We start from the raw sequence: 57671 nt of genomic DNA, 5'->3' as shown, positions 1-57671 counted from the left end.
TAAAATCAAGCAGAAGATTAACCTATGATTATGCTCAAGATGTTTTAGACGGTATAGAACAAGATGAAGATTGGCTTGTAGAATTACTAAAAAATGCTGATGATGTAAAAAAAATACTTCTTCAAAAAAGAATAGACAATGGAAGTATAGAGTTTAATCTTAATGAAACTCAGATAATATTAGATAAAGGCGGAAATCCTAAAGACTTTTTCATCGGCGAGAGAAAAGAAACTCATAAAATAATAGAAGAATTAATGCTTATTGCTAACTGTGAAGTAGCTAAGAGATTAAAAAATATAAAAGGAGCTATATACAGAGTGCATGACAGTCCGGATCAGGAAAAGCTAGCCACATTCACAAGAATAGCATTTAACAGAGGATACAGAGTTACAAGAGATGCAGACGGTAATTTAGATTTTCATTCATTTATAGAATCTATAATGGGAAAGCCGGATGAAAAATTACTTCTTACCCTACTCTTACGTTCTATGAAGCAGGCTATATACGATGTTAATAATATAGGACATTTCGGATTAGGTTTTGAATATTATACTCATTTTACTTCGCCAATAAGAAGATATACTGATTTACTAACTCATAGACTTTTAAAGCAGGCATTAGAAGGAGTAAATAATTTAAAACCTACTATGCAGCAGTTTTATACTAATTCAGCTCAATGGTGCTCAAAGACTGAAAGAATAGCAGTTGAATGTGAAAGATCTTTAGACAAAGTAAAAGCTGCAAGATTTATGAAAGATAAGATAGGAAATGAATATAACGGAATAGTAAGCGGCGTTACAAATTTCGGAATATTCGTTGAAATAGAAGACAGAGGAATTGAGGGCTTAATAAGATATGCTGTTTTAAAATCACATTACAGATATGATGAACATGAACAGGCAGCCTACAGCGAAGAAGATGCTAAATGGTACACATTGGGTGACAGAATAAGAATAGTAGTTTATAAAGTTGACGTAAAAGAATTGTTCATTGACTTTATACCAGCAAGCGAATTTGATAATAGTTTCGATGATAGAGATATAATAGACAGCAGAGATTTTTTGAAGAAAAAGAAAAACAAAAAAGAAATATATTCAAGAAAATCTCATAAATCAAGCAAAGCAAGCAAGGATAAAAAAAGAAGTTCAAAAGACAGAATAAATAGAAAAGAAAGAAAAAAATCTAAAAAGAGAAGATAATATTTATTAACATATTTAATCAATAACAAAAGGCTTTCTTAAACTAATAAGGAAGCTTTTTTATTTATATTAAAAAATGACAACTTTACATTTATAATTAATTTAGTATAATAGAGCTATGAGGAATATTAATGTTTTGAATGACTATTTTGTGAGATATTTATTCTCATCATCAGATAGTAATGCTATACTTCTTGACTTCATTAATTCAATAATGCTTGATTCTAATATGAAAACTTTCAGAGCAGTAGAAATACTTACACCTTTTAACTATAAAGAAAATTATGAAGATAAAGAAACTATTGTTGATGTTAAATGCATAACTCAAAATGGAACAGTTGTTATAATAGAAATACAATTGCAAGGTAATTCAAGATTCCCAGAACGTATATTATATTATTGGGCATCAAATTACAGTAAACTTTTAAAACAAGGAGAAAAATATGATGCTTTAACTCCTGTAATTAGCATAAATTTACTTAATTTCAATTTAGATGACAATGACTCTATACATTCCTGCTATATGATTTATGATAGTATTAATAAAAGATTATTAACAGACCATTTACAAATACATATATTAGAATTAAAAAAGTTTAAATATAATTCATTAGAGCCTGATTTAAATTGCTGGCTTAAATTTTTCACAATGAAAGAAAAAGATGATAAGGAGGTTATTATGTCAGATTTAGTAAAAGAAAAACCTATAATGGAAGAAGTACAGAAAAGATATAATAATTTTATTAAAGATAGATTAATGATGAATGAGTATGATAGAAGAGAAGCATATTTATACGGCAATCAAATAATGCTTGAAGAAGAAAGAAGATTAGGAATAGAAGAAGGAATCAAACAAGGCATAGAACAAGGTATAGAACAAGGCATAGAACAAGGCGAAAAAAATAAAGCCATATCTATGGCAAAAAACATGAAAGCCAGAGATATGGACATAAATCTCATAAGTGAATTAACAGGCTTGAGTATAGAAGAAATAAAAAAATTATGAGCATATAGCAAATTTATTTGCTATATATTTTCAGCGAATAATTTTTTATGAATATGTATAAAGAAATAAAAAACTTGTGAGCATCTGGCAAGTTCACTTGACAGATGTTTTTAGTGAACAAGTTTTTTAGTATAAATAAAAAGGCTTCTCATAACACTATGAAAAGCCTTTTTGTTTATTATAAATTTTATTATGGCACTACATAACCAACTTCTTCTTCACCGTACATATCTCTAAACTGCACTTTAACATTCAAAGCCCTAAACTGTCCTGACTGAGCTAAATTTTTAAAGCTGTTATAGTATATGAAATATCTTCCAAAATCTATATTCTTAATTTTATTAAGCTCATCAGGATAATTTATAGAATAATCAGCATTTATAATATAACCATAAGTATTTTTAGTCATTAAATCCAAGAAATAATTAGACTTATTTGTACCTATATAAACTTGGTTTAGTGATACGGCATTGTTCTTGGCAAAACTTGCCACATCATTAAAGTTCATCATATCAAATACCCTATCATCAGGACTAGTTACAGAAAAATGTATTATAGCAGTTTTCTTAAAGCTATTTCCTGAAAGTCTTATAGCTTCATAATAAGCATCATCCAAAGCAGATATTCCGCCTGTAAAATGGAAGTTATTAGCATTTTCAAGTATTCTTAAATTTCTCGCATCATAATTATCAGCCTTATAAACCTGATCATTATAATGTATAACTAAAACTTCATCATTATTAGTTAAGCTCATAGTAAAGTTACTAATTTCTTCCCTTATATTACTTTCATAAGCTTTAGCTGCAAGACTATCTTCTATTAAATATACAAATCTATATTCATGTAATTCAGGAGCATCATAAAAAGCAACTTTATGAGAAACACTTGAATTCTCTGTAACAAAGAAATTCTCAGGAGTTAATCCAATTACTGGATTCATAGCTCTATCCCTTACTGTAACAGAAGCTACAACAACAGGGAATCTATTTAAATATTCTCTGTCTACAAATACATCCAAATTAGCGTAATACTCTTCTTTTCTAGTATATACATCTATTCTTCCTGACATAAAATCTGTCAAATATATATTACCATTAGGGCTTTCAGCAACAGATGTAGGAGTCACGGTATATCTCTCAGAATTATTAAATATAGTGAAATCAGATTCAACTATATCATAATAAAATACTTTACTTCCATCAGCTATATAAAGGTTTCCATCTCTGGCAAAAGATAAACCTCTAGGTTCATTAAATAAATTGTGTTTAATAGTTTGTATATAGTTTCCACTCAAATCAAATTGCTGTATTCTTTTATTACCCATATCAGCAACATAAATATATTGATCATTAACAGCTATACCAGCAGGAGAAAAGAACTCTCCATTATTTTCTCCAAGCTTTCCAAAACTATATAAGAAATTTCCTTCTACATCAAATACAACTATTCTATTATTTCCTGTATCAGAAACATATATATTACCTTCTTTATCAACAGCAACAGAAGAAGGTCCAAGAAGCTGACCGTTACTTACTCCAGTTACACCAATATTTGTAATATAGTTATGATTAGAATCATATTTTAATATTTTATCTTTTTTTGTATTTGCTATATATATGTACCCATTTGAATCTATATCAAAACCTCTAGGATTTTCTAATTTTTCATAAGGATAAACTTTAGCTACAAACTGAAGCAGATTTCTCCACCAACTAGTCTGCTGTTTTTCTAATCTTTTTCCATGAGCTATTTTTCCTATTAATCTTCCATTAATATCAAATTTTTTCAAAGAAGAATCACTATAATCTAAAACATACAAACTTCCATCAGTCATTACTTTTATCTGTATAGGCTGATTTATATTTTTTCTAAAATTAAGATTAGTAGAGAATGCTTTTAAATAAATGAAATTACTCAAAGTATCCTCTTTTTCTTCATTAACATTTGCAGAATCATATTTGTTAATTTTAGAAAGTATTATAGGATCTTCATAACCCATTCTTGTAATATTAAGCCATTCATTAATAGCCAAAGACATATATCCGGCTTTGTATAAAGACTTACTATACCAATATCTTATGAACTTATCAGTAGGATTTGTATTAAGAGAGTTCCTAAAACTAGCTATGGATGCATCATATCTTTCCTGATTATAATAATGCACCCCTCTCAATAACTCTCTGTATGAGTCATAAGTTTCTGTGTTTACATAATATGGAGTTTTGTCGAAAGTGTATGAAAGCGATATAGACATTAAAAATAATACTATACCAGCTAGAAGTTTTATTCTCATAAATCCTCTTTTATAGTTTGTGATATTTTTGCTTTATAATAGTGAACAAAAGCCCGCTATCGGGATTGAACCGACGACCCTCACCTTACCATGGTGATGCTCTACCTGCTGAGCTAAGCGGGCAAATTTGTAAAATATTATAAAATTACAGAATAAAAAAGTCAAGTAATATGTTAACTTACTTTATATATCCTATAATGTTTTTAACATAGTTTTGAGTTTCCTCTATATTAGGGATTCTCTGTAATCTATCTACCAAAGCAGGACCGGCATTATAAGCAGATAAAGATAAATCAAGTCTTCCATCATATCTGTTTAACATCTGTGATAAATATCTGCTTCCAGCCATTATATTAGTATATGGGTCTTTAAGCATTTCTGTATCAGTAACACCTAATCCAACACCTGTTTGCGGCATTATCTGCATCAAACCAACAGCACCTTTATGACTAACAGCAGTAGGTACATAGTTTGATTCCTGCTTTATAACTGCTTTTATCAAATTTTCAGGCAAAGAATATTTTTCAGCAGCCTCTTTAATTATATCATCATATTTAGTAGGGAAACTTTCTACTGAAGCTTTTTTATAAGCATTTATAGCCTTAGCAAAATTATTTGTATTACCATCATAAACGCCGAAAGATATATTTCCTTTAAAAGCATCAGAAGAAGTATCTCCGCTAATTACTTTTCCATTATCTAATTTTTTATTTGTATCATTAACAATAGAACCATCAATATTATTTATTTTGTTTTCAGTATTATTTTCAGCCATAGCCTCATTTAAATGCTCTGCAAAAGGTTTAGTAGGAAGCTGAGTATTAATAGGAGCAAAACCTAATTTATTAAAAGTGTCCTGAATCTCACCTATTCTGGCATGTATTCTTTGTACAGACTCTATCATAATAATACCTCTTAATTTTATCAATATTCATAAGCATCGCTAGAAACATATTCCTTCTTCCATTCATCTAGCTTAGCTTGTTCTTCTTTATTCATTAATTTTTTATATTCTAATAATTTCTTTTCTTTTAAAAGTTCAACAGCTCTTCTCTGCCTTGAAGCCTCCTGCAAAACTTCCTGCCTTTTTCTAAGTTCCACACTTATTTCAGCCATATTATCTTCATGAATAGCTATCTGGGAATTCAAAGCACTTATATATTCTCCAAGATAAATACTCATAGTAAGCATTTCATTATTATCTTCCATACTATCAACGATTCTTATACCATCATTGATTTTTGAAATGCAGTCATCTTTTCCATCTCTTTCTTTATTATATAGGGCAGAAACCTCAGCTACTTCAGCTTGTTTTTGCTTTTCTATATTCTTTCTAAGTTTATATAAAGGCTCAAGTTTAAAATCAAATTTCTTCATAATATTACCAACAATTTATATTATCTTTTTTCTACAGTATTACAACATCATTAGCATATTCTACATTGTCGGAAATATCTGTTCTATCAGCTGCTTTTTTTACGTCACCGCTGTTTACTAAATCTTCTTCTATCTCTTCCTGAGAATAGAACATAGATAAAAGAGCCTCTTTACTATCAGCAAAACTTGAAACTTCATATACATCTTGCTGTAAATATCTATCCATCATAGGCTTATAATCAATAGCTCTGTCAACCTCAGGCATACTTCCTTTAGCATAACCGCCTATCATTATAAGTTCTTTAGCTTCATTGTAGTCAGCACTCATTTTTAAAAATTCTCTTGCTGCTCTCTTATGCATATTAGAAACTACTTCATTCATAATCCTAGATATGCTTTTATTAACATCAATAGCAGGGAAATGTCCTCTGTTAGCTAAATCTCTAGATAAAACTATGTGTCCGTCTAATATACCTCTAACAGCATCTGTAATAGGTTCATCTAAATCATCACCTTCTACCAATACATTGTAAAATGCTGTTATAGAACCTTTATTTGAAGTACCAGTTCTTTCCAAAAGTTTAGCAAGTTCAGAGAATACACTAGGAGTATAACCTCTAGTTGTAGGAGGCTCACCTCTTGAAAGTCCTATCTCTCTTTGTGCCAAAGCAAAACGTGTTACAGAGTCAACCATAAACATAACATTTTTGCCTTTATCTCTGAAGTATTCAGCTATAGTAGTAGCAGTGTATGCAGCACGCACTCTCAAAAGAGGAGCATCGTCACTTGTAGCAACTACCAATACGCTTCTTTTTAATCCTTCCTCTCCTAAATCTCTTTCTATAAAATCTCTTACTTCTCTTCTTCTTTCACCAATCAATGCAATAACATTGACATCAGCATTAGTATTTCTAGCTATCATAGATAAAAGTGTAGACTTACCAACACCCGTACCGCTCATTATAGCCATACGCTGTCCCTGTCCAACAGTGAGAAGTCCGTCTATAGCTCTTACACCTGTTTGTATATGTTTTTTTATTCTAGGCCTGTTCATTGGGTTTACAGCATTATGAGAAACTGGAATAGGAGTTTCATAAAAATTATGTCCTCCTCCTGCAAGCGGCTTTCCTCTTGCATCGAGTACTGTTCCTAATATTTCATCACAGCACATAACGGATAATGGTCTTTCAAAAGAATAAACCATATTACCGAAAGTTATTCCATTAACTGGTCCAAAAGTAGCTAGAAGAACATCTTGATTTCTAAAACCTATAGCCTCTGCATCAAGATAGGTGTCATCATTCATATATATACGGCACATATCTCCAAGTTTACAGAAAGGCCCTTCACTAATAACCAATGAACCTATAACTTCTTTAACTTTACCATAAGATTTTAATAAAGCTACATCATCAACTACTTTTCTATACTTTTCAAATGTCTTTTTTACTTCTTTATCAAAATCTATATTTTCATCTTTTATCATAATATCATCAAGCCCTAAAATAAATTATAGTATAATTAGAAACCTTTAATAGGTTCTACTTCTTTAATAGCAGTTTCTATTTCATTTAATTGAGTATTTATTCTAGCATCTATATCGCCGAAGTCTGTTTCTATCATACAACCGCCAACATCAACATTAGGGTCTTCCAATACTGTTACGCCCTCAATCTTATCAAGCATTTGATAAAATTCATCTTTATGTCTAGCAGAAACTTCCAAATCATCAATATTAACTCTAATAGTGATTTTAGTTCTGCCTTTAATTCTTCTTAAAGCCTCCTGAATATTTCTAATAACAATACCTTTATCTCTTTCAGTTAGCATTTTTACAACACGCTTAGCTATGAGTACGGCAACCTCAATAACTTGAGCCTCTGCTGCATCTATTATTTCATTTCTTTTATTAATAGTTTCAGCTAAGATTTTTTTCATCTTTTCTGTTAATTTTATTAAATCATTATTACTGTCAGAGAAAGATTTTTCAAAACCTTCATCATAACCTTTTGCATATCCTTCTTTATATGCAGCATCTTTTATAGATTCTGATTCGCTTTGTATTCTTTCTTTTTCAGCATTAGCATCTTGTATTATTCTTGAAGCATCAACTTTAGCCTGTTCAGAAATAACATGTGCTTCATTTTGTTTAGATTTAAATATCTCAAAAGCCTGTGTTTTAGCATCTTCTATAATTCTGTCTGCCTCATCAACAGCCTTTCTTCTCATATCTCTTAAATCTTCTTCCCATTGAGCTCTAAGTCCTGCAATTTCAGCTTCAATTTCTTCAATGGAAGGACCTCTGTATTCCTCTTGAGATTCCTCATAATCAAGTTCTTCCTGAGATTTATGATGAGGTACTGCAATATTAACTTTTTGAGTAAGTTCAACAATACTTCTGGATTTAAAAACCTTTTCTGGCATAATTTACTCCCAATTATTTTTATAATTATTATCCTAAAAAATCACACAACCATTTCATCTTCACCGGCACGAGCAACAACGATATCACCTTGCTCTTCAAGCTTACGGATGATATTAACGATTTTCTGCTGAGCCTCTTCAACGTCTTTAAGACGAACAGGTCCCATAAAGTCCATATCCTCTTTAAGCAATGCAGCAGCACGTTTGGACATGTTTCTGTAAACTTTATCCTGAGCATCTGTATCAACACTCTTAAGTGCTTTAGCCAAGTCGCTTGAATCAACCTCACGAAGTACCTTCTGTATAGCTCTGTCATCAAGCAATACGATATCTTCGAATACAAACATACGTTTCTTGATCTCTTCTGCAAGTTCCGGATCGTCTTCCTCCAAACTCTCGATAATACTTTTCTCAGTAGATCTGTCAACACTGTTAATGATTTCTACTATAGAATCGATACCGCCGGCAGAAGTAAAGTCTTCACTAGCAAGAGTAGAAAGTTTTCTTTCAAGTACCCTTTCAACCTCTCTTAAAACTTCTGGAGATGTTCTGTCCATTATAGCAATACGTTTAGCTACATCAGGCTGAATCTCTGTAGGCAAAGCTCCCAATATACTAGCAGCTTTTTGTGCTTCCAAATAAGCTAAAATAAGTGCTATAGTTTGAGGGTGCTCACCTTGTATGAAGTTAAGCAAGTGTGCAGGGTCTGTACGACGTATAAAATCAAAAGGTCTAACCTGTAATGAAGAAGTTAATCTATTGATTATATCACTAGCCTTCTGACTGCCCACAGATCTTTCAAGCAAGTCTCTTGCATAATCTATACCACCTTGAGTTATGAAGTCCTGAGCTATCATCATCTCTTGGAACTCTCTAAATACAGCATCCTTGTCAGCGGATTCTATATTTTCAAGTCTGGCAATATCAAATGTTATCTGCTCTATTTCTTCCTCTCTCAAATGTTTAAATATTTCACTTGAAGTTTCCATTCCAAGAGATACTAAAAATATAGCAACTTTTTGACGGCCGCTTAACACTCGTTGTTTTTTATCTTTTTCTTTCTCTGCAGGCATAATTTATACTCCTAGTTTTTATTATACTCAATTTTATTATTTACATTAATTAACTTTAATTAGCTTTTATCATCAGCCATCCAAGTACGCAACAACTGAGCAACATCATCAGGTCTTTCATGACTTACTCTTATAACTTCATCCATAAGTTTCTTACGTGCTGCATCCTCTAAACTCATTTCGCTTATAGGTTCTTCATTAGCATTCATCATAGCCTGTCTGCGCATTTCCATCTGTTTGCGTTCAAGCTCTTCTTCTCTAAGTCTGCGTCTTCTAGCAAGCTCTTTCTGTATAGCTCTTATTCCTAATGCTAATACGAATAATATTAATAAAGAAATCATTGTTATTATCAATGTTTTTCTTATAAATCTATCTCTCATAAGTTTAGCATCTTCAGCATTGAATCTATCCCAATGGTCAAACTGAATATGTGTTACACTTACTTGGTCGCCTCTTTTCAAATCATAACCTATAGCAGCTTGTACTAAAGAAGTAACATTTCTTATTTCTTCTGCTGTTACAGGGTGATACTCTCTTACATAAGAACTTCCATTAGTTATTATAGGGTCTCCGTTTTGGTCATAAGATTTAGTCCATCTTCCATCCAAAGCAACTGCAGCAGATATCTTTCCTATTTGATAACTTCCCTTTTTAATAGCTTCATATCTTTTGCTTAATTCATAGTTATCCTGTGAATCAGTTTTTGTATATGTCTGCCATCTGTCGCTTTTATCTTTATATCCTGGAGGTACATTTTCTTCAGCACCTGCAGCACCTTGAGGTATAAACTGCTGTCCTTTCCAATCTTCTGTAACTGTACGAGTAGATACCTGAACCTTATTAGTAAATTGGCTGTCATCATAAGGTGTTGCTGGATCATCTTCTTTTAATATTATAGGAAGAACTAAATTATTTGTTATACTAACATCATCCCAAATAAGTTCTAATGCTATTGTTGTTTCTACTCTGTTAGTGTATATTCTTCCCAATGTTTGTCTTATTTTATTTTCAATTTTCTTTCTTTCTCTATCAACTATTTTCAACTCTTCCTGAGCTACTTTTAATTTTAAATTAGCAGCTTCATCTGTAAAATCAGTTAATACATATCCTGTACTATCTGTAATTGTTACAAATTCAGGTTTTAATTTATCAACGCCCATAGCTATTAACTGCTGCAAGCCTCTTACTGTTTTTGGATCTCTTAATACTTCTTCTTTGAAAGGCTGTGCTTTAATAACTACTGATGCTGTAACAGGTGAATCTATATCTGTTAAATATTCTTTCTTAGGAAATGCTAAATCTACTGTAGCTTCCTGAACGAAATCTAATTTTGTTAAAAGCTGAGTTATAGCTTTAGTTAAAGATCTTCTTTTATTAATATCAAGTTCAACATCTGTTATACCAATACGAGGAGCATCAAATAATTCCCAACCATCAACTCCTGTAGGCATTCTGCCCTCTTTTACCAATTCTAATTCTGCTTTAGCTTTATCAGCCTCGCTATTAAGTGTGATAAATCCGTTTCTGTATTGATATCTTATGTTATTAGCATCCAATACTGCTATAACATTTCTAGCATCTTCCTGAGTCAATGCCTGCTGAAACAATAATGTTCCTGTTCTTCTTGATGTAAGCATTATTGTTGCTATTATTGCCCCAAGACCGATTACTAAAATACCTATTAATACGGCTTTTTGCAATGTTGTTGTCTTAGCAAAAATATTTTTTATTTGACTTGTTAATTTATTTATAAAGTCCTGCATTAGAAACCACCTAATAAAAGTTATCTTTAGAATTTATCGGATATAGTTATGTTTACTTTATAAAAAAATTATGTTTATTCAAGGTTTACATAACTATTTTTCTTTTTTATGAATATTAGTTTACATAATTATTTTTGTCAACAAGTAAACATAATATTTTTTGAATTTATAATGGACTTTTTATCTTTTTTTGTTAAATTGCCTTATTTGATATCAATGTTATTATAGACTAACATTTTTTTATGAAATTTTCAATTAAATTCAAAGAAAACATTACACTTTGCTCTCTTACCTCTTGTCTATCTCCTGAAAATATATTCTTATAAGCCTTAATATAACCTTCTGCCGCCAAACATATCCATACCAAGCCCACAGGTTTATCATCAGTTCCTCCGGAAGGGCCTGCTATTCCGCTTATTGCTATTGCTATATCACTTTTCATAATTTTTCGGCTATTTTCCGCCATCTCTAAAACACATTCTTCACTAACAGCACCATATTTTTCTAATGTTTCCTCTCTTACATTTATCATTCTATGTTTAATTTCGTTGGAATATGTTACAAAAGAGCCTTCAAAACATTCTGATGAACCTGAAACCGATGTTATATGTGCTGCAAATAATCCGCCTGTGCATGATTCTGCTGATGTTACTTTTAATCCTCTTTGTATTAATAATTCAACAACTTCTTTAGCTTTATCATAATTCATATTAAAAACCTTGATTTTCAGTATATATTAATAAACATAATAAATTATAAAAAATAAAATTCATTTAATTAAAAAATATTATTACTAAATATTAAAATAAATGTTTTTAAATAAAAAATAATAATATTAATATAAAAAATTATGGATAATCTAAATAAAAACATAGAAAAATTAATAAAAGAAATAGAAAATTCAAATAATAATAATGCCATTTGCAATAAAGCTTTAAAAGAAATTAAAAATATATTTAAAAATTTTAATAATAATGATTCTAATAATTTCCTAAAATTATGTGCGGTTACAGTTGATAAACTTTTTTATTTACAGCGTTATAATGATATCATTTACATCAAAGAAAATATTTTTAATATAAAAGACAAATTTCAAAATATCAATGACATTTTATTTTTATATCCATCAGCAATAAGTAATTTAATGCTCGGTTTTAATGATAAAGCTATAAAAGAATTAGAAGAATTGATAAATAATTATGATATAGAAAGTTCTCAAATTCCTCCATTACAAAATTTTTTAGCTGAAGCGTATTTAAGAGAAAAGAAATATGAAGAAGCTGTCAATTATTATGAAAAATTTATACATTTGAGTGTTACTAATGCTATGATGTGGAATGATTATGGCTATGCTTTAGAACAAATTGGAAGAAAAGAAGAAGCTAAAAAGGCTTATTCTAAATCATTAGAATTGGATCCGTCATTTATATTTGCAAAAAGAAATTTAAAAAGACTAAACCCAAAAGAAAATTTATTCAAAAAAATATTTTCATATTTCAGATTATAAATTTTAGATTTTATTAAATATTTAATCAATATTATAAAAGGCTTTTATTTCTTCAGCAACTTTTTCCAAATCATTTTCATTTATTCTTCTATGCTCTTCACGTCTAAACCAAGTTAATTGTCTTTTGGCAAAATTCCTAGTTCTTTTTTTTATTAATTCAATAGTATCTTCTAAACTCATGGATTCATTTATTAAATAATCATAAATCTCTTTATAACCTATAGCCTGCATTGATGTGTAGCTATTATCTATTCCCATATCAATAATTTTTTTCACCTCGTCAAGCAAGCCTCTTTCAAACATTATGTCAACTCTTTTATTAATATTGTCATAAAGAGTTTCTCTATCTATATCAATAACATAGCTTAAATAATCCAAATCAACTACAGGTTTTCTTAACTTTTTTAATTCTGAGATTTTTTTTCCTGTATTATAATAAACTTCCAAAGCTCTTACAACTCTTCTTGCATTGAATCTATCTATATTTTCCGCTGCTTCTTTATCAATATTTAAAAGCTCTGAATATAAACTTTCAAGTCCATATTTATCTATTCTTTCATAAAGTTCTTTTCTGATTTTTTGAGAAGATTCCTGATCGTCATTTTCCTCATCAAAAATACCATATTTTATAGCATCAATATAAAAACCTGTACCTCCTACACCGAATATAGGCACATTATCTATACTATTTATTACATTTTTAAATATATCAAGATATTCTTTTATATTAAAATTGACAGAAGGTTCTAATATATCAACCATTTTGTAATTATATTTTTTTATTTCTTCTAGGGAAGGTTTGGCAGAGCCTATATCCATATATCTATAAACCTGTATAGAGTCTATAGATATTATGGCGGCATTATTGAAATAGTTATCTATTAATTTATGAGCAAAACTGCTTTTACCTGAAGCTGTTGCTCCTGATATAAATACAATATTTTTCACTATTTATTATTCATCTTTTTTCTTTGAAGATTTTTTCTTCTTTTTTGATTTCTCTTCATCTTCTGAATAGTCATCATCAAAATCATCATCAGCATCGTCTGTATCAGCAACTGCATATTCAGTATCATTTTCTTCTTCTGAAGAATCATCTTCTGAAGCGTATTCACCTTCGTCATAAGCAACTTCAGAATGCTTAAAAGGTGCTTCTTCATCTACAGTCATATCTACACCTTCTTCATATTCATACTTAATTTTTCCGTCAAGTATGTTTTTCATAACAGTAGGTATATATTTTCCGCCTCTGTATTTAGTTTCACCTTTAAGAAGTGTACCGCCGTTTTTAGCTAATTCTATCATAGCTTTGCTAAGTTCATAGCGGTTTCCTTTATATTCTATAAGTTTCTCTAACGGTATTATACCCATATATTAAACTCCATATATAATTTTAAATTTATTTATAATTTTGAATTGATTGCTTCTTCTAATTTTTTATAAGCTTCTTCAACATCATCATTTTCTATAATGATATCGAATTTATCTTTATATTCTAATTCTCTTTTAGCATCCCAAATTCTGAGTTTTATGCTTTCTTCAGTTTCAGTTCCTCTATCTTCAAGCCTTTTTTTAAGAATTTCCATAGAAGGAGGAGTTATGAATATATAATTAGCATCTATTCCTTTGCTTTTTATATATAATGCACCTTGAATATCTATATCAAGTATCAATATTTTATCTTCATCATCAGCTTTTTCTAATTCTTTGAATGAAGTTCCATAATAATTATCATGAACTGACGCCCATTCTATGAAATCTCCATCATTTATCATTTGTTCAAATTTTTCTTTGTCTATAAAATAATAATCCTGACCGTCTACTTCATTTGCTCTTTTAGGTCTAGTGGTATAAGAAACACTAAAAACTGCATTAGAATGATTAGCCATATACTTTTTTATTAAAGTAGTTTTGCCGGCTGCCGAAGGGGCTGTAATAACAACAATATTGCTCATAATACACCAAATATAGAATTGCAACTTATTATATTATATTAATAAAAATATTTCAAGTTTTATATTAAAAATATTAATATATTAGTAATTAAAATACAAAATTATTCACATACAACACATATACTACAAAAAATCATTAAATTTGCTTAAAAATTTATTTTTGCATAAAACTGTTATATTAATTGATATTTATTTATTTTAATGTATAATAGGTCAAGTTTAAAAATCAAGGAGTAAATTATGTCGGAAATCAGAGTTCGTTTCGCTCCATCTCCAACAGGTTTTTTACATATAGGAAACGCTAGAACTGCATTATTCAATTGGTTATATGCCAAAGCTATAAAAGGAAAATTAATTCTAAGAATAGAAGATACAGATCAGGAAAGAAGTACTAAAGAAGCTGTTGATATGGCTATAAAATCATTAAAATGGCTTGGTATAGATTGGGATGAAGGTCCTGAAGTTGGCGGAGATTATGGTCCGTATTTTCAGTCTGAAAGACTAGATATATATAAAAAATATACTGAAAAACTTATGGAAGAAGGAAAAGCATATTATTGTTTTTGTACTTCCGAAGAATTGGAAAAAAAATCTAATATGCAGAGAACTCTTAATCAGCCTATTATTTATGACGGCAAATGTAAAGATATACCTTTAGAAGAGGCTAAAAGAAGAGTAGCAAACGGAGAGCCTGCTAAAATAAGATTCAGAGTTCCAAAAAATCAAATAGTAACTTTCGATGATTTTGTTAGAGGAATAGTAAAAACTAATAGCAATGAAATAGGAGATATCATAATAGTAAGAGAAAATGGATTCCCTACTTACAATTATGCCGTTGTTATAGATGATATGCTTATGAAAATTTCACATGTCATAAGAGGTGAAGATCATATATCAAATACTCCTAAACAAATACTTATTTATGAGGCATTAGGAGAAAAACCTCCTAGATTTGCACATACTTCTTCAATACTTGGTAATGACAGAAAGAAATTATCAAAAAGACATGGTGCTGCTACATTAATGGAATACAAGGACGAAGGATTTCTTCCTCAAGCTATGAGAAACTTTTTAGCTTTACTAGGCTGGACTCACCCAGAAGCTATGGAGACTATGGTTGATGATGATATGATTAAAGCCTTCAAATTAGACCGTTTCTCTAAAAGCCCTGCTATTTTTGATACTGCTAAATTAAGACACTTGAATGCTTGGCATATAAAAAATACAAATTTAGATGAAATTACAGAGTTATTTATACCATATTTAGTTAATGGCGGCTTCTTAAAAGAAAATTATACAGAAGAAGAACATGCTTGGGCTAAAAAACTTGTTTCTGTTATAAGACATAACTGTGTTGTTTTATCCGACATTGTAAAATATGTTCCTGTATTCTTTGAAAATGATTTTGAGCTTACTGATGAGATGAAAGAAATGGTAAACAAAGAAGAAAGCAAAAAAGTTCTTCAATTCATCAAAAATGATATAGAAAATACTGATGAAATTACTGATGAATATATGAAAGCATTAATCAAAAAAGCACAGAAAGAAACAGGGTTAAAAGGTCCTAATCTGTATCACCCAATAAGATATGTATTGACAGGAAGTGCTGCCGGAAGCGAATTATCACATATTTGCGAACTTCTAGGCAAAAAGAATGTTCTTTACAGATTATCTAAATATATTTAATAATAATTGGGGTAGAATATGATTAATGGTAAACCTTTAATACTTGCTGTAGATGATGAAGAACCTATTAGGGATCTTATAAAATATACTTTTGAACCTCATGATTTTGAAATTGTTACAGCAGAAAATGGTAAATCAGCAATAACTATATTAGAACATAATCCTGTTGATGTTATAATCACAGATTTGCTTATGCCTTCTATGACTGGACTTGCTCTTATAAGAGAAATGAAAAAGAGAAAAAGCTCTATACCTATTATAATAATTACAGCTTATGGTAATACTGAAATGGTAAAAGAAATTATTGCAGAGGGAGTATTCAGACTCATAGAAAAACCATTGGATTTTGATACTTTAATTCCTATAGTACATGAGGCTATAGAATATAAGAAAAATCAAGAAAATAAATAATAAAATTTCTTATTATAAAAATAATAAAAGGCTTGAGTTTAATTAAAAACTTAAGCCTTTTTGTTTATATATTGACATTAAATAATATAAATATATAATTACTATATGAATAATTTAATTTTTATAAAGTATAATAAGCTCCAAGCTCCAAGCTCCAAGCTCCAAGCTCCAAGCTCCAAGCTCCAAATAAATTTATAATTTCTAATAATAATTTATCAATCAAAAATACACAATTAATAAAATACAGCATTTCTTTTATCGTTGCAAAAATTTTAATTAATAAAAATTTAATAAATATATTTTTTAAGGAGAAAAATATGAAAAAACTTTTAATTACATCAATGATGTTATTATCTTTATTTATTATAGGATGCGGAAATAAAACTACAGCTCCTACAACAACAAATAATAATAATCATTCACGATCTTTTACAGGTAATTTTAAATTTGGAACATTTGGAAATGCTTCTGCATTATTTATTAATGAAGACGGAAGTATTTATATGAATATGGACAATGTTTTATTAACAATAAAAAAAGAAATGGTTACTAAAATATCCGACTCACAATATACAATAAAAGGTCAAATGCCTACTATAAAATATGATACTTCATCATCAGCAACTGCAAAATCAATAATGTTTGCTCAAAGTACTTCTGATATGAATACTGTAGATGTTTCACTTAATTTAAACGGCGGAAGTTTATCATTATCCGGGCAAGTTAATAGTGTTAATGTAAATGCTACCTTAAAAGAAGTAAGCGGATATATACCAAATGATTATGCTGGTATATATTATATGGATGGTAATCAAAATAATACTGGAATTGAAATAAAATCTGACGGATATGTAATTATAAAAAGAATGCAAAATGGTAATACTAACCTAGAACAAAAATATAATGATAAATTAATAAAATTATCTGAAAATGAATATCTATTAAATGAAGGCTCTTTAGAAAATAATTCATTATCTTCAGGTCAAATGACTACTAGTGATGCAGAAAGTATTTTGGTGGCAGAAACTTTGAGACATTATAATATATCTACAAGATCTACATTAAAATTTGAAAATAGTACAATTACAATGGAAACCAAAAGATTAAATATAAATTACAAAGATTACAATACTATTTCTGATTATATTCAACAAATAATTAAAGATATATCATATACAAATCAAATTGACTATTCATTAATTACAGTAAAATTTGAAAATACAGAATATTTAACATTTATTAAAAAATAGAATAAAAGGCTTGAGTTTAATTAAAAACCCAAGCCTTTATTATTTTTTAAGAAATTAAATAAAAATTATTCAATAATCTCTTCTATTTTATCTCCCGCTTCATCTAAAGCTTTTTCAGCCTTTTCTCCAGCTTTTTCTATTTTGTCTCCTGCTTTATCTATTGAATTTTCTATCTTATCAGTAACTTTGTCTATACTTTTTTCAACTTTATCATCTTCACAAGATATAAAAATCATTGATAATATAATACAAGAAATAAAAATAATTTTTTTCATAAGAGTTTACTCCGTTTTAATTTATTTTAATAATAATATTATTATTTATTCAGCTAATGAACAATAAAGAATAGCCCAATATGTATTTTTAGAATTTTTATATATTCCAATGCCAATATGAGTATAATCCATATCTAATATAGAAGACGAATCGCTAGGATCTTTAATCATAGCTTTGAAAATACCGCTTGCTGTTTCATATCCGCTTCTTATAGATTCTCCGTAATATGCTACTCTTATTCCGTTTTCTGAATATACGGTATGCATTTCTCTTCCGTCAGGTCTTTTAGATTCGAAAACTTTAGATATCTCTTCTGCCCTGATAGCTGCTGCATTTTGCAAATCTTCATTTGTTTGATATGCCTCAAGTCCTGCTTTTTGCCTCTCCTCATTTATTAACTCAAGAAGTTTTGCTGACTGCTCGGGATCTTGAGAGAATAAAGGCAATGCTAAAAATAAAATACTAAATGTAATTAAAATAATTTTTTTCATAATAAAATCCTGAAAAAGTTTATATATAATATAAAATCATTATCAAGCATAATCGTAAAACATTTTATACTATTTTTTACATTAAATAACCGCAGCTTTTTTCCAAAACTTCAGCATATTTTTTTACACCAGTGTTAACATTCATAAAAGGCTTATCATAACCAATAGCTCTCAATTTCTTTAAATCAGCCTGTGTGTATTTTTGATATTTACCTTTCAAAGCATCTGGGAATGCTATATATTCTATTTCAGCTGATTTATAAACTTCTTTCAATGCCTTAGCAATTTCAACAAAACTTTCAGCATTTCCTGTACCGCAATTAAATATACCAGATTTATTTTCATTTTCAAAAAAGAAATTATTAACAGAAACAACATCATCTATATGTATAAAATCTCTTAAAAAATTCTCACTTCCTTCAAATATTTTCATTCTCTCGCCTGCTTTTATCTGATTAAACAAATGAAAAGCAACAGAAGCCATTCTTCCTTTATGATTCTCCTGAGGGCCGTAAACATTAAAATATCTAAGTCCTACAACCTGACTATTTACTTTATTTTCTTTGAATAATTTATTTAAATATCTGTCAAATTGATATTTTGAAAAAGCATAAACATTCAAAGGATATTCATTTTTTTCATCTTCTTCAAAACCATTTTCACCATTTCCGTATACAGAGGCACTTGAAGCATATAAGAATCTTATTTTCTTATCTAAACAAACATGAAGAACATTTTTTGTATATTCATAATTATTTTTCATCATATATTTACCGTCTGTTTCCATAGTATCAGAACAAGCACCCTGATGAAATATTGCCTCAACTTTATTATTATTTACAAATGAAGTTAAATAATCTAAAGTAAAATCTTCTTTATCAATATAGTCTTTAAATTTAATTCTATTTAAATTCTTATGTTTAGAAGCGTTTTTCAAATTATCAACTATTAATATATCATCAATTCCTAAATTATTTAATCCTCTTACTATATTAGAACCTATAAATCCGGCTCCTCCAGTTACTATAATCATATTAAATCCTCCGATTTTTATTAATTTATATTATTAACTATTAATTTTTTTTATAATATTAGTAGTAGAATATCCATCAACAAAGTCAATGAGTACTGTTTCTTTTGAATATTCTCTTCCCACAACATTTTCTATTTTATAATCTCCGCCCTTTACTAAAACATCAGGCTTTACTATTTTTATTAATTCAAGAGGTGTATCCTCATCAAATATAGATATATAAGTAATACATTCCAAAGCAGCAAGCACGATAGCTCTGTCAATTTCATTATTAATAGGTCTGTCATTACCTTTTAAACGCTTTACTGAATCGTCGCTATTAAGCCCTAGAATAAGCAGATCGCCAAGTTCTCTAGCCTTCTGTAAATATTCCACATGTCCGCGATGAAGTATATCAAAACAGCCGTTTGTAAATACTATTTTTTTATTTTCTTCTCTATATTTGTTTAATACAGCGTCTAAATTATTTCTTTCTATGAGTTTTTTATTTATCATTATTGATTTATTCCAATTTTATATTTAGTAAATTAATTATATCATGTAACATATTAATAACAAGAATTAAAACAAAGTTAATAAAAAGATATTAATTTTTATACTCTAAAAAAGAAATAAGTTCTATATGATAAGTATCAGCAAACATATCTATAATATTTAAATCCGACAAATTATAATGATCTTTCAATAAATTAACATCACGTGCAAAAGTCATAGGATCGCATGAAACATATATGATTTTTTTCGGTTTGATTCTTATTATTTCATCTATTACTTTTTTATCAATTCCTTCTCTAGGCGGGTCTAATATTAAGGCATCAATATAATAATCAATATTTTTTAATGTTATAAAAGCATCTTCATTTTTTATTTTTAAATCATATTTATTTGCTATCAGTACAGAATCTTTATTTATTTCTGAAGCAATGAATTTACAATTATTATTAAAACTTTTTATTCTATTTTCTAAAGCCGATGTAAAAAATCCGCTTCCTGCATAAAGCTCAACTATAGTACTATCATTATCATTCAAATATTTAATGACATTATGCTGAAAATCATCAAGAAGATATAAATTACTTTGAAAAAATGTTTTATGCCCTATTGGTATATTACCGTATTTAGTTTTATAAAGTATAGTATCAGTTCCATAGCTTTTAATATTTTTATTATGCTTTACCGTTATCCCTTTAAAATATTTTTCAAAACATTTTATATTTATTTTTTTATTAAGTTCAATAAATGCAAGAGCTTCGTCATTGTTATTTTCTATTAAATAAATACTTCCTGTAATATTGTTTTTGGAGGCAAAATTCTTTATCTTTTCAAATAAACTTCCTTTTAAAATAATACATTCATCAATATTTACAAACTCATTGCTTTTAAATCTATAAAAACCAATTCTACCATTATCAGCTATCATATTAACTCTAAGTCTGTAATGAACATTATTTCCGCAAATTATTTTTATATCTTTATTAAAGTCAATATTTCTAATAGCATTTAAAACAACATTCTTTTTTATATCTAATTGTTTATTATATTCTATATGATTAAATAAACATCCACCGCAAATACCAGCATACTTGCATTTTGGTTTTATTCTAAACTTGGAAGATTCTATTATTTTATTTATAGAGGCATAAGAAAATTTTTTACTTTCTTTAGTTATAGTAATATCCAATATATCGCCTTCAACACTATGGGCTACAAATATAACCTTTCCATTTTCATCTTTAGCAATTCCATATCCGCCATAAGCAGTATCTATAATTTTTACTTTCATAAAATTTATATTAAAGTTTCTCTATTTCCTCTATAGTTAATCCTGTATTTTCACTTATAAATTTCTTATCTAAACCTGATTTTTTAAGACTTTTAGCTATAGATATGGCTTTATTTTTTTCTCCTTGTTCAATACCCTGTTCAATACCTCGTTCAATACCCTCTTTTATACCTTCTTCTTTTCCTAATCTTCTTTCTTCATCAAGCATTATTTGATTACCGTATAGATATGCTTCTTTCTTCTCATATTCCATCATCATCAATTTACTTTTTACAAAATTATTATATTTCTTTTGTACTTCTTCCATTATAGGTTTTTCTTCTACTATTTCAGACATAATTTCCTCCCTACTAGCTGTAGCACCGACCCGCACCGTATTTCAAAATATTATAGATAGTCTTCTATAGGTGCGGCTGAATACATTTCATTACACCATAAATTTATTTTATTACTAATTATACTATAAGTATTATCTAAATTGAGTAAATTAATACTTATTACAGGAGTTAATTCATCATATCTTTCACCATGCTTTAATAGCTTACTGTAATTAGCTGCCCAATAATAAAGTATTCTCTCTGGAAATCTTGAATTACCTTGTAATTGTATTTCTATAATAACTACTGATCCGTTTTGTGTAATACACTTTACATCAACAATAGTTTCTTTTAAATTTTTATTTTTCTTTAAATTAAGGCGACTGCCCGCCTTCGGCGAAGGGGTAAGTATTTCAACAGAGCGGAAAGTCTTCATATTAGCATTAATCATTATAGAATTGATAAAGTCCAAAAGTATAGACTCACTGCTTCCCTTATCTGTGAAAAGATATCGTATAAAATAATCGTTTAAAGGATTAAAAGTTTTTACAGCATTTAAATTTCTTTTCATAAATATATTATACTGAAAATCATAAAGTTTGTCAAAATAAATTCATTTGTATACAAAAATCTAAATCAAAAATAATCAGAAAAATAAACCTGCTCTTTAGGGATAATAGATTCTAATAAATTTATTCCTTTTATGCTTGATTCTATTCTTCCGATTCTATACAGATAAGAAGGAGATTTATAACTCATAAGCATTGTTGTAAGAGTCTGAATATTCATTCTTATGATATATCTGTCTTTACCGTTTCTTTTATATTCTTTATTGAGTCTTTTACAAACTGTATTTTTATTCTCGTCCCAATAAATTAAAAAACTTCCATTATTCCATTTAGCCATATTATCTTTTATTATTAAATTTATTTTTTTATTTTTAGGCTTTCTTAAAAATGGATAATCATTGATGAATCCTTTAACATCTGTAATCCTTGCCATTATATAAGGTCTTATAGTTTCTTTTATTTCGCTGTCTTCAAGTAAAAATGCAATAGGTTCATTGGTATAATTATAACCATGAACTTTATCCACCATAGAGAAATGTGCCGATATATAATTCCAAAGCCCAAGTCTAGCCTCAAAATTAAGATAAACAATTTCTTTTATATGAAAAATATCATTTTCTATCACATAAACTAAAAAACCTTTAGCCTCCTCTTTTTCATTATAATATATGGCAACTATAGTATCATCTACATCCCATCTCCAATACTCTTCCCATTCTAAATCGCCCCTGATTAAAGCACCATGCCTTATATGTGAAAATTTATTATAAAGCTCTATTAAATCCTCATTGTCGGAAGCAACTCTCTCTACCCTGCCCTTATTAGTTATAGTTTTTGGAAGCTGAGTGTCTTTTATTTCAAAACTCATTTTATCAGAAATAATTTCCCAGCCTTTTCTTCTATAGAATGGTATTGAATAAGGATATAGTACAGATATAGTCTGACCTTCCTTTTTCATGTTCTCAATACTCTTTATCATCAAATCATTCATAAGTCCAAGATTAGAATATTCAGGATAAGTAGCAACACCAGTAATACCAGCCATTTTATATATAACGCCATGTATATTCATTCTCATAGGATAAACAGCTATTTGAGAAGCTAACTTTTCACCGTCAAACCAGCCTAAAACTTTAGCCTTACTTAATACAGCAGATTTAGCCTGTTTTATTTCATCTATCTCATAACCAAGATTTATAAGTTCATTATTGCTCACTTGAAATGCATATCTTAATAAATTATTAAAATCATCTAAATCTTCTAATGTTAAATATCTTATTCTAAATTTATTTTTCTTTTTCTTTATTATACTTTCTTTAGAATCTTCTTTATTATGATGAGTGCTCATAAAATTTTACCTATATTTTACATAATACATAGTTAATATAATAAAAATATTTATAATTGTCAATTTGTGAAATTATGAAGGTAAATGCAATACAATCAATTATTATTAGAATTTTCTATATTGGCCATAAATAATTCATCTGAAGGAAGAACTAAATTTTCAATATTATCTTCTTTACCCTGACATAATTTGAAAAAATCACAAAACTCACAATGCCTTCCAACCTTTTTATCAAAAGCTCTGTCATACCTTATATCATCAACTATTTCATCAAACCATTCTCTTAAATAATTAATCGATTCAGGAGTAAATTCTATAGTATCTAATTTATCATCTTCAAAATGATAATAAGAACCGCTTGTAACCTTACATTTAAGCCCATCCAATATACAAGCATATAATTTTAACTGTATGGTTTTTCTATCTCTCTCCTCATTATCTTCACCAACATCATAATACTTTGTGGTTTTATAATCTACAATCTGTAATGTCCCGTCAGCAGATAAATCTATTCTGTCTATTCTTCCAAATAAAATATAATCTCTAACTCTATTTTCCATATAGCTTTCTATCTTGTAAGGTACTTTCTGTCCGAATGAATTAAAAAAATTTGAAAGCATATAAAGACCTCTTTCACCAAGTTCTTTTTCTTCTTCCCTACTATTAAAAAAGGCCCTTATACCGCTTCTTTTCCATACATTTCTAAAAATATTATATAGATTCTCTAAACTTCTTTCCTCTGCTCTCTGCTCATAAAATTCTTTACAAGCCAAATGTATAGCATTACCAAAAATAAAGTAAACATTAACACTTCTCTTTTGCTTTTTAAAAGGCTTTTCTATATAAGTATATCTATACTTTCTAGGACAAAGCAAATATGTAGACATGCTGTATTCACTAAATCTCTGTAATTTTTTAGCTTCCATAAATTAAAATTATTATTAAACTATATATTAATAATATTTATTGTTATTTTTCTGTTGTATTATTTTCAGTTTCAGTAGTAGAAGTATATTTATTAAGTAATTCTTTTATATCAGTATCAGTAGTAATATCTACAGGTTTTTTTCCTTCTATATCAGCTATATTAGCATCTGCATTATTTTTCAAAAGTATCTCTACCGCTCTATAGCTATCAGAAGCTGCTGCAAAATGCAAAGCTGTCCAACCATCATCGTCTTGGAAATTAACATCTGCTTTAAATTTAAGCAATGCTGCTATAACTGTTACCTGATTATTCATAGAAGCCCACATTAAAGGAGTAGTTCCTGTATTATCTCCTACATTAACTATATCTATACCTGAACTTCTTGCAGCAGAAGAATCTAATATCACAGAAACAACATTAGCATTTCCTCTTGCTGAAGCAATATGCACAGCCATAGCATCATCTATACTATCTTTGGCAAGTACATCAGCACCATAACTTAAAAGCATATTTACTATATCTGCATATCCATAATACGAAGCAAGTAAAAGAGGTGTTTGACCATCAGCATACCATTTATTATCACCTTCCATTAATATTGTATCAACAGGAAGTACAGGATTCATATTAATCCATTTTTGAGATAATAATTCTTTTACTATAGCGGCATTATTAGATTTTACTGCCACATGCAATGCTGACCAGCCTTCCGAATTAGTTATATTAGCATCTGTTCCTTGTCCTAATAATTCTCTTACTTTTATAACATCCCCTTTTTCTATATAATCAAAAAATTCATTGTTGGAGTTGGTAAGTACATCATTTTGCAAATTTTCAGAATTTGTAGCATCTTGTGAATATAATATAAAACTGAATAAAAACAAACTAACCGAAACAAATATTTTTTTCATAAAAATACCCTCAACAATATTATATTTCTATAAATTATAGTATATATTTAAAAATATACAACAATTAATATAATAATTTTCATAATCTGATACTTGATATATTATCCCATATAAAATAATATATATAATATTTACAAAGGAGATTTTTTATGGATCAGTATAATAAAAAACACTACAAAAACTTAATTGGTAAAATTAAGTTTTTTTATTTCTTTATTTTTTGTATTATGTTAATTAATATAAATAATAAAGCATATTCACAAACTACAAATACTAACAATATAAAAAGATACGGACAATTATCTGCATCTTTAGAAATGGTAGCCTATGGAAGAATGAGTGATTTGATAGAACAGACAGGAAATGAAGACACATTAGGCGTTTTATTATATGGAGATTTACATTACATAAAAGAATATAAATATGCCTCAATAGAAGCTGCATTCAATGCGAGATTCTATGAACCATTATCACATAAAGCAAGATTTTATAAAGATATGTCCCCTCCTGTATTTGATTTCTCTAAAATGAATATATTTGTAAACTTTAAATATGTGGGTATAAGAGCAGGAGTTTTAGAACCATATACAAAAAATATACCTATGACATCATATTTTCCTACATTATTTTATTATCATACTGTAAGCAGTAATAAAGCTACAGTACTTTCAGGACCAAGAGATATGCCTATAGGATATGACAGCCAATTTATACCAAGATATGATACTGGTATAATGATAGAAGCCAATTTCTTTGGAGTATTTATAGGTGTAGGCATGGTTAATGGAGAAGAAGGACTTGATGCTAATTCATCTAAAGGTTTAATGGCTAAAGTGGCATACAGTAATGATTATATTAATACAGGAGTCGCAGGAGTTGTTACAGAAATAGGATCTATACCAATAAAAGAATGGGGAGATAGCGTTAATGCATTTTTCTATTTTAGAAACGGAAGAGATGGAAGATTCACTGTTGGTTTGGAGGGATTTTGGTTTAGACATGGAATAAGAAGATATAATGAATATTCTCCTGGTGAAGATAATACAAATCAGCATCATTATAATGGCGGATATTATACGGATTTTTCTGTACAAACTTTTAATGGAGAAAACCCATATTATGGTATGAGCGGATTCATATTTTTTGAAGCGAGAAGATTATGGAAATTTGATATAACTGCTCATTTTGGTATTCATGATAATAATATATATTCTGATGCTGAAGATATTTATCAGCTAAAATACAGGGCTTTTTTAAAAATAACATTTAATATAACTGATGATTTTAAAATAATGATTTCTGATACATTTACTTATGACCCTGTATACAAAAATAATTATCAATATTATGAATTAGAAAATAGAAATCAGGTAGGTGTTATTTCTTATAATGAAAAAAATGGACATTATACGGTAGATAACGACTTTTATTTAGGTATGAGCTTCAAATTCGGCGGAGTATGGGGAAATAAATAGACTATTTTAAAATAATTAAAAATTAAATCTTTATTTTTTTATTATATCGTTTATAATACTTTGCATGAAAAAAATAGATTTAAACAATATAAATAGAATAGTATTCAAATTTGGTACTAATGTTTTGAGAAATGATGAAGGATATATATCTTTAGCTAGAATATATTCATTTATAGAATCAATAGCAAAATTTCACAGAATGGGAAAGGAAGTTTTAATAGTTACTTCAGGAGCTGTTGGATTAGGTGCTAAAAAGATTAATGTAACAGATTTAGATGAAGTAGCTTTAAAACAGGCTTGTGCTGCTATAGGGCAATCTCAGCTTATGTCAATATATGAAGATGGATTTTCAAAATTTGATATAGTTACTGCCCAAATACTTCTAACAGAAGAGGATTTCTCAAATAGAAGAAGATATTTAAATTTGCATTCTACTTTAAGTATGCTTTTAAAATATAAAGTTATACCTATAATAAATGAAAATGATACAGTATCAAGCGATGAGCTTAAACAATTATATGATGTTACTCAGATAAGTTTTTCTGATAATGATAAACTTTCTGCATTGGTAGCAAGCGAATTGGATGCTGATTTACTTATAATACTTTCAGATATAAATGGGCTTTATGATGATAATCCTAAAACTAATCCTAATGCTAAATTTATACATGAAGTATTTGAAGTTACAAAAGAAATAGAAAATTTAGGTCTTGATGCTTCAAAAGGCGGAAGAGGCGGAATGAAAACAAAACTTCAGGCTGCTAAAATAGTTACAAGATCAGGATGTGCATTATTCATAGCTAATGGTAAAAGACCGAATGTTCTTAATGATATTTTTGAAACAAAAGAAAAAACAATATTTTATCCTGTAGAAAAAGATGATGAGCTTTCAACTAAAAAAAGATGGATTGCTTATGCCACAACTATAATAGGAAAATTAATGGTTAATGCCGGAGCTAAAAAGGCTGTTTTAGAAAAAGAATCAAGCCTTCTTCCTATAGGAATAACAAAGGTAATTAATACATTTAAAAAAGGTGATATAGTAAGTATTGCTGATGAAAATGGAACAGAATTTGCAAGAGGCATTATCAATTATAATTCTGATGATGTTCAAAAAATAATGGGACATCACTCTGATGATATACTTAAAATACTAGGTTATAAAAATTATGATGCCGTTATTACAAGAGATTATATAGTATTATTATAATGCATTTCTCAATTGCTCTGCTGCATCTTCAGGTTTAATAGAATTAATATATACCCCGCTTCCTAATTCATAGCCTGCTAGCTTACTCATTTTAGGCATTATATCCAAAAACCAATGGCTTGAATCCATATATAGTTTATCAAGTACAGGTAATAAAGTATGAAGAACGCTATTAAAGCTTATCTCCCCAAGAACTTTATATAACCTATCAAATACATTTTTTAATATACTAGCAAAGTCTAACATATTAACAGAAGATGTATGTATAATACTGCTTGAATGATTCTTAGGAATAACATATATTTGATAAGGAGATCTAGAAGCAAAAGGACAAAAAGCAAGAAAATTTTCATTCTCGCATATTATTCTTTCATTAATTCGCTTTTCTTCTTTTATGATATCGCAATATACACATCTATAATTCTCATCATAATATTCAAAAGAACCATAAATTTCATCCAACATTTGCATAGGTACAAAAGGAGTTGTTATTATTTGTGAATGCGAATGATAAAGACTTGCCCCTGCTTCCGGTCCAAAATTCTTAAAATACAGACTATACATCATATCTTCATTTTTTCCTAAATCTTTAAGTCTCATCATAACAGCTTTAAAAATATAGAAGAAATCTTCTGTTTGTGCATGATAAAAATTAAAGTAATGATTAGGATGCTCTATAATAACATCATGAAATCCCTTAGAACTAGTGGCATGAAAAAGTTCATTCTCTTTAGGCAATTCATTTTCATGAGTTTCAGATATTATAGGGTATTTGTTAGGTACGATTCTAACCTGCCAAATTTCTTCCTGTTCAGCGTAAACTGTATAAACAGGATCCGGAGTTTTCATTTCATGTCCTCTGCAAAACGGACAGCTGAGCTCAGAATTAGCAACCTGTCTTTCGGTGAAATTTACATAATCGCTAGGTCTTCCTGTTCTCTCAGATGAAATAATCACGGACTGTTTTGTTACAGGGTCTTTACGGATATGGGGCATAAAAAATATTAACCTATGAGTCTTTTTATCTTATCTTTAATCTCTGTAAGATTACCTGATTTCAATATATAACCGTCAGCATTCCAAACAGAAAATTCATGTCTGTAATTGTTATATGCTGTACATATTATGATAGGCAATTCTCTATGTTTTTCTCTAACCTTAGCCAAAAAATCCAAACCGTCCATTTTAGGCATTTTTATGTCTAATGTTATTAAATCAATATGGGGAGTACCTTTATCAAGCATTTCCAAAGCTTCCTCACCGCTATCTGTGGATACTACATCATATCCTTCATCTTTAAACTCTTCTTCAAAAAGAGTTCTAATGCTTTTTTCATCATCTAAAACTAAAATTGTTTTCTTAGGCATAATGTTCTCCAAGTGTCTTATACTCATATTATAATAATTGAGTCAAAAAAGTCAAATAGAATTTTTTGTTTTGATTATTACAATCTTATCTTTTACGAATAAATAATTATAAAAAAGCAGTATTTTATACTACAATTTTTACTTTTTTTCGCTTTCTATAGATTTATTATAGCTTGCAATAACGCTTTCTATAATACCGCTTCTAAGTCCTTTTTCCTCCAAAACTTCCACTCCTTTTATAGTAAGTCCTCCGGGAGTACATACGCCATCCTTTAATTGTGCAGGATGTTTACCTGATTCCAATACCATAGCACCAGTTCCTTTAAAAACCTGTGCTGCCATTTCTATAGATGTTTTTCTGTCTATTCCCATAAGAACACCGGCATCGCTCATAGCCTCTATTAATATATACATAAATGCAGGAGAACATCCAGCCATAGCATTATATGCATGTATTTGTTCTTCTTTGATTACCTTAACCATTCCTACTCTCTTTAACAATTCAACAACACCATTCTCAACAACTTTATTTTCTGTTTCTACAACTGATATAAAACCATTGCAAGTTTTAACAGGTGTATTAGGCATTATTCTCACTATTCTGCTTCCGCTGAAATATCTTGATAAATCCTTTTTTGACACGGAAGCTGCCACGCTTATAATAGTAGCACCAACTTTAATAGATGATGATATCTCTGCGGCAATAGCAGGAATCATATAAGGCTTAACTGCCAAAAATAAAACATCTGACTCACTAGCCGCTTTTCTATTATCAGTATAAACTTTTATTCCAAGATTCTTCTCAAGATAATCTTTTTTCTCCATAGTTTTTACGCTTGCTACAATATTCGTATACTCTATTCCGGATTTTATAAAGCCTTCTATTAAAGCTCCCCCCATAGCACCGGCACCAATGAATCCTATTATCATATTAACTCCTTTTCATATAAAAAATTCAAAATCATATATAAAATAATACCAAAATATTCAAAAATGTAAAAATAATCTTTCATTAAAAATTATCTATTTATCACTAAAATACTTTTTTCCTAATTGCCATAAATACATATCTATTTCTTTAAAAGTATAATTATCTAATTCATAATTTTTTATAAATTGTGTAATTATATTTTTAAATTTACAATATTCTTTTAAATCATCATTTTTAAATTTATAAAAATTATCTTCTCTTCTAAAATATCTAAGTATAACATCAACATATTTATCATATATTGGATAATATTCAGGTTTATGATGAGAACAATATTTAGTGGCAAATGAATAAAAATTTCTTTCTTTTTCTTCATTATCTTTATTTATAATTTTTACTTTTTTATATCATCTACTAAACTTACATCTCCTTTATTTAATCTTTCATCTATAGAAGGTTTATTATGATTTAAACTTTCTATATGTTTAGCAACATCAAAAATCTTAAATATATTTGTACTATAAAAATCATTTAAAGTAGCTGCCTTTATTAATATACTACTTATATCTTTATTATTAGGGCATAATTCAAAAAACAATTTATTTAAAGCTTTTTCCTGATAATCATAATTCTCTAAACTATGCCATTTTTTAAATAAGATTCAACCTCTTCAATTGATGGTTTTGGTATATTATTAACATCTTCTAATTTTTTCATTTGTATAAAAAATCAATTATAATGATTTGATATCATCTATGCTCAAACCTGTAAGTTCACTTATAAGTTCAATATCCATATTTTTATTTTTCATATTTTTTGCTAATGAATATTTTTCTTGTTCTATACCTTATTTTATCCCTAATTTTCTTTCTTCTTCTAACATAATTTGATTACCATATAAATATGTCTGTCTTTTATCATATTCATTCATCATTAGTCTATCTTTTATAAAATTATTATATTTCTTCTGTACTTCTTCCATTATTGGTTTTTCTTTTACTATTTCAGACATAATAACCTCCCTACTAGCTGTAGCACCGACCCGCACCGTATTTCAAAATATTATAGATAGTCTTCTATAGGTGCGGCTGAATACATTTCATTACACCATAAATTTATTTTATTACTAATTATACTATAAGTATTATATAAATTGAGTAAATTAATACTTATTACAGGAGTGAGAACATCATATTTTTCACCCTGTTTTAATAGTTTGCTATAATTAGAAGCCCAATAATATAATATACGTTCTGGAAATCTTGAATTACCCTGTAATTGTATCTCTATTATTACAACTGAACCATTATGAGTTATGCATTTTACATCAACAATAGTTTCTTTATCTTGATAACTTTCTTTATAATTAAATGGTGTTAAAATTTCTAAAGATCTGAAAGTTTTCATATTTGAGTCAATCATTATTGAATTAATAAAATCCAATAATATAATTTCACTTCCTTTATCAGAAAAAAGATATCTAACAAAATAATCATTTAATGTATTAAAATATTTCAAATCTTTATAATCACACATAATAAATATTATAATAAAAAATACATAAATTGTCAAAATATACAAAACATAAAATTTCTAAATAGAATTGAGTTTATTTATAGCTTCTTCTATAGACTCTATTTTAGAATCGTATTTATTAATATTTTCTAATCTGTTTATACCATTACAAGCCTGCCATAGAGAAATTAAAGCTACATAATCCTCGGCTTTATTTTTTATATTATAATTATCGAAATTGCACATTATATCAGATAATACATGTTCAAAATCCATTATAACAGATTCATATATCTTTTCAGCCTTTTCAAAATCTTGTATATCTTCAAAGCATAAAGCTGTTTTTATTAAATCAGGTCCAACCAAGCCTTTATAATCAGACATTACATTGCAGGTTATATAGCTTTTATAATACATAATATCTGCCTTATTTTTTAAATCTCCATATATACCGTAAAAATCACTAAATACATCAAATATATATCTGTATATAGAAGAAGTTATATATATACTTAATTTATCAGCTAAATTTGCATTTTTAAAATTAAGTACAATATTGCTAGTTATAACCAATATAAACTCATGCATCTTATTTAATAAAATATTAAGTTCTTCTTTCAATCCTCCGAAATATAATGCATATATAAATCTCACAAAATCTCCATATAACAAAGCATTATTCACAGTCAAATCAAAATTTATATTATCTATACTGCTTATATTTTTATTATTAATCAATTCTTTTATAACTCTTAAAACACTTCCGTCATCTTCATAATAAAAATTATAATTATTAGAAACGAATAATCCTATGGCCTGTAATTTACGTTTAGATGAAAAATCTTTTACATATGAATCTAATACCGATTTAGCTAAAAAGATATTACCAGATGATAATGGCTTTAATATATCGGCATATTCACCATTGAATAATTTTTCTTTTAATTGTATTAATTCTTCTTCATTCATAATTTACCCCTATATTTACAATATATATTATACTATATATTTGTAAATAATTATATAACAATAAAAAAAATTAAATATATACTTTTTATTCATTTTGATATAAAATAAACCGCATTAAAAACTAATAGGATATAAAAATGGAACTTTTAGCACCTGCTGGAAATAAAGAAAAATTAGAAGTAGCATACCATTACGGAGCTGATGCTGCATATATAGGCGGAGCATTATTTAATTTAAGACATCAAAGTAAAAATACAACTATAGATGAACTTGCTGAATGTGCTCAATTAGCTAAAAACTTAAATAAAAAAATGTATTTAACTTTAAATGCATTTCTTCATGAATATGATAAAAATAATTTAAAAGCATATTTAAAAGAAATACAGAATCTAAATATAGATGCATTCATAGTTTCTGATTTAGGAGTACTTGGAATAGTTAAAGAAACAATACCTGAAGCAACTATTCATATAAGCACTCAGGCTTCTGTTACAAATAGTTATTCATGCAAAATGTATGAAAGTTTAGGAGCGAGCAGAATAATATTAGCTAGAGAACTTTCTTTAGATGAAATAAAAGAGATTAGAGCGAATACTGATTTAGAATTAGAAAGTTTTGTGCATGGTGCTGTATGTATGTCTTATTCAGGAAGATGTTTATTATCAAATTTCTTAAACAATAGAGATGCTAACGGAGGAGAATGCTCTCAGGTTTGCAGATGGAATTTCAAAACATATATAGAAGAAAAAACAAGACCTGGAGAGTTCATGGAAATTGAAGAAGGAGAAAATCACACTACAATATTAAGCAGCAGAGATTTACAAATGGCTGAATATCTTCATTTACTTCAGAAAGCTGGTATTGATTCTATAAAGATAGAAGGAAGAATGAAAAGCGTATATTATGTGGCTAATACTGTAAGAGTTTATAGAATATTATTAGATTTACTTGACAGAATCGGTTATGATTCATATCCTGAAGCTATAAAAAAAGAGCCTATAGCAAGTTATTTGAAAGAGCTTGATACTATAAGCAGAAGAGAAAGCGATACAGGATTCTATTTCGGAAGAGATAATATAAAACCTACACTAAAAGGATATTTAAAAGGCAGAAGACTTATGGGTATGATATCAGATGACAGCGAGGAATATGCTAAAATTACAGTATACAACACTATAAAAAACGGTGATGATTTAGTGTATATAGGAAAAGATTTTATAAAGCATAATGATAACAGATTTAAACTATTTATAAAAACAGAAGAAAATGAATTTGTAGAAGTGGATAATATTAGAAACATAGATAATGCCTATATAAAATCAGGAGTACATGATTTCAAAAAATACGATATTATTACTGTAGAAGAAAATTAATAAAATAAGAAGATTAAATTATGGTATTAGGTGTTGACTTCGGAAGAAAAAAAACAGGCACTGCTTTTATGGATATGGATATAAAAATTCCTTTTCCATGCAGGCTCATAGAAGAAAGCAATGCTAGAAAAGTAAAACGTGCTTTGATGGATATAATAGAAGAAAAAAATATTGATACTGTTGTTTTTGGTTTGCCTTTATCCGATGAAGGAAAAGAAAGCGAATGGTGTGCTGAAATAAGAAGATTTTCCGAGTTTCTTCTAAAAAGTGTAAAAGTTAATATTGTATTTGTTGATGAATACGGCACTTCAAAAGAGGCTGACTTTATATTAAGAGGAAAAAAGAAAAAAGTAAAAAATAAAGCTAATGATTTAATAGCAGCAACTTTGATATTAGAAAATTATTTGAATGTTCTTAATATGAATAATAGAAATCAATAATATAACTATTTACTATTTTTATGATTAAATAGTTATATATATTAATAAAAACTATAAAAAGGTAATAAAAATATGAATAATAATATAACTAAAAAATATATAACATTATCATCTATAATTGTAATTTTGATAATAATATTAATTGCAATAACTTTTATGAAAAACAGAGGATATTCATTGCCTGAATTGAAAAAAATAAATTCAAATATATCTGAAATAACTATAAAAAGAGGGGCAAATGAAACTATACAAATAAAATATAATGATAATAAATGGACTGTAAATGATAAATATAATGCTGATGATAATTTAGTAACTTCAATTACAAATGCATTAAGCACTATACAGCCTATAGAAATAGTTTCAAGAGGAGATGATAACAGCATATCAAAATATAAATTAACAGATGAAGAAGCATTAACAGTTGTGGCATTGGACAGCTCTTCAAAAGAAGTAAGAAATATAAAATTCGGTATGAAATCAACTTTTGGAAATAGCGTATATTCTAAAATAAATAACGACAATAATATATATCTTCTTGGAAACACTCCTACAAATCCTAAAGATATATTCGATAAAACAGAAAATGATCTTATAAACAAAACTATATCTCAAGTACGCAATGATGATATAGCACAAATCACTATAGAATACAATAATAATTCATATATATTATCAAAAAATACTAATGACACTAATAATACTTGGATAAAAAATTGGAATAATAACACTGTAAAAGGAAATGATGTTTATACAAGCATATTCACTTTGGCCAATTTAAATGCTGACGGATTAATAACTAATGACAGCACAAGCAAAAATGCTTCATTATATAAAATCAATATACAGGCTTTGAATGGAAATATATCTTATGAAGTATTAAATAAACTTGATGACAATAATTATGAGATAGTAAACCCTAATGATAATAACAGATACTATATGACAGAAAGTTCATTTAATACATTTTTAGAAGCTGTTAATTATATAATTAATTGATCATATTATAATTGAAAATAAATAATAAAAGGAGCTTTAATAAGCTCCTTTTTTAATACCAAATAATTCTAATAAAAAAATAATTACATAGTGAAAGATTCGCCCAAATAAACTTTACGTGCTAATGGGTTATTAATTATTTCTTCAGGTGTACCTTTTACCAATATTTGTCCGTTACCCATTATATATGCTCTGTCTGTGATTCTTAAAGTTTCGCGTACATTATGGTCTGTAATTAGTATTCCTAGTCCTTTTTCTTTTAAAGAGGCTATAATATTCTGTATATCTATAACGGCAATAGGGTCAACTCCGGCAAAAGGTTCATCTAATAATATAAATTTTGGATTGACAGTCAATGCCCTTGCTATTTCACATCTTCTTCTCTCACCGCCGGAAAGAGTATAGCCTTTTTGTTTTCTTACATGGTTAATATTAAATTCATTAAGAAGCATATCTGTTATATCCATTCTTTGCTTTGAAGATAATGATTTATTATATTCTAATATGCTAAGAAGATTATCCTCAACAGACATCTTACGGAATATAGAAGCCTCCTGAGGTAAATATCCTATTCCCAAAGTAGCTCTTTGATGCATATGAAGTTTTGTTATATCAAGATCATTAAGATATACATTTCCAGCAGTAGCAGTAACAAATCCTACAGTAATATAGAAACTAGTTGTCTTTCCTGCCCCATTAGGTCCTAAAAGCCCAACAACTTCACCCTGTTTTACATTATAAGAAATATCACCTATTATTTTTCTCTTTCCATAATATTTTGTAAGATTAACAGCACGAATCTCATAAGGATTTGATTTATCATAATTAAAGAAATTTTCAGCCGTTATTGGCTCATTATTAGAGGGCATAAAATTTGTATCATCTTTTTTTTTGAAAATATTAAGAAATTTACTAAACATATACCCTCTCTTTATTTATTATTATTTATTTTTTATTATTGTACATTTATATCTAGTCCGCCTGAATGCTTTTCAGTATTTAAAGTATTCATAGCCTTATCAAATGTATAAAGGTTTCTTCCTTCTAAATTACCGCCGCCAAGCATTTTAATTTTTTCAATAATATCATTGAATAATTCTTCTTCTTCAAGCTGTTCTTGTATAAACCAATCTAAGAACCTAGATGTAATATAATCTTTGTTCTCCATAGCTTTTCCAACTAATTCATTTATGCATGAAGTTACATACTCTTCATGTTTTAATATAGTTTCAAATAAATGCTCTACTGAATTAAAATCGCTTTGAGGAGCCTGCATTTCGCTTATAACAGCCTGTCCGCCTACTTTATTTATGAAATCTCTAAATTTCTCAAAATGCTCTAATTCTTCTTTATAGTGTCCGTATAAAAAGCTGCTGCATCCTTTCAAACTTTTTTTATCGCACCAGCCTGCCATATTAAAATAAAGGCTAGCAGAATATAATTCTTTATTCAACTGAATATTTAATAATTTAATAGTATCCTCTTTTATTATAGACATAATAAACTCCTTTTTAATATTTTATAACCTTTAACTATTCTATAATATGTTTTAAAATTATCAATAAAAAAAATATTATATTTTCATAAAACTACTCGCCGGTACGAGCTGTACCACCTTCCCACACCGTATATCTTAATATTTCGGATAGTCCGCTGTAGGTGCGGCTGATTACTTTTTATTATACAATATAAAAAGCTATAATATTATATAACTAATTATAGAAATGAAATATATTAATATTATAATTACCTTGTACAAGCTATTACCGCAGGTACGCTTCGCGATGGGCGACCCGCACGGTATTGCTTATTCTTATCAAACGCCCTATGTAAGTGCGGCACCGTACCTTTAATTATACAGTGAATTATAATAATAAAAGCTAAAAAATATTATAATACAATCCCATAAATAAAAGGCAAACAAATACTGCTTATTAAAAATAATTATTCTTAACATATTCATTTTTAAGTTTCTATTTATAAAATATAAAATCGATATGATTAAATAACTTTATTAGAGATTTTATAATAAAAATTATTAAATTATTTATTTATCATAATTATTATCAAAAATATTTTTATTTTTTATTTTAGTATCTATAAGAATTAATTTTTTTAAGTTTTTTAATTCAGGAAGTTTTTTTATAGAACTTGAAAGAATATGTAATTCTTCTAAATTTTTTAATTTGCAAATAGAATCAGATATTTCTTTTAAATTATTAGAACCTATTAAAAATATTTGCAAATTTGTTAAATCAAATAATTCTTCAGGAAAAGTTTTATATTTATTATAGCTTATATTTAAATATTTAAGTTTTTTTAAATAAGAAATTTCTTTAGGTATAATTTCTATATTGTTATTAGATAAATCAAGAGCTTCCATATTTTTTAAATTTGAAATTTTTAAATCAATATTAGTAATTTTATTTGCACTTAAATCTAAATTTTTCATATTATCTAAATAAAAAATTTCTTCCTGAATATCATTTAAATTATTTCCGCTTATATTAAGAACTTCTAATTTTTTAAGATTTATAATTTCTCTTGATATACTGCTTATTTTATTCTCATAAATATTAAAGATTTTCAAGTTTTTCAAATTTGATATTCTATCGTCAATAAAACTAACATTATTTCCTGATAAATTTATTTCTTCAAGATTTTCCAAACTATAAATAAAATTCGGTATTTCATCAAAACCATTATACATAAACCAAATTCTTTTTAATGATTTTAATTTAGAAATTTCATCTAAAAATAAATTACAAGGCAAATCATACAAATCAAGCTCTTGAATATTTTCTAATTCTTTTTTACTTCTTGGAAAATTTTGTATTTCTAAATCCGAAGCCCAAGAAATAATTTTATTAAAATCTTTATCTGACAGCATAAAATAAATTAATTAATAAGATTCTTCACTTCGTCCCAGCTCAATTTATTAATATCGCCCATAGAATCGCCGACTACAGTATCAATCAATAAACGTTTTTTGTTTTGAAGTTCCAGTATCTTTTCTTCTATAGTTCCTCTTGCGATTAGCTTATAATTAGTTACAACGCGTTTCTGCCCTATTCTGTACGCTCTGTCAGTGGCCTGATCTTCAACGGCCGGATTCCACCATAAATCATAATGCATTACTGTGTCCGCCTGAGTAAGAGTAAGCCCTGTACCTGCTGCTTTAAGGCTAAGTAAGAATATAGGTGCTTCTCCTGCATTGAATCTATGAACTAAATCCATTCTGTCCTTTGTGGCTCCGTCCAAATAAAAATAATCTATTCCTAATTTCTTGAAAGCACTGCGCATAAGATTAAGCATTCTAGTAAATGAACTGAATACTAGTACGCTATGTCCTCCTGAAATAGCTTCTTTAATCATCTCTATAAACATATTAAACTTACCGCTTGTATGACTCTCACCACGTAAATCTTCATGCATTAGTCTTGGATGGCAGCAAACCTGTCTTAATCTTGTTAATGCTGAAAATATTTCTATATGTGATTGAGCAAAACCTTTACGTTTAACTGTCTCAAAAATCTCTATTCTAGCCGCTTCAAGTATGGACATATAAAGTTCTTTTTGATCTTTAGTTAAATCGCAGTAGCTTACAACTGTATGTTTTGGAGGCAAATCTGTAAGTACATCAGTTTTTAATCTTCTTAATATGAAAGGTGCTATTCTAGTTTTTAAATTATCCAATGCCTCGCTTGAACTATCCAAACCTGCAAGTATAGGAGCTTCATAATCTTCAACAAAGTCCTTATGCTTGCCCAAAAATCCCGGCATAAGAAAATCAAACATTGACCACATCTCGCTTATACTGTTTTCTATAGGCGTACCGCTTAAAGCAAGTCTTTTTAATGATTTTAAACTCTTTACCATTTTGGCATTCTGAGTATTGGCATTCTTTATATGCTGTGCCTCATCAAGTATAAGATAGTTAAACTCATTTTCACTTAATGCTTTTACATCGCGTCTTAATGTAGAATATGATATTACTGCAACATCATAATTGCTTACAGCCTTAATCTTCTTCATTCTAGTTTTTAAATTACCTGATAAAACTATAACTTCAAGAGAAGGAGCAAATTTCTTAATCTCGCATTCCCAGTTAGCAACGCATGAAGTAGGAGCAACAACCAAAGAAGTGAGTTTATTTCCATTTTCTTTTTCTTTTAATATAGTAGCTATAGTCTGAAAACTTTTACCAAGTCCCATATCATCGGCAAGTATACCGTTTAATGACATATCAGCCAATTTTCTAAGCCATTTATAACCAACTAATTGATAGCTTCTAAACTCACCTACTATATCTTTAGGAGGAGTTTCATCATATTCAACACGCTTTATATTGGCTATAGTATCAACAGCATTATCATCTAAATCCAATTCTATTCCGCTATGTTTCTCAAGCATATCAGCAAAATAAGGGGCACTGAACATAGGAAGCAAATATCTGTTATCTTCTTTCTGTTCTATAGGATTTTCTTTGAACATCTTGGCTATATAATCGATTACTTCCAAATCTATAGGTACAAATGAACCATTCTGAAGTCTTATATATTCTTTATTTTCAACCTTTACGGCTCTTACTATTTCTGATAAATCATGAAGTTCTTTAACCCCTTCAAAAGAAAAATTAATCTCAAAGAAGTTAATACCTTTGGTTAAAGAAACTCTCATTTTAAGAGGCTTAACATTCAATTTTAATGATTTGAAAGATTCACTATAATAACAAGTCCAACCCCTATCCTGAAGTGCAGGAAGTATTTTATAACATAAATAGAATATCTTCTCATCATCTGAAGTAGCAAATGTATAATCTCCTACCTTCTCCAAATATTTTGATAAAGTTCTGCAAAAATATTCCTCTTTTTCAGTATCTCTGTAAATCTCTGTAACCTCATTATCAAACATATTGCTGCTTGTAAACTTTCCGGAATAAGGATCAACAGTAAAGGAACCATATTTAAACTTTATAGTAGAAAATACATTAGTTCCATCATAATCCAAAAATACCAATGCCTGAGCAGGGAAAGCTAATATATCATTCTCTTTTATATCTTCAGGAAGTTCTATATTATCAAAATCTTTTTTAAGATTAGGAAGAACCCTTGAACAGAAATCTTTTATATAATCTTTTTTTACTACTATATTGTCTTTAAAAATATTCTTTTTTATTCTAGGGTATGAAGGATTAGTCTCATAAAAAATATCTTTATATAGTACAAAATCGCAGTTTTCTCCGAATGTATAAACTCTATTTAGATCAACATCTTTAATACTAAGATTAAGCACTAAATCCTTATTTTCATTATAATAGCTTTCTAGCTGTAGATTTAACACTTCATCGCTGAATGTAATTACTCTGCTTTCTAATCTTATATTAGGAACATCTTTTAAAAGCGATAAACATTGATATGCATTATAATCTTTGAACCATAATTTACCGTTTTCTTGTATCTGCTTGGCTTCTGCATATAAATTATTCAAAAATCTTATTAATTTAGCTTCCGCCTTGCTGAAATCTTCAAGCTCTATTACTCTTTCATCATCTTCTATATTCTGTTTCTCTCCAATAACACATGAAAATAAGAAACTTTCAAGCTCACCTACTCTATACTCTTTTTTGTTTTCTAAATCTATTAATTTTAAAGAAAGCCCTAAAGTTCTTTCATTGTTGTTGTCGCCTCTTAAAGATAACAATACTGATAAACTATAATACTCCCTATAAAGATTATCCCTATAATTATCCATTAAAGGAGATCTAGTATAATATAGCCATTCTTTTCTTGAAGGGTCTATTATTTCTGATGACTCTTCTTTATTACTTCTGTCTATTCTTTTATTATCGCTTTCTGTGATGATAACGCTGTTTGCTATAGTCTTAATAGATGCCTTTGCTAATTCATCATTCTCTTTAGCATTGGCATTTAAATTTAAAAAAGGATTATCATTTTCCTTAATTTTCTTTTTAGACTTACCCCTAGTATTCATTCCCATAACCTTACTATATTTATACACATTATTTTTGACGGCTTTTATAATAATAGAATTATTAAAAAAGTCAATATCATATATTGTATAAAAAAACATGATTTTTGATAATATGTAAAAAGAAATAGTTTTTTATATATTATGATAACTAGATTATGTTAACATTATATATATTTATAGTTGTTTTTTGTATCTTTTATTAGAATATATTCAAATCTTTGAAATAATTTTTAGCGTCATTATAGCCCTGTTCTATTCTTCTTTCAGCACCTTTAGGAGAAAAGTCCAATACCCCATAAAAGAAATTTCCTAGATCTTTGGAAGGATACATTTCATGAATATTAATATTATCTTTCTTTTTAACAGGCTTTTTATAATCCAAATGAATAACTATTATATCAGTGCAATCTTCATAAAGATAAAGAGGCTCTATAGGACAATCATCTGTATAATAGCCATCTAAATATAATTTATTATCTATCTTTTCTATCGGAAATACAACTATAAGTGCCGAAGTAGCTAAAAGCATTTTTTTTATTCTTTCATTAGAATTGCCGTTTAATTTGAAATATTTTGATTTTATAAAAAAAGGAGCATTATACTCCGTACAGGAAGCATATAAATTAAAATGATAATTTGACAAAAGATTAAGATCAATATATTTATCTATAATTTCAAGAAGTCCTTCTCTTGAAAATATACCAAATATGGAAGATTTATCAATTTTGAAATAGTCCTTAATCTTTTTAGACATTAAAATTTTTGTTTCTATTTCTTTTGTCCAAACTTTCTCAGCCATTTCATAATCATTCATAGCCATAAGGCAGGCATTCAAAGCACCTACAGAAGTTCCGGAAATGGCAGTAACTTTATCATATATACCAGATTCTTTTAAATATTTCCATACGCCTATATGATAAGCACCTCTTCCTCCGCCGCCTCCTAATACAAGTCCGATTCTTTTCATAATAAAAATATACTTAATTTAATTAAAAAAATGCTATTGCATATCAAATACACAATAGCATAATATTTAAGCAATAATTAATTGATTAATTACCGCCGTTATTCTGATTAAGTGAAGACTCAAGTCTTTTTCTTTCTCTTTCAGCCTGCTGCAATTCTGCCTGCATTTGATAATATGAAGCAAGTCTCTGCTGTCTGTATTCTTCTATACGATCTTTTTCATCGTCCATTCTTCTCTTATTATCATCTAAACGGCTTTTTGTCATAGCAATACTATTTTCAACAATACCTCTTGTCTGAGAATAAGGAGTTACAAAATCGCTCATAACATAAGCAACTCCTGTATCAGGTATATCATCGCCTGTAGTATCATTAGAGAATAACTCTTCTATACCGTCCATCTGAGTTTCTATTTTATTCATGAATTTCTCTTCATCAACCTGTAAGAAACCTTTTTTTACTTTAGCCCAATCCTCTCCGGCATTTCCTCTGTTTATTCCTATCTGATCAAGAAGTGCCAATTCCTCGCCGTACTCTGTTTCATAAGCATCGGCAACTATCATTCTAACTCTTTGAGATAAAGTGCTTACAAGCGTATTTCCGCTGAATACTCCTACATAATAAAGCTTCTTTCTAAGAGCATCATCTGACATATCCATATTGAACTCTACTCCCAAAGTAGTAGCCAAATCATTCAAGTCGGTTCTATTCATAGCTTCAAGTCCGTCTCTTATATCTCTGGCTAAAGGTCTTTGCATAGTATCATTGAGAAGGTCTATAACTTCATTATAAGCCCTTATGAAATTTGCTATAGCATTAACTACGCCCTCTTTATCCACTTCAATGGTAGTAGCAAATGCTTCAGGAGTAACTTTTTTGGCTGTGATATTAAGTCCATTGACTACATCATTAAATTCATTGCTTTCGCTTAATACATCAACTCCATCTATAGAAGCTCTAGCATCTGTTGCCTCTGAAATCAAATAATTAGGAGCATCTTCCTCCTTACCCATATCCTCTACTAATAAATCCTTATAAAATACATTATAACCAGCATTTTTATTTATAAGAATAACCTCTGTTATAACATCACCAGGTTCAAATTGTCCGCCTATAGGAATATTGAGCCTTTGCCATGATGCACTTATAGTAGGTAAAGCAAAGAATTTTTCTACTTCATCTCCTGCTTTATTGATATATTTTACACCTATAATCTCTGAATTAAATCCTGTATCATCTACTGGTTCAGGAGCTTCTGCTTCAACTCCTTCTTTTGCCTTCCTTTCAGCTTCTAAAGCATCTTTATATTTCTTTATATCTTCAAAAGTTCTTGAACTATCAGCAGGTGATAAACCTTCTCCGTATAATTCAACATCTTTATATATTACGCTGTCTATTTTATTAAAAGTTAATCCTGTATCTGGAATAGACAAATCTACTGTAGGAGGCATAATAGGAGCTTCTATTGCATCATCTAATGAATCTGAAGCTCTCGCTGTTATAGATAAAGTAATATTTTCATTAACCTCAGCCTCTCTATGCAATGGAAGTGATAATTTATTCTCCCCTTTAAGTACTATAAAGTCATTTTTTACCATATAATTAGTAGTTAAATTATCAGATTCATCTTCCCATTTACTCAAAAGCTGTTCATTAAATATATGTCCTAAATGTCTGTAAGGGCGTCTAGTAAACATATTAAGTTCTTTCAATATACCTGATTCATCGCTTACAACTTCAACTATATTTTTAGAACCTGTTTTTACTAAGTCCATAGTAAGTACTTGTAAATTTCTTGATTTTTGGGTTATTGTAGTTTTTATTTTCTTACCGAAAGCCTTATCTATAGCTTTTTGCAAATTTACCAAACTTCCGCCGGCAAAATCAATAGTGGTTTCTTCCTCTCCTATCTTAAGAACTATCTTTCCTGCAGGCAGAGTATCAGTCATATTGAAAGCCTTTGATGAAAATTTCTGGCTCGCTGCTATATCTTTAATGGCTATATTATAAGTGGTAGTATTAGCTAATCTATTGGCTGTAACAGTGAAGTAATCTGGTATACCTTCTCCTGTACCTATATAATTTCTAAAAGGAGAACGAAAGCCGTAAAGTTCTTTTGATGCTGCGGCAAGTGTATCCAATCTGGCTTTTAAATCTTCATAAGCAGATATTTGTCTTTGATAATCTCTAGCATTATCTGCCAAATTAGAAAGCGTGGTGCTTCTTTTATTTACCTCTGCTTCTACTGCATTTTTATATACTTCATCAAGAAAAGCTTCACTTGTTGCCATATAAACACCTCTCCTTACAATAATATATATTAATAAAAACTAAAATTGTAATATCTTTGTAAAATAAATCTATTTTTAAATTATCGGAACAATGAAAAAAATAATGAGAATAATATTTTTTATTGAGCAGTATTATTTTATATTGATTTTTTTACAAATATAGTATACTATGGTATAGTAAAAAAATCAAGGAGCAATTTATGGAAATTTCAGACAAGAGCTGGGTTGTTACATTAATTTTAGCAATATTTTTACCAGTACATAGATTCTATGTAGGAAAAATAGGAACAGGCATATTGTATCTTATTACATTCGGCGGATTTGGTATATGGTACATTATTGACATTGTAATGATCATACTGGACAAATTTACTGATAAGGAAGGAAGAAAACTAAAAAAATAAGTAAATTTGAGTAGATTAATGAAGGTTAGTATTTTTATAATACTAACCTTTTTTATTATAAATAATCAAAAAATTTTATTACTCATTTATATTAATTTGATAATTTTTTCAAAGCTTCTTCTTTATTCTGCTTTGCTTTTTCATAGTTTGTATCTATCTCTATAGCTTTATCATAATCTTTAATAGCTTCTTCATATAATCCCATACTATATTTTGCAAATCCTCTATTATTATATGCATCAGGCAATTTAGAATTTAACTCTATAACTCTATCATAATTTTTAATGGCCTCTTCATAATCTGATAAATTATAATATGAAAGCCCTCTATTATAATAGGCATTTATATGATTATTATCCAATTCTATTACCATATCATAATCTTTTACAGCCTCATTATGAAGCCCCATATTATTTTTGGCAATTGCTCTATTATAATATGCATCAATATATTGAGGCTCTATACTTATTGCTTTATTAAAATCTTCTACAGCATCTTCATATAATCCTAATGCACTTTTGGCATTTCCTCTATTATTATAGGCATAAAAATATTGAGGCGATAACTCTATAGCTTTATCAAAATCTTTAATAGCTTCTTTATAAAGCTCTAAATTATATTCAGCTGTTCCTCTATTATTATAGGCATCAGTATATTCATCATATATTTCTAATGCTTTATTGATATCTATTATAGCTTCATTATACAAGCCCAATCCTATTTTGCATGCTCCCCTATTATTATAAGCATAAGAACTATTGCCATTAGAAAGCTCTATAACTTTATTATAATAACTAATAGCTTCTTCATATAGTCCCATACTTCTTTTAGCGTCACCTATACCATTATAGGCATATACTTCTGTATCATCTAATTCCAGTACTTTTTTATAATCTTCTATAGCTTCAATATATTTTTTTGACATTAACTTTATGAATGCCCTATCTATATAAGCATCTATATTATTACTATCCAAAACAATAGCTTTATCAATATCTTTTATAGCCTCTTCATAATAACCCAAATTACCCTTAGCATATCCTCTATCATCATAAGCCTTTGAATGAGTAGGCACTAACTCTATAACTTTATCATAATCTTTTACAGCTGCTTCATAAAGTCCCAAATTAGATTCACAATTTGCTCTATTATAATAAAGTTCTGCATAATTTTCATCTATTTCTATACCTTTATTATAATAATTAATAGCTTCTTCAAATAAACCTAATGCTTGTTTAGAAATACCCAAATAATTATATATTTCAGAATTATTAGCATCTTCTTCTAAAGCCTTAAGAAATAATTCTGATGCTTTTTCAAACTGAGTTTCTCTAAATAATTGCAAACCTTCTTCAAAATATGACATATGCTTTCCTTTATTATAATAAAAATTGTTCGCTATAAGCCTCTGTCAAGTAAACTTGCCAGAGGCTCACAATTTTTATTTTAAAATTATTAATAAAAAATTCTTATCAAATCGAAATATAAAATAAAACAATATTTTGTCAAGTAATTTTATTTCATATATTTGTTATTTTAGAAAATTGAATTATTATAAACTCAAATAAAAAGTATTTGATAAAATAGATTAAATACTTTTTATATTATTTAAATCTAAAATTAGATTATCATTTCAGAAAAAATAAAATTATATCTAAGAGAAGCGATATCAAAACTATAACACTATTTTAACTTATTTTATAAAATAACTACCTGCTCTTCATAAACTTCTTTAGCTTTAGAATAGAATTCAGCAGCTTTTTCATAATTTCCATCTATAAATTCAATATTACCCAAATGGAAATAGTCACTAGATTCAGGATTTTCTTTTATTTTATTTGTATATTTTTCTTTGCTTTCTTTTAAATTAGGATAATTATCTTTTAAAGTTTTACTTCTAAGATTTTTGAGAGCTAAAACTTCAGGAGTGTCAGCCGGATACATAGCTAAAGCTTGCAAATACATATTTTCTGCTTTTTTATAATCTTTAATTTCATGCAGACAAACACCATAATAATGATAATCATTATGATCAGCCAATTTATTATCTACTAATATTTTATAAAAATTCATAGCTTCTTTATAAAGTTTATTTCTAAAGAAGTAATTAGCCATATAAACTAAAGCAACCCTATCCTTAGAATTAATTTTAAGTACATTCTTAGCAGTTTCTAGTCCTTTATCTTCTTCTTTAAGAAGAGTACATAAAGATAAAAATTCATAATAAGGATTAAGATTTGACGAAGTGTATAAAGTAATACCTTTTCTATAAAGTTCAAAAGCCTCTTCAAGTCTATATTCTTTTTTAGCAATAGCACCTAAAATAAAATATGCTTCTGCTGCCATCCAATATTCTAAAAAAGTATTTAAAAATATTTTAGCATGTTCATAATCGCCGTTTTCAAACAAAGAAACCGCAACTTGTAAATATGCTTTCATATCTTCAGAAGTACTTAATCGCATACTTCTTTTCAAGGCTTCTATAGCCTCTTCATTTACTCCTTTCTTTAATAATTCTTCGGCAAGATTACTTAATTTCATTGCTTTAGTATTAGTAGACACGTTCATACTCCTTTTTTATTGAATTGGTCTTACATAAACTTCTTCAGAAAAACCGCTTTCTATATTTCCGCCCTCTCCGCCTATAGCTGTAACGGTAAAGTAATAAACCCTTCCTTCTTCAAGTCCTTCTACTGTATATTCCTGTACATTTTCTATTACTATAGGTGTATATTGTGCTTCATTATATACTCCTGATTTAGTTCCATAATAAATTTTATACCCTGATATATTCTCATGAGAACCATTCCATTTTAACATAACAGAAGTTCCATTTATTGGGGTAACTGTTAAATTAGATGGCACTAAAGGCTTTTCAGGGTTATGATAATTTATAGAAACATTATTCAAAATCGGTGTAACATTTCTATCAACATTACTCTTTAACACAGCCCTAACCTGAATATATCTAGTCATTGTATTTGTCATCATATTTGTATGATTCTTTAAAGGTTCCCAAGCTATATTAACATCCCCAGGGGCAAAGTAATAATCTGAAGTTCTATAATATAAATCTATATAACTTCCATTTGTACCATTTCCAAGATAATTTATAGAGTCAATAAATGTATTCTGATTCTCAAAATCTATAACTTTACTTATTATTTCTCCATCTGCTGTATAAGGATATAGATTAAAAGTCTGCTTATAACGAGGTGTAAAATAAAAAGCATCTAATCCGCCTATAAAACCATTTCCTAAATATAAAGGATCTAATTTTATATTATCAAATTCTATAGTATAAGGAGAACCTGTTTCATCTCCTGTACTAGTTAAATATACTACCTGCTCTTCAAGTCCGTCTATATATTTTACTAATTTTCCTGTAGCAGCATTGAAACTTACACTATGATGTCTCCATTCATTCTCTTTTAAATATTCTCCTTGAGATAGCATAACATTCGTATATACACCATTATAAGAGAATAAATTATTAAACTGCCAAACTAATCTTCCATTAACAATATTAGCTTTTATACCTGAAGATTTTGTAACACCATTTTCATTGTATATAGCTGTTTTTGATAGTACTTGAGAATTCATTCTTATTTTATAAGGATTCAAATAAAATTCCAAAGTAAAACTTGTCATAGTATCATCAAAGTTATGTGTACCGTCTCCTGTATAATAGTCAAGTTTTATATAAGATTTAATATTATGAAAAAATACAGCATCTCCTCCATTGGCACCTTCTATACTTTTAATATCTTTACTATATATAAGTCCTTGTAAAATACTGGAATCAAGTGCCGTATCCCCTGTTAAATAGTTAAGTGCCGAGTCACTATCATATAATATATAACTATTAGTAAAATTATTTAATGTACTATAATAAATATTATTTGTATCAGAAAAAACATCATAAACAACAGCATTTAAGTTGGCTGTAAAATATAAAATAAAAGCTATTAAAAAACCTATATAATGCACTTTCAAGTCCCAATTACTATTATATTTCTTTAATAATTATTCGGATATTTTTTAAATATCATTATTAAAAATATAATAAAAACTCTATTTATAATGTACTTTTATATAGTTACAAAAACTATAATTAAACTATATTAATAAAACTAATCAAAAAAAGATTTGTTATATAATAAATAATAAAATATATTAGGAGCTATTATGAAATTATCATTTATATTTGTCTTTATTTTCTATATAAGCACTATTTTATTTGCAGATACTAGAAACGACTTTTTTTCTGCTGTACATAGCGGAGATATTAAATCGGTAAAAAAATATATAGAAATGGGTATAAACGTAAATTTACAAGATGAAAGAAAAAGAACTCCTTTAATGATAGCCGCATATAAAAATGATGTAAAAATGGTAAAACTTTTAGTTGATAATGATGCTAATGTTAATATACAAGATGAAAAATTAAATTCACCTTTTCTATATGCAGGTGCAAATGGAATGCTTGATATAGTAAAACTCACATATAAAAAGGCTGATACTAGAAATGTATTAAATATTTTTGGAGGAAATGCATTGATACCGGCATGTGAAAAAGGACATCTTGGTACAGTAAAATTCCTTCTTGAAAATACTGATATAGATGTAAATCATATTAATCATTTATCTTTCACCGCATTACTTGAAGTTACTATACTTGGAAATGATAATTTAAATTATGTAGAAATAGTTAAGCTTTTATTGGAGCATGGTGCTGACAAAACAATTAAAGATAAAAATGGACATGATGCTCTATACTATGCCAAAGCAAGAAATTTAAAAAATATAGAAAAATTATTAACAGAATAATTACAATTATATAAAAAGGTAAAAGCCTAAATATAAGACTTTTACCTTTACTTAAATAATTTATATATTTATTAGTCTTTCTTTACTTCAGCACCAGTAGAAGCATATCTTTGTAATTGAACAGCAGCAGCTTTAGGATTTTTCACTACGCAAGGACCTCCTACACAACCGCCGTTACAAGCCATAACCTCAACAAGATTAGGAGTATCATCTGTAACAGGAGTTTCTCCTGACTGAACTTTTCCATAACCTTTTAACTGCTTCATACCATCTTTATCAAGTCCGTTAATAACAGCTGCTTTCAATTTTTCAGGGTGTTTTAATCTTACTTTAACAGCCTCAGCAACACCTCCGCTTACAGCATATTTTCTTCCGGAAGCAGTAGGAACAGCTTCTATATCTAAATCAGGCTCTTTTGATACATCAGTACCTGTAGCTATAAATAAGGCATCAAGCTCTTCCATAGATAGGCCGTAATCTACTAAATCATCATCTAATCCTTCTCTTCTTTTTGCAAGACAAGGGCCTATAAATACATTAATAGCATCAGGATCATCTTCATGCATCATTTCAGCTGTATAGTGCATAGGTGTTCTTGTTTCAGATACACAAGGAATTAATTCAGGTACATGCTTTCTAACAGCTTTAACATAAGCAGGACAGCATGAAGTAGTCATCAATTTATCACCTCTCTCCATTCTCTCTTCAAATTCAGCAGCTTCTCTATCAGAGGTAACATCAGCACCCAAAGCAACTTCCCAAACTTTATTGAATCCTATTTTTAGTAAAGCACTCTTTAATTGTCCTGGCTTAGCATTAAATTGAGAAGCTATGGCAGGAGCATACATTACATTAACTTTTTCATCAGCCTTTAAATGCTTAAGTACATCTAAAAGCTGTCCTTTATCCATCATAGCTCCAAAAGGACACTCTCTCATACAATTACCGCAGAATATACATTTATGATAGTCTATTACTTCTTTTCCCTGATCATTTTTGTTAATTGCCCCTACAGGACAGGATTCTTCACAAGGTACAGGTATATAAATAATAGCATGATAAGGACAATTTTTTAAACATAATCCGCAGTTTATACATTTAGAACTATCTATATGTGCTCTTTTTTCATCTAATATTGTTATGGCATCTTTAGGACAATTCATCATACAAGGTCTAGCCAAACAAGCCTGACAAGCATTTGTTACCATAAAATTAGCCCTTACACATGCATTACAAGCTTCATCTAATACTGTAAGCATAGGCCAAGTTGGTTTATCTCTTTCTAATGCCAATTTAGCATATTCAGACAATGGTATTCCGCTATCCTCTTTACCTTCAACACTTATTCCAAGTCTTGCCATAATCCTATTTTTTATTATTTCTCTATCGTTGTGTATACAGCATCTTATAGATTTACTGTCTCTAGGTATTATCTCTATAGGTAATCTGTCAATATCTTCTATAAGTCTATCTTCAATAAACATTAATGCTATCTTTACCAAAATCTCTTTTTTTAACTGAGAAGCGTTATTATTAATATTCACTTTTATACTCCTAATTTTTTAAGTGATTTTTTTGTTTAATATAAACACATAATATGTATATATCGCTATATATTATAATACGAAGATTATTTTTTTCAAGTACAGTATAAAAATTAATGTACATTTTTTCATTATATATGTAATATATAAATTACTCTCTAATAACAAATATAGTAATTAATACATAATAATTAAAATAATTTGATTATTAATAAAATATTTCTTATATAATTGCATACATTTTAGAAAATAATAAAATATAAATATTGATGTATATATTGACATAAATGATAATTTGATATATATTACTTAATACAATAATACTATATAAAATATTGTTGTTTTTTTATTATAAATACATAAAACTCCTAAGCCGCTGTTATATTATTTTATAACACGGCTCACTTTTTAATTAATTTATCATTTAATTCATTATAATTTTTAGTCATAATATCGTACCAATAATCTAATTTAGCATTATCATCACCATTTATATCTTTGAAATAGAAAGGTTCTAAAAATCTAACTGTTATCTTTTTAAATGGTGAAATTTTAATAGTTCTGGCTTTCATAATATCTTTAGTACCATATATAACAACTGGCAAAACCGGTATATCTGAACATCTTTCTGCTATTTTTAATATTCCCCTTTTGGGCTTCTTTATTTCTCCCGTAGCACTTCTTGTTCCTTCAGGATAAATAACTATGCTTATATTATTTCTTAATCTATTTTCCATATCATCTATAGATTTTACAGCTCCTACAGTACCTCTTTTTACAAATATATAATTGGATAATGACATACCAAAACCAATTAAAGGCACTTTTCCATAAGTATCCTTTGAAACAAATGCAAATGATTTTTTAAACACGCTGAAACATGCAAATATATCGAATGCACTTTGATGATTAGGTGTAAGTAAATAGGTTTTATTAGGGTCATAATTTTCTTTTCCTTCTATATTAAAGGAAATAAATGCCATTTTCATAAGTCCCCTGCCCCAAAATTTAGCCATAGTATGAACATATTGTGAAGCTTTTCTTTTAGAAAATAATCTTATAAAAGGATAAACTGAAAATGCAACAATTATGCATAATAGTGTAAAAATGAAACTTAATAAAAAATAAATTAAACTAAATAATATCATAATATATAGTTTATTATAAAAATAAAAAATTATCAATATACAACTTGATATATTAATAACTGTTTGATATAATTAATAAACATTTTTTTATTTTTATTTAATGAATATTATAATTATGAATAGTAGGAAAAAACAAGAAATAGGAATCATAGTTAATGTTCTTAGAACTGATACTGATGGAATTTTAAAAAAAATAAATAATATAATAAAAAAATATAATATAGAAGCTATAATCATAGATTATGATATATCATCTCACAATAATATAAAAAAGGCCGCAAAAGAATTAAAAAATGTGTCAATGTTAATATCAATAGGCGGAGACGGAACATTGCTTTCCGCTTTGAAAATAGCTATAAAATACGATATATCAGTTCTTCCTATATATAATGGTACATTAGGGTTTATTTCCGAAATACCGCCTGAAGAAGCATATCTAATATTAGAAGAATATTTTGAAGATAAAAAAACATTATATGAAATAGAGCCTAGAACATTATTGTCTGTAAATGTCTATTCAAAAGAAAAGAATACATATAAAGAATATCTGGCTGTAAATGAATTAGTTTTAAGCAAATGTGATGGCAGAGCTATATATATAGATATTACAATATCAGGTAAATTAATATCTTCAATAGTTGGTGATGGTGTTGTAATAGCAACTCCAACAGGTTCAACAGCTTATGCTTTAAGTGCCGGAGGTCCTATACTTGCACCTACCATTGATGCAATATCTTTTGTACCTATAGCACCCCATTCATTGACTTTCAGACCGCTTGTTATTCCTAAATGCGATAATATAGAATTAAAATTGACAGAAAAATCATTAAAGGCTATGATAACAATAGACGGATATGATATATGCCAATTTAAAAACGATGATAAGATAATAGCAAAAATCAGCAATAAAAATTGTTATATATTTCAAAGTGCAAAAAGACTATTTTATGATATACTTAGGAATAAACTTAATTGGGGTAGATAATGCTTAAATATCTCGAAATTAGAAATTTTGTATTAATAGATAAATTAAAAATAAATTTCAGCAGCGGTTTTAATGTGCTTACAGGTGAAACTGGTGCCGGTAAAAGTATTATAATCAGTGCATTAGAACTCATTACAGGTGAAAAAGGCTCTACTAGAATGGTTGGAGCTAACGGAGACAGATTAATTGTTTCAGGAAATTTTTCTCTTCAGTCATCTGCAGATATCGTAAAAAATAAATTAAAAGAATGGAATATAGAAATTAATAATGATGAACTTAATATAAAAAGAGAAATCACAAAAGACGGAAAAAGCAAATCATTCATAAATAATGTAGGCGTTAAAGTAGCTGAATTAAAAGAACTTGGTGATTTAATTGTAGATATACATGGACAGCATGAACATCAATCTCTTTTCAATCCTGCAAATCATTTAAACTTTTATGATAGTTATTTAAATATTGATGACAAATTAGAAAATTATAAAAATCATTATAATAAACTTACAAAATTAATAAGACAATACAATGAAATATCACAAAATAAAAATAATATATTAAAAGAAAAATCTTTTTTAGAATACGCAATTGATGAAATAGAAAAAGCTAAATTAAAGCCTAATGAAGATGAAGATATAAAAAATGATATTACTATGATGTCAAATGCAGAAAGCATAGCCTCATCACTTTCTTCTATTAATAAAGATATATTCGGAAGCGAGTCCGGAGCATATACAAAATTAAACAGAAGTATTTCTGCATTGCAAAGCATATCTAAATATGACAGCAGACTTTCAGATATTGCATCACAAATAGAAGGTATAACATTAAATCTTGAAGACATAAAAACTGTTTTAACCGAAATAAGATCAAAAACAAAATTCGATCCTGAAGAGCTTCAATCTCTTAATGAAAGACTTTTCTTCATTAATAATTTAAAAAAGAAATACGGCTCTAATATAAAAGAAATAATATCCTATGCTAAAGAAGCCAAAGAAAAATTAGACTCCCTTAATTTCTCTGAAGAAGATATTGAAAACTTAAAAAAAGAAATAGAAGAATTGAGAGAAAAAACTTCTATACTTGCAAAAGAAATATCTGATATAAGACATAACAGAAAAGATGATTTTATTAAAGCAATAGAAAGTGAGATGAATGATTTAGGTATGTCATCTACTAAATTTGATGTTGAAATAACTTTAGATGAAGATGATGACGGCATACTTAATATAGACGGATCTAATTTAAAAGCTAATTCTACAGGCATTGATAATATAGAATTCATAATAGCACCAAATAAGCAAAGTATGTTCCAGCCTCTTAGAAAGATTGCATCAGGCGGTGAAATATCCAGAATAATGCTTTCATTAAAGAATGTTCTTTCTTTAGGAGATTACTGTGAAACATGCGTATTTGATGAAATAGATGTTGGAGTTGGCGGAAGAATAGCTGAAGTTATAGGCGAAAAAATAGCTGCATTATCAAAAAGAAAACAGGTGCTTAGCGTTACTCACTTGGCTCAAATTGCTATATATGCTAATAATCATTTTAAAGTTACAAAGAATGAAGGCGATGATATTGTTACATCAACTATTGAAGAGCTTGATGACAGTATGAGAGTTAATGAAATAGCAAGAATGATAACAGGAAAAGAAATCACAGAAGCAAGCATAAAACATGCCGAAGAAATGCTTGAACATGCTAAAAAATGATATTTGCTGTAAATAATAAAATATCAGTTCAAAATTATATAAAAAATCTTTTTAAACAATATATACTTTCTAATAAATAACAAAAATACATAAAGTAAATTTTTAAAAAATATTTTTAAAAAATAATTTTTCATATATATTTTTTATATCTTTAATATATAGTTTTTAACAAAATAATTTAACAAATATTTTAAGGATAATAAAATGTATACATTAGGAATAGATTTAAGCACACAAAGTATAACTTTAAGCATTATAAACTGTGAGAATTATAAAAATGAATTAAATATTTCTATAGCGTTCAATTCATTAGAAGAAATAAAATATTCAAAAATGAACAAAAATACATTGATTATAGATTCAAATATAAAAGGAAAAGCTGAACAGGATATAAATATTTTTTTAATTGCCCTAGACAAAGCTATGTTACAGCTTAAACAAAAATTCAATATAAAAGATATAAAAGCAATACAAATATCGGCACAGCAGCATAGTCATGTTTATCTTTCAGAAAAATATAAATCAAATATAGAAAAATTAAGAGACAAATCATCAATAAATAATAGTTTAGCTGAAATATTAAATGATTCATATTCTTATGATTATGCTCCTATATGGAGAACTTCATGCACTCAAAAAGAAGCTGAAGAATTGAGAAATGCTGTAGGCGGAAAAGATAATATGATCAAAATAACCGCTTCAAATTCTCCTCTTAGATTTACAGGTGCAATAATAAAATATTATTTTGATAATAATCAAGACTTATCAAAAAATACATACAAAATATTTTTATTAAATACATTTATAGCATCAATATTAACAGCAAAAGATAATATACCAGTAGATTTTGGAAATGCTTCCGGAATGAGTTTAATGGATTATACAAAAAGAGAATGGAATGATACTTTATTAAATACTATATTAAATGATTTAAAAGAAAAATTAGGAAATATAAATGATCCTTCAAGTTTTGCCGGATATATATGCGAATATTTTATAGAAAAATACGGATTTGACAGCGAATGCATAGTCGGTATAGGAAGCGGAGATAATCCTCAAACAAAAGTTTTATACAAAGGCGATATATTATCATTAGGAACTAGTTTTGTTTATATGATTAATATTGATGAAAACAGCAGAGATTATTCAGGCGTATCAAATGCTATGTATGACGGAATAGGAAATCCTTTCATGATATTCTGCAGAACTAATGGTGCTATGGTATGGGATGAAATCATGAAATTATACACCAGAAATTATAAAGAAATAACAGAATCTTTAGAAAAAAATATTGATAATATGCCTCTAGTTATATGGCAGAAAGAAAATGAATCTGTACCTATAAGCAGAGCATTCCCCATAAAAAGATATCATTCAGCTCCTTCATTTGATAATGATTATAAAGGTATAGTATTAAGTTCTTTGGGACTAGTAGCTTTATATTCTGAACAATTTATTTCCTCACATAAAACTGATCTAGCAGTTACTGGAGGCCCTACAAAAGATAGAGAAATATTAAAAATAATAGCAAATATTTGGAAATGCCCTATAAGAATACTTCCTTCAGGAGGTGCTTCTCTTGGGGCTGCTGTATCTGCAGTTTTATTACTAGGAAAAAAGATTTCATTAGATGATATAAGAAATTCTTTAATTAATAATATGGTAATAGAACCAGACGAGGCTCTTGCAAATAAATATCATGACTATATGATGCTTTTAAAAGAAAAATTTCATGAAATAAATAAAAATAAATAAAGCCCATTATAATACAACTTTAATTATTACAGTATATACTGAAAATTTTTAACTTTGTCAACCGATGCACTTTATATAAAATTATCTAGTTTTTTGCCGCACAAAAAAGTAGATAAAAATGCACTTGCTAGAACTTTATATTAAAAACATGCCTATTAAATATAGG

Annotated in this window: 52 protein-coding genes, 1 tRNA gene and 3 pseudogenes (1 of these 56 running past the window's edge); 16 read left to right on the top strand and 40 right to left on the bottom strand. The window is 28.0% G+C overall.

Annotated elements, in window-relative coordinates; genetic code table 11:
* Window positions 1–1199, top strand: partial view of a ribonuclease R family protein gene (locus Q0K19_RS01170; protein WP_297244812.1) — the 3' portion only. It extends 802 nt beyond the left edge of the window; the window shows 1199 of its 2001 coding nt (coding positions 803–2001); the start codon falls outside the window, past its left edge; its stop codon occupies window positions 1197–1199.
* Window positions 1200–1317: 118 nt separating this feature from the next.
* The gene (locus Q0K19_RS01165; RefSeq protein ID WP_297244811.1) at window positions 1318–2205 is read left to right on the top strand and encodes an Rpn family recombination-promoting nuclease/putative transposase; all 888 of its coding nucleotides are present in this window, start codon (window positions 1318–1320) and stop codon (window positions 2203–2205) included.
* 190 nt (window positions 2206–2395) lie between these two features.
* Here Q0K19_RS01165 and Q0K19_RS01160 read toward each other — a convergent pair whose 3' ends face one another.
* The 9 genes from Q0K19_RS01160 to Q0K19_RS01120 form a co-directional block, all read right to left on the bottom strand.
* On the bottom strand, window positions 2396–4498 hold the full coding sequence (locus Q0K19_RS01160) for a 6-bladed beta-propeller (protein WP_297244810.1): 2103 nt from the start codon (window positions 4496–4498) through the stop codon (window positions 2396–2398).
* A gap of 50 nt (window positions 4499–4548) precedes the next feature.
* Window positions 4549–4621 (bottom strand) — tRNA-Thr (locus Q0K19_RS01155).
* Window positions 4622–4676: 55 nt separating this feature from the next.
* Window positions 4677–5402 carry a lytic transglycosylase domain-containing protein gene (locus tag Q0K19_RS01150; protein WP_297244809.1) on the bottom strand — a complete coding sequence of 242 codons (726 nt, stop codon included), beginning with the start codon at window positions 5400–5402 and terminating at the stop codon, window positions 4677–4679.
* Window positions 5403–5422: 20 nt separating this feature from the next.
* Window positions 5423–5875 carry a flagellar FliJ family protein gene (locus Q0K19_RS01145; RefSeq protein ID WP_014487560.1) on the bottom strand — a complete coding sequence of 151 codons (453 nt, stop codon included), beginning with the start codon at window positions 5873–5875 and terminating at the stop codon, window positions 5423–5425.
* A 31-nt stretch (window positions 5876–5906) separates the two neighbouring features.
* Entirely contained in the window at window positions 5907–7361 is a 1455-nt protein-coding gene (locus Q0K19_RS01140; RefSeq protein WP_014487559.1) for a FliI/YscN family ATPase, read from the bottom strand.
* 35 nt (window positions 7362–7396) lie between these two features.
* The gene (fliH, locus tag Q0K19_RS01135; RefSeq protein WP_012670212.1) at window positions 7397–8299 is read right to left on the bottom strand and encodes a flagellar assembly protein FliH; all 903 of its coding nucleotides are present in this window, start codon (window positions 8297–8299) and stop codon (window positions 7397–7399) included.
* A 41-nt stretch (window positions 8300–8340) separates the two neighbouring features.
* The gene (gene fliG / locus Q0K19_RS01130) at window positions 8341–9372 is read right to left on the bottom strand and encodes a flagellar motor switch protein FliG (protein ID WP_008724563.1); all 1032 of its coding nucleotides are present in this window, start codon (window positions 9370–9372) and stop codon (window positions 8341–8343) included.
* Window positions 9373–9431: 59 nt separating this feature from the next.
* Window positions 9432–11135, bottom strand: a complete 1704-nt coding sequence (fliF, locus tag Q0K19_RS01125) for a flagellar basal-body MS-ring/collar protein FliF (RefSeq protein ID WP_297244808.1) — start codon at window positions 11133–11135, stop codon at window positions 9432–9434.
* A 229-nt stretch (window positions 11136–11364) separates the two neighbouring features.
* Window positions 11365–11844 carry a CinA family protein gene (locus Q0K19_RS01120; protein ID WP_297244807.1) on the bottom strand — a complete coding sequence of 160 codons (480 nt, stop codon included), beginning with the start codon at window positions 11842–11844 and terminating at the stop codon, window positions 11365–11367.
* Window positions 11845–11985: 141 nt separating this feature from the next.
* Here Q0K19_RS01120 and Q0K19_RS01115 point away from each other — a divergent pair, with 141 nt between their 5' ends.
* Window positions 11986–12642 (top strand): tetratricopeptide repeat protein, encoded by a 657-nt coding sequence (locus Q0K19_RS01115; RefSeq protein WP_297244806.1) that lies wholly within the window; start codon window positions 11986–11988, stop codon window positions 12640–12642.
* Between the two features lie 21 nt (window positions 12643–12663).
* Here the strand turns inward: Q0K19_RS01115 and miaA are convergent, their stop codons facing one another.
* The 3 genes from miaA to gmk are packed head-to-tail and all read right to left on the bottom strand — an operon-like array spanning window position 12664 to window position 14597.
* A complete protein-coding gene (miaA, locus tag Q0K19_RS01110; protein ID WP_297244805.1) occupies window positions 12664–13590 on the bottom strand; it encodes a tRNA (adenosine(37)-N6)-dimethylallyltransferase MiaA in 927 nt (308 codons plus the stop codon).
* A 6-nt stretch (window positions 13591–13596) separates the two neighbouring features.
* The gene (locus Q0K19_RS01105) at window positions 13597–14013 is read right to left on the bottom strand and encodes a hypothetical protein (protein WP_297244804.1); all 417 of its coding nucleotides are present in this window, start codon (window positions 14011–14013) and stop codon (window positions 13597–13599) included.
* A 32-nt stretch (window positions 14014–14045) separates the two neighbouring features.
* Window positions 14046–14597 carry a guanylate kinase gene (gene gmk / locus Q0K19_RS01100; protein WP_297244803.1) on the bottom strand — a complete coding sequence of 184 codons (552 nt, stop codon included), beginning with the start codon at window positions 14595–14597 and terminating at the stop codon, window positions 14046–14048.
* A 240-nt stretch (window positions 14598–14837) separates the two neighbouring features.
* Here gmk and gltX point away from each other — a divergent pair, with 240 nt between their 5' ends.
* Window positions 14838–16283, top strand: a complete 1446-nt coding sequence (gene gltX, locus Q0K19_RS01095; RefSeq protein WP_297244802.1) for a glutamate--tRNA ligase — start codon at window positions 14838–14840, stop codon at window positions 16281–16283.
* A gap of 18 nt (window positions 16284–16301) precedes the next feature.
* A complete protein-coding gene (locus Q0K19_RS01090) occupies window positions 16302–16694 on the top strand; it encodes a response regulator (protein WP_297244801.1) in 393 nt (130 codons plus the stop codon).
* A gap of 121 nt (window positions 16695–16815) precedes the next feature.
* On the opposite strand, the gene Q0K19_RS01085 is transcribed toward Q0K19_RS01090, so the two are convergent.
* The gene (locus tag Q0K19_RS01085; protein WP_297244800.1) at window positions 16816–16944 is read right to left on the bottom strand and encodes a hypothetical protein; all 129 of its coding nucleotides are present in this window, start codon (window positions 16942–16944) and stop codon (window positions 16816–16818) included.
* Between the two features lie 67 nt (window positions 16945–17011).
* On the opposite strand from Q0K19_RS01085, the gene Q0K19_RS01080 reads away from it, so the two are divergent.
* The gene (locus tag Q0K19_RS01080) at window positions 17012–17944 is read left to right on the top strand and encodes a hypothetical protein (RefSeq protein ID WP_297244799.1); all 933 of its coding nucleotides are present in this window, start codon (window positions 17012–17014) and stop codon (window positions 17942–17944) included.
* A gap of 65 nt (window positions 17945–18009) precedes the next feature.
* Here Q0K19_RS01080 and Q0K19_RS01075 read toward each other — a convergent pair whose 3' ends face one another.
* The 9 genes and pseudogenes from Q0K19_RS01075 to Q0K19_RS01035 form a co-directional block, all read right to left on the bottom strand.
* Window positions 18010–18219: a hypothetical protein gene (locus Q0K19_RS01075; protein ID WP_297244798.1), complete on the bottom strand. Its 210-nt coding sequence runs from the start codon at window positions 18217–18219 to the stop codon at window positions 18010–18012.
* A 45-nt stretch (window positions 18220–18264) separates the two neighbouring features.
* The gene (locus tag Q0K19_RS01070; protein ID WP_297244797.1) at window positions 18265–18711 is read right to left on the bottom strand and encodes a CAP domain-containing protein; all 447 of its coding nucleotides are present in this window, start codon (window positions 18709–18711) and stop codon (window positions 18265–18267) included.
* Window positions 18712–18787: 76 nt separating this feature from the next.
* Entirely contained in the window at window positions 18788–19744 is a 957-nt protein-coding gene (gene rfaD / locus Q0K19_RS01065) for an ADP-glyceromanno-heptose 6-epimerase (protein WP_297244796.1), read from the bottom strand.
* A gap of 33 nt (window positions 19745–19777) precedes the next feature.
* Window positions 19778–20239, bottom strand: coding sequence for a D-glycero-beta-D-manno-heptose 1-phosphate adenylyltransferase (gene rfaE2 / locus Q0K19_RS01060; RefSeq protein ID WP_297244795.1), 462 nt, complete (start codon window positions 20237–20239; stop codon window positions 19778–19780).
* 91 nt (window positions 20240–20330) lie between these two features.
* Window positions 20331–21527: a class I SAM-dependent RNA methyltransferase gene (locus Q0K19_RS01055; RefSeq protein ID WP_297244794.1), complete on the bottom strand. Its 1197-nt coding sequence runs from the start codon at window positions 21525–21527 to the stop codon at window positions 20331–20333.
* 10 nt (window positions 21528–21537) lie between these two features.
* Window positions 21538–22415: pseudogene (locus Q0K19_RS01050) on the bottom strand (Rpn family recombination-promoting nuclease/putative transposase).
* A gap of 65 nt (window positions 22416–22480) precedes the next feature.
* Window positions 22481–23761 (bottom strand): GNAT family N-acetyltransferase, encoded by a 1281-nt coding sequence (eis, locus tag Q0K19_RS01045; RefSeq protein WP_297244793.1) that lies wholly within the window; start codon window positions 23759–23761, stop codon window positions 22481–22483.
* A gap of 95 nt (window positions 23762–23856) precedes the next feature.
* The gene (locus Q0K19_RS01040; protein ID WP_297244792.1) at window positions 23857–24687 is read right to left on the bottom strand and encodes a PD-(D/E)XK nuclease family protein; all 831 of its coding nucleotides are present in this window, start codon (window positions 24685–24687) and stop codon (window positions 23857–23859) included.
* 43 nt (window positions 24688–24730) lie between these two features.
* A complete protein-coding gene (locus Q0K19_RS01035; RefSeq protein ID WP_297244791.1) occupies window positions 24731–25600 on the bottom strand; it encodes an ankyrin repeat domain-containing protein in 870 nt (289 codons plus the stop codon).
* A gap of 227 nt (window positions 25601–25827) precedes the next feature.
* Here Q0K19_RS01035 and Q0K19_RS01030 point away from each other — a divergent pair, with 227 nt between their 5' ends.
* Both Q0K19_RS01030 and proB read left to right on the top strand, forming a co-directional pair.
* Entirely contained in the window at window positions 25828–27075 is a 1248-nt protein-coding gene (locus tag Q0K19_RS01030; RefSeq protein WP_297244908.1) for a hypothetical protein, read from the top strand.
* A gap of 64 nt (window positions 27076–27139) precedes the next feature.
* Window positions 27140–28285, top strand: coding sequence for a glutamate 5-kinase (gene proB, locus Q0K19_RS01025; RefSeq protein ID WP_297244790.1), 1146 nt, complete (start codon window positions 27140–27142; stop codon window positions 28283–28285).
* On the opposite strand, the gene Q0K19_RS01020 is transcribed toward proB, so the two are convergent.
* From Q0K19_RS01020 to Q0K19_RS00990, 7 genes and pseudogenes are all read right to left on the bottom strand, one after another.
* Window positions 28280–29281, bottom strand: a complete 1002-nt coding sequence (locus tag Q0K19_RS01020; RefSeq protein WP_297244789.1) for a DUF4931 domain-containing protein — start codon at window positions 29279–29281, stop codon at window positions 28280–28282. The genes proB and Q0K19_RS01020 overlap by 6 nt on opposite strands.
* Window positions 29282–29289: 8 nt before the next feature.
* Complete coding sequence (locus Q0K19_RS01015) at window positions 29290–29652, bottom strand: response regulator (RefSeq protein ID WP_012670232.1); 363 nt, start codon at window positions 29650–29652, stop codon at window positions 29290–29292.
* A 138-nt stretch (window positions 29653–29790) separates the two neighbouring features.
* Entirely contained in the window at window positions 29791–30582 is a 792-nt protein-coding gene (gene proC / locus Q0K19_RS01010; RefSeq protein ID WP_297244788.1) for a pyrroline-5-carboxylate reductase, read from the bottom strand.
* A 395-nt stretch (window positions 30583–30977) separates the two neighbouring features.
* A complete protein-coding gene (locus Q0K19_RS01005) occupies window positions 30978–31181 on the bottom strand; it encodes a hypothetical protein (protein ID WP_297244787.1) in 204 nt (67 codons plus the stop codon).
* A gap of 135 nt (window positions 31182–31316) precedes the next feature.
* Window positions 31317–31610 (bottom strand): annotated as a pseudogene (locus Q0K19_RS01000) (hypothetical protein); the annotation flags it as partial.
* Between the two features lie 125 nt (window positions 31611–31735).
* Window positions 31736–32119: pseudogene (locus tag Q0K19_RS00995) on the bottom strand (Rpn family recombination-promoting nuclease/putative transposase); the annotation flags it as partial.
* Between the two features lie 57 nt (window positions 32120–32176).
* Entirely contained in the window at window positions 32177–33067 is an 891-nt protein-coding gene (locus Q0K19_RS00990; protein WP_297244786.1) for a hypothetical protein, read from the bottom strand.
* Window positions 33068–33204: 137 nt separating this feature from the next.
* On the opposite strand from Q0K19_RS00990, the gene Q0K19_RS00985 reads away from it, so the two are divergent.
* The 3 genes from Q0K19_RS00985 to Q0K19_RS00975 all read left to right on the top strand — a co-directional run bounded on the left by Q0K19_RS00985 (window position 33205) and on the right by Q0K19_RS00975 (window position 35879).
* Complete coding sequence (locus tag Q0K19_RS00985; RefSeq protein ID WP_297244785.1) at window positions 33205–34440, top strand: peptidase U32 family protein; 1236 nt, start codon at window positions 33205–33207, stop codon at window positions 34438–34440.
* A gap of 20 nt (window positions 34441–34460) precedes the next feature.
* Complete coding sequence (ruvX, locus tag Q0K19_RS00980) at window positions 34461–34880, top strand: Holliday junction resolvase RuvX (protein ID WP_297244784.1); 420 nt, start codon at window positions 34461–34463, stop codon at window positions 34878–34880.
* 72 nt (window positions 34881–34952) lie between these two features.
* Complete coding sequence (locus Q0K19_RS00975; protein WP_297244783.1) at window positions 34953–35879, top strand: DUF4340 domain-containing protein; 927 nt, start codon at window positions 34953–34955, stop codon at window positions 35877–35879.
* Window positions 35880–35962: 83 nt separating this feature from the next.
* Here the strand turns inward: Q0K19_RS00975 and lptB are convergent, their stop codons facing one another.
* From lptB to fliD, 6 genes are all read right to left on the bottom strand, one after another.
* On the bottom strand, window positions 35963–36799 hold the full coding sequence (lptB, locus tag Q0K19_RS00970) for an LPS export ABC transporter ATP-binding protein (protein ID WP_297244782.1): 837 nt from the start codon (window positions 36797–36799) through the stop codon (window positions 35963–35965).
* A gap of 35 nt (window positions 36800–36834) precedes the next feature.
* Window positions 36835–37377, bottom strand: coding sequence for a ferritin (locus Q0K19_RS00965; RefSeq protein ID WP_297244781.1), 543 nt, complete (start codon window positions 37375–37377; stop codon window positions 36835–36837).
* Window positions 37378–37926: 549 nt separating this feature from the next.
* Window positions 37927–38769 carry a leucine-rich repeat domain-containing protein gene (locus tag Q0K19_RS00960; RefSeq protein ID WP_297244780.1) on the bottom strand — a complete coding sequence of 281 codons (843 nt, stop codon included), beginning with the start codon at window positions 38767–38769 and terminating at the stop codon, window positions 37927–37929.
* Between the two features lie 8 nt (window positions 38770–38777).
* Window positions 38778–41873, bottom strand: coding sequence for a DEAD/DEAH box helicase (locus tag Q0K19_RS00955; RefSeq protein WP_297244779.1), 3096 nt, complete (start codon window positions 41871–41873; stop codon window positions 38778–38780).
* A 199-nt stretch (window positions 41874–42072) separates the two neighbouring features.
* Window positions 42073–42840: a patatin-like phospholipase family protein gene (locus Q0K19_RS00950; RefSeq protein WP_297244778.1), complete on the bottom strand. Its 768-nt coding sequence runs from the start codon at window positions 42838–42840 to the stop codon at window positions 42073–42075.
* An 85-nt stretch (window positions 42841–42925) separates the two neighbouring features.
* On the bottom strand, window positions 42926–45130 hold the full coding sequence (fliD, locus tag Q0K19_RS00945) for a flagellar filament capping protein FliD (RefSeq protein WP_297244777.1): 2205 nt from the start codon (window positions 45128–45130) through the stop codon (window positions 42926–42928).
* 200 nt (window positions 45131–45330) lie between these two features.
* Between fliD and Q0K19_RS00940 the strand changes: the two genes are divergently transcribed.
* Window positions 45331–45534, top strand: coding sequence for a TM2 domain-containing protein (locus Q0K19_RS00940; RefSeq protein WP_014487522.1), 204 nt, complete (start codon window positions 45331–45333; stop codon window positions 45532–45534).
* A gap of 91 nt (window positions 45535–45625) precedes the next feature.
* Here Q0K19_RS00940 and Q0K19_RS00935 read toward each other — a convergent pair whose 3' ends face one another.
* The 3 genes from Q0K19_RS00935 to Q0K19_RS00925 form a co-directional block, all read right to left on the bottom strand.
* Window positions 45626–46900, bottom strand: coding sequence for a tetratricopeptide repeat protein (locus Q0K19_RS00935; protein ID WP_297244776.1), 1275 nt, complete (start codon window positions 46898–46900; stop codon window positions 45626–45628).
* Window positions 46901–47232: 332 nt separating this feature from the next.
* Window positions 47233–48096, bottom strand: coding sequence for a hypothetical protein (locus Q0K19_RS00930; protein ID WP_335814062.1), 864 nt, complete (start codon window positions 48094–48096; stop codon window positions 47233–47235).
* 15 nt (window positions 48097–48111) lie between these two features.
* On the bottom strand, window positions 48112–49530 hold the full coding sequence (locus Q0K19_RS00925) for a fibronectin type III domain-containing protein (protein ID WP_335814061.1): 1419 nt from the start codon (window positions 49528–49530) through the stop codon (window positions 48112–48114).
* 192 nt (window positions 49531–49722) lie between these two features.
* Here Q0K19_RS00925 and Q0K19_RS00920 point away from each other — a divergent pair, with 192 nt between their 5' ends.
* On the top strand, window positions 49723–50364 hold the full coding sequence (locus Q0K19_RS00920) for an ankyrin repeat domain-containing protein (protein ID WP_297244773.1): 642 nt from the start codon (window positions 49723–49725) through the stop codon (window positions 50362–50364).
* Window positions 50365–50435: 71 nt separating this feature from the next.
* On the opposite strand, the gene Q0K19_RS00915 is transcribed toward Q0K19_RS00920, so the two are convergent.
* Together Q0K19_RS00915 and Q0K19_RS00910 are read right to left on the bottom strand one after the other, a co-directional pair.
* Window positions 50436–51908: a 4Fe-4S dicluster domain-containing protein gene (locus Q0K19_RS00915; RefSeq protein ID WP_297244772.1), complete on the bottom strand. Its 1473-nt coding sequence runs from the start codon at window positions 51906–51908 to the stop codon at window positions 50436–50438.
* Between the two features lie 401 nt (window positions 51909–52309).
* Complete coding sequence (locus Q0K19_RS00910) at window positions 52310–53056, bottom strand: 1-acyl-sn-glycerol-3-phosphate acyltransferase (RefSeq protein ID WP_297244771.1); 747 nt, start codon at window positions 53054–53056, stop codon at window positions 52310–52312.
* A gap of 115 nt (window positions 53057–53171) precedes the next feature.
* On the opposite strand from Q0K19_RS00910, the gene Q0K19_RS00905 reads away from it, so the two are divergent.
* The 3 genes from Q0K19_RS00905 to Q0K19_RS00895 all read left to right on the top strand — a co-directional run bounded on the left by Q0K19_RS00905 (window position 53172) and on the right by Q0K19_RS00895 (window position 57505).
* Complete coding sequence (locus Q0K19_RS00905) at window positions 53172–54041, top strand: NAD(+)/NADH kinase (RefSeq protein ID WP_297244770.1); 870 nt, start codon at window positions 53172–53174, stop codon at window positions 54039–54041.
* Entirely contained in the window at window positions 54041–55750 is a 1710-nt protein-coding gene (gene recN, locus Q0K19_RS00900; RefSeq protein WP_297244769.1) for a DNA repair protein RecN, read from the top strand. The genes Q0K19_RS00905 and recN overlap by 1 nt, the downstream gene beginning before the upstream one ends.
* 204 nt (window positions 55751–55954) lie before the next feature.
* Window positions 55955–57505, top strand: coding sequence for an FGGY family carbohydrate kinase (locus tag Q0K19_RS00895; RefSeq protein WP_297244768.1), 1551 nt, complete (start codon window positions 55955–55957; stop codon window positions 57503–57505).
* Window positions 57506–57671 lie beyond the last annotated feature (166 nt).

It is taken from the genome of uncultured Brachyspira sp. (genome assembly GCF_944393015.1).
In the GTDB taxonomy this organism is placed as follows: Bacteria; Spirochaetota; Brachyspiria; order Brachyspirales; family Brachyspiraceae; genus Brachyspira.
This window is presented reverse-complemented; position numbering and strand designations above follow the sequence as displayed.

Excerpts from the sequence above, each read along its gene's own strand:
- Q0K19_RS01165 (WP_297244811.1), top strand. The coding sequence starts at position 1,318 with ATGAGGAATATTAATGTTTTGAATGACTATTTTGTGAGATATTTATTC.
- Q0K19_RS01160 (WP_297244810.1), bottom strand. The coding sequence starts at position 4,498 with ATGAGAATAAAACTTCTAGCTGGTATAGTATTATTTTTAATGTCTATA.
- Q0K19_RS01150 (WP_297244809.1), bottom strand. The coding sequence starts at position 5,402 with ATGATAGAGTCTGTACAAAGAATACATGCCAGAATAGGTGAGATTCAG.
- Q0K19_RS01145 (WP_014487560.1), bottom strand. The coding sequence starts at position 5,875 with ATGAAGAAATTTGATTTTAAACTTGAGCCTTTATATAAACTTAGAAAG.
- Q0K19_RS01140 (WP_014487559.1), bottom strand. The coding sequence starts at position 7,361 with ATGATAAAAGATGAAAATATAGATTTTGATAAAGAAGTAAAAAAGACA.
- fliH (WP_012670212.1), bottom strand. The coding sequence starts at position 8,299 with ATGCCAGAAAAGGTTTTTAAATCCAGAAGTATTGTTGAACTTACTCAA.
- fliG (WP_008724563.1), bottom strand. The coding sequence starts at position 9,372 with ATGCCTGCAGAGAAAGAAAAAGATAAAAAACAACGAGTGTTAAGCGGC.
- fliF (WP_297244808.1), bottom strand. The coding sequence starts at position 11,135 with ATGCAGGACTTTATAAATAAATTAACAAGTCAAATAAAAAATATTTTT.
- Q0K19_RS01120 (WP_297244807.1), bottom strand. The coding sequence starts at position 11,844 with ATGAATTATGATAAAGCTAAAGAAGTTGTTGAATTATTAATACAAAGA.
- Q0K19_RS01115 (WP_297244806.1), top strand. The coding sequence starts at position 11,986 with ATGGATAATCTAAATAAAAACATAGAAAAATTAATAAAAGAAATAGAA.
- Q0K19_RS01105 (WP_297244804.1), bottom strand. The coding sequence starts at position 14,013 with ATGGGTATAATACCGTTAGAGAAACTTATAGAATATAAAGGAAACCGC.
- gmk (WP_297244803.1), bottom strand. The coding sequence starts at position 14,597 with ATGAGCAATATTGTTGTTATTACAGCCCCTTCGGCAGCCGGCAAAACT.
- gltX (WP_297244802.1), top strand. The coding sequence starts at position 14,838 with ATGTCGGAAATCAGAGTTCGTTTCGCTCCATCTCCAACAGGTTTTTTA.
- Q0K19_RS01090 (WP_297244801.1), top strand. The coding sequence starts at position 16,302 with ATGATTAATGGTAAACCTTTAATACTTGCTGTAGATGATGAAGAACCT.
- Q0K19_RS01085 (WP_297244800.1), bottom strand. The coding sequence starts at position 16,944 with ATGCTGTATTTTATTAATTGTGTATTTTTGATTGATAAATTATTATTA.
- Q0K19_RS01080 (WP_297244799.1), top strand. The coding sequence starts at position 17,012 with ATGAAAAAACTTTTAATTACATCAATGATGTTATTATCTTTATTTATT.
- Q0K19_RS01075 (WP_297244798.1), bottom strand. The coding sequence starts at position 18,219 with ATGAAAAAAATTATTTTTATTTCTTGTATTATATTATCAATGATTTTT.
- Q0K19_RS01070 (WP_297244797.1), bottom strand. The coding sequence starts at position 18,711 with ATGAAAAAAATTATTTTAATTACATTTAGTATTTTATTTTTAGCATTG.
- rfaD (WP_297244796.1), bottom strand. The coding sequence starts at position 19,744 with ATGATTATAGTAACTGGAGGAGCCGGATTTATAGGTTCTAATATAGTA.
- rfaE2 (WP_297244795.1), bottom strand. The coding sequence starts at position 20,239 with ATGATAAATAAAAAACTCATAGAAAGAAATAATTTAGACGCTGTATTA.
- Q0K19_RS01055 (WP_297244794.1), bottom strand. The coding sequence starts at position 21,527 with ATGAAAGTAAAAATTATAGATACTGCTTATGGCGGATATGGAATTGCT.
- eis (WP_297244793.1), bottom strand. The coding sequence starts at position 23,761 with ATGAGCACTCATCATAATAAAGAAGATTCTAAAGAAAGTATAATAAAG.
- Q0K19_RS01040 (WP_297244792.1), bottom strand. The coding sequence starts at position 24,687 with ATGGAAGCTAAAAAATTACAGAGATTTAGTGAATACAGCATGTCTACA.
- Q0K19_RS01035 (WP_297244791.1), bottom strand. The coding sequence starts at position 25,600 with ATGAAAAAAATATTTGTTTCGGTTAGTTTGTTTTTATTCAGTTTTATA.
- Q0K19_RS01030 (WP_297244908.1), top strand. The coding sequence starts at position 25,828 with ATGTTAATTAATATAAATAATAAAGCATATTCACAAACTACAAATACT.
- proB (WP_297244790.1), top strand. The coding sequence starts at position 27,140 with ATGAAAAAAATAGATTTAAACAATATAAATAGAATAGTATTCAAATTT.
- Q0K19_RS01020 (WP_297244789.1), bottom strand. The coding sequence starts at position 29,281 with ATGCCCCATATCCGTAAAGACCCTGTAACAAAACAGTCCGTGATTATT.
- Q0K19_RS01015 (WP_012670232.1), bottom strand. The coding sequence starts at position 29,652 with ATGCCTAAGAAAACAATTTTAGTTTTAGATGATGAAAAAAGCATTAGA.
- proC (WP_297244788.1), bottom strand. The coding sequence starts at position 30,582 with ATGATAATAGGATTCATTGGTGCCGGTGCTATGGGGGGAGCTTTAATA.
- Q0K19_RS00990 (WP_297244786.1), bottom strand. The coding sequence starts at position 33,067 with ATGAATGAAGAAGAATTAATACAATTAAAAGAAAAATTATTCAATGGT.
- Q0K19_RS00985 (WP_297244785.1), top strand. The coding sequence starts at position 33,205 with ATGGAACTTTTAGCACCTGCTGGAAATAAAGAAAAATTAGAAGTAGCA.
- ruvX (WP_297244784.1), top strand. The coding sequence starts at position 34,461 with ATGGTATTAGGTGTTGACTTCGGAAGAAAAAAAACAGGCACTGCTTTT.
- Q0K19_RS00975 (WP_297244783.1), top strand. The coding sequence starts at position 34,953 with ATGAATAATAATATAACTAAAAAATATATAACATTATCATCTATAATT.
- lptB (WP_297244782.1), bottom strand. The coding sequence starts at position 36,799 with ATGTTTAGTAAATTTCTTAATATTTTCAAAAAAAAAGATGATACAAAT.
- Q0K19_RS00965 (WP_297244781.1), bottom strand. The coding sequence starts at position 37,377 with ATGTCTATAATAAAAGAGGATACTATTAAATTATTAAATATTCAGTTG.
- Q0K19_RS00960 (WP_297244780.1), bottom strand. The coding sequence starts at position 38,769 with ATGCTGTCAGATAAAGATTTTAATAAAATTATTTCTTGGGCTTCGGAT.
- Q0K19_RS00955 (WP_297244779.1), bottom strand. The coding sequence starts at position 41,873 with ATGAATACTAGGGGTAAGTCTAAAAAGAAAATTAAGGAAAATGATAAT.
- Q0K19_RS00950 (WP_297244778.1), bottom strand. The coding sequence starts at position 42,840 with ATGAAAAGAATCGGACTTGTATTAGGAGGCGGCGGAGGAAGAGGTGCT.
- fliD (WP_297244777.1), bottom strand. The coding sequence starts at position 45,130 with ATGGCAACAAGTGAAGCTTTTCTTGATGAAGTATATAAAAATGCAGTA.
- Q0K19_RS00940 (WP_014487522.1), top strand. The coding sequence starts at position 45,331 with ATGGAAATTTCAGACAAGAGCTGGGTTGTTACATTAATTTTAGCAATA.
- Q0K19_RS00935 (WP_297244776.1), bottom strand. The coding sequence starts at position 46,900 with ATGTCATATTTTGAAGAAGGTTTGCAATTATTTAGAGAAACTCAGTTT.
- Q0K19_RS00920 (WP_297244773.1), top strand. The coding sequence starts at position 49,723 with ATGAAATTATCATTTATATTTGTCTTTATTTTCTATATAAGCACTATT.
- Q0K19_RS00910 (WP_297244771.1), bottom strand. The coding sequence starts at position 53,056 with ATGATATTATTTAGTTTAATTTATTTTTTATTAAGTTTCATTTTTACA.
- Q0K19_RS00905 (WP_297244770.1), top strand. The coding sequence starts at position 53,172 with ATGAATAGTAGGAAAAAACAAGAAATAGGAATCATAGTTAATGTTCTT.
- recN (WP_297244769.1), top strand. The coding sequence starts at position 54,041 with ATGCTTAAATATCTCGAAATTAGAAATTTTGTATTAATAGATAAATTA.
- Q0K19_RS00895 (WP_297244768.1), top strand. The coding sequence starts at position 55,955 with ATGTATACATTAGGAATAGATTTAAGCACACAAAGTATAACTTTAAGC.